The organism is Variovorax sp. RCC_210, assembly GCF_041355175.1.
In the GTDB taxonomy this organism is placed as follows: domain Bacteria; phylum Pseudomonadota; class Gammaproteobacteria; order Burkholderiales; family Burkholderiaceae_C; genus Variovorax.
The window spans coordinates 1-54,749 of record NZ_JBFUPJ010000006.1 but is presented as its reverse complement, the minus strand read 5'-3'; the positions used below and the strand labels follow the sequence as shown (position 1 = coordinate 54,749).

The following is a 54,749-nucleotide window of genomic DNA, read 5'->3' as shown; positions in this document are numbered from 1 at the left end:
ACCTGCCGCGCGGCCTCGGCGCTGCCGCGGTAGTGCACGGCCACCTGCGCGCCGGCCTGCCCCAGCGCGCGCGCCACCGCGGCGCCGATGCCGGTGCTCGCGCCGGTCACCAGCACGGCCTTGTTCTTCAGATCGTTCATGTCGTCGTGTCTCCTTGTGTTGAAAGCGGGGTCGGGTGCGAGGCTGGAAACCTGCCGCGGCCGCCCCCCGCGTTCACACGGAGGCGGCGGCGATTTCCAGCTGGGTCAGTCGCCGCGCCATGCGGCCGACGAAGTTCTGCGTCACGTGCGGCAGCACGCGCTGCGAGGGCACCACGATGCCGACCTGCAGCTGGTCGAGCGCGGGCAGCTCGAAGGGCCGCCAGATCAGGTCGCCGCGCTTCAGGTCTTCGATGAAGGCGATCTTCGAGAAGCACGAGATGCCTTTGCCGGCCATGATCAGCCGCTTGAGCATGGGCGTCGAATTGCAGGTGGCCGCCGGCTCCATGTCGTCCCAGAAGGCCGCGAACTCGGGAGACAGCGCCGCGCTGATGACCGGGTGCGAGCTCGATCGCAGGAACGGGTAGCGCGCGCATTCCTTGAGCGACACGCGCGCATGGTTGGCCAGCGGATGGCCCGGCGGCATGACCACGCCGATGGGCAGGTTGGCCAGCGCCACCGCCGCCACGCCGCCCGGCAGCCGGCTCACGAAGGTCATGCCCACGTCGACCTGGCCCGACATCACCATCTGCGCCACGTCCATGGGTTGCACCGCGGTGATGGTGTACGTCACGGCCGGGAACACCTGCAGGAAGTCTTCCACCGCCGAGGGCAGCATCTCTTCGAAGAACGAGTCCATGGCCGCCACCTTGACGTGGCCGGTGCGCTCGCCCTTGAGCGCATCGAGTTCGGTGCGCATCACCTGGTATTCGTGCAGCGTTTCCTGCGCGTGCTTCAGCAGGCGCTCGCCCGCCGCGTTGAGCCGCAGGCCGTTGGGCATGCGGTCGAACAGCTCCACGCCCAGCTCGTCTTCCAGCTTGTGGATCTGCCGGTTGACCGCGCTGGCCGCCACGAACAGCCGCTCGGAGGCCTTGCGCACCGAGCCGCAGCTCGCCACCTCGATGAAGTATTTGAGAATGCTGGCGTGCATCAGCCGGCCCTCCCGATCCACGTGCCTTCATCCGGCCAGCCTCGCGCTCTCCAGGGAAATGCCGGGGTGGTCGCAGGCCACGCGCCCCGTGTCGGCCGCGCCGCCGGGCGAGCCCAGCCCGCTGACGTTCGCCGCGAAGAAGTCGCGGTTGATGGCGGTGAAATGTGCCATTTCGGGCGGCAGCCGAAGGTCTTCGTAGATGGCCTGCGTGGGGCAGGCGGACACGCAAACGCCGCAGTCGATGCATTCATCCGGGTGAATGTACAGAGTGCGCTCGCCTTCGTAGATGCAGTCGACCGGGCAGCACTTGACGCACGCGCCGTCCTTGACGTCGATGCATGCGGCGGTAATGACGTGGGGCATGGCATTGACGGGCTGGCGCCTAGCGGCCCAGCCACTGCGGCTTGCGTTTCTGCTGGAACGCCAGCACGCCCTCGTCGGCGTCCTGCGACTGCAGCGCGCTCACCAGCGCCGGCAGCCGCATGCGGTGCGCCTCGGCCGGCGACAGCGTGCCCGTGCGGCGCACCACCTGCTTGATGGCCTTGAGCGACAGCGGCGCGCAGGCGAGCATCTGCTGCACCCAGCGGTCGACCGCGCCGTCGAGCTCCGCGCGCGGCACCACCTCGTTGACCAGGCCCATCTCCAGCGCGCGCTGCGCCTTCACGCGCTGGCCGGTGAGCATCATGCCCATGGCCTGGCGGTAGGGAATCTGGCGCTGCAGCAGCAGCATGCCGCCGTCCAGCGGCAGGCGGCCGACCAGCGGCTCGGGCAGGCCGAAGCTGGCCTCCTCGCAGGCCACCACGATGTCGCAGCCCAGCACCATCTCGAAGCCGCCGCCCAGCGCGAAGCCGTTCACGCGCGCAATCACCGGCACGTCGAGCGTCTCGCGCAGCGCGATGCCGCCGAAGCCGCCGGGTCGCGCCGCGGCCCAGTACTCGACGCCCTTCAGGTTCGAGGTGTTCTTCAGGTCCGCGCCCGCGCAGAACGATCGCTCGCCCGCGCCGGTGAGCACCACCGCGCGAATGTCGTCGCGCGACTCGATCTCGCGCCAGATGCGTTGCAGCTCGGCCTCGGCCGGCAGGTCGATGGCGTTGAGCACCTCGGGGCGGTCGATGGTGACCGTGGCGACATGGTCGGCCACTTCGAAAAGAATGCTCATGCGTCGGCCTCCTCGATGAGCGCGCGCGCCTCGGCCAGCACCTCGGCCGTGTGCTGCCCGAGCCTGGGCGGCTCGCGTCGAATGCCGGCCTTGGCGCCCGACATGTGGATCGGGCTGGCAATGAACTTCAGCGGACGGCTGGCCGAGGCGTCGCCCTCCAGGATCATGGCGTTGTGCAGCGTTTGCGGGTCGACCAGCGCCTCGCGCATGTCGCGCACGGGCGCGGAGAGCAGGTCTTGTTCTTCGAGCTTCGCGAGCCAGTGCTCGCGCGTGTCGCTGGCAAAGCGCTCGTGGAAGATGGCGTGCAGCGCCGTCTTGTTGGCGAACTGCGCCTTCAGCGTGGCGTAGTGCTCGTCGAGCGAGAGGTCCTCGATGCCCAGCGCCGTGCAGATGTCGCGCAGCGGGTTGGCCTTGAAGGCGCCCACCAGCACCAGCGGCCCGGTCTGCGTGTCGAACACGCCCGACAGCGGCATGGCGGCCCAGTTGACCTCCGAGTCTTCCATCATCACCATGGCCGCCTCCTGCATCTGCATGGCGAGCATGGAGTTGTAGAGCGACACCGAGATCTTCTGGCCCTCGCCCGTGCGCTCGCGCTGCAGCAGCGCCAGCAGGATGCCCTGCACCATGTGCATGCCGGCCGTGTAGTCGGCCAGCGCGGTCGGGTAGATCGACACCGGCACCGACGCATCGGCGCGGCGCGCCATCACGCCGGTGAGCGCCTGCGCGAGCACGTCCTGCCCGCCCTTGTGGGCGTAGGGGCCGGTCTCGCCGAAGCCGGTGCCCACCGCGTACACGATGCGCGGGTTCAGCCGCTTGCAGTCTTCGTAGCCCAGGCCCAGGCGCTCCATGACGCCGGCGCGGAAGTTGTTGGTGACCACGTCGGCACCGGCAATCAGCGCCTTCACCAGCTCCATCTGCGCCTCGTCGCGCAGGTCGATTTCCACGCTGCGCTTGTTGCGGTTGAGGCTGCAGAAGATCGGGTTGTCGTGGCCCGCCACGGGCGCGAAGGTGGAGCGACTCAGGTCGCCCGCGCCCTTGCGCTCGATCTTGATCACGTCGGCCCCGTGGTCGGCCAGCATCTGCGTGCAGACGGGGCCCATCATCACCTGCGTGAAGTCGATCACGCGGATGCCGTCCAGCGGCAATGCGGCGGTGCTCATGCGGCCTCCCTGGCGGGCTCGGAGAAAGAACGCGCGATGGCGGGCACGTCGGCGTTCGGGCCCTTCTGGTCGCCGGGGTCGGCGCCCTGTGCGCGCAGCGTCTTCTGCAGCTTCGCGATGTCGACCTCGCGCACCGACACACCCGCGTCCAGCGCCAGCGCGGCGGCGGTGCCGGTGGCCTCGCCCATCGCCATGCAGGGCGGGATCTCGCGGGAGATCTTCTGCGCGGCCGAGGTGGCCGAGTAGTGGCGCCCGGCCACCAGCAGGTTCTCCACGCTGCGCGGCAGCAGCGTGCGGTAGGGGTAGTAGTAGTCGCGGCCCCTCGCCACGCTGTCGTCGAAGCGGGTGCGCTGCGCCACGTCTTCCTTGGTCATCACGTAGGCCCCCTCGAGCAGGCGTGTCTGGCGGATGCCGGTCTGCGGCGCCATGTCGATCAGCGTGCACTTCGCAAAGCCCGGCAGCTTGGCGCGCACGAACTCGATCACCTTGTGGATGGTGGCGCGGCCCTGCACTTCGGCGCGGGTCAGGTCGCTCACCTTCAGGCCGTCCAGCCCCGGCATGTGCGGGCAGTTGCACCACACCACACCGGGCAGCGGCGTCTTCAGCCACCACGCCTCCCACGCGCCGCCGAGCATGTGCTTGATCTCGCGGTCCAGCGCCTGCCAGGCCACGGGCTCGTCGCGCTCGAAGCGCTCGGCCTCCTCGGTGTCTACACCGCCCAGGCGGAACACAGTGGTCACGATGTAGCTGCCGCTGATGTGCGGCGCGCCGGCCGAGGCCGCCACGTCGAGGTCGCCGGTGGTGTCGATCACCACCTTGCCCAGGATGGCCTCGCGCCCGCCCTTGGTCTCGCACACCACGCCCTTCACCTTGCCGTCTTCCACCAGCGTGCGCGAGAACCACGAGTGCAGCCGCAGCTCGATGCCGGCCTGCAGCACCATCTCCAGCGCGCTGCGCTTCCACGCATCAGGGTCGAAGGCGGCGGCGAAGCAGATGGGGTGCGGCTTCTCCTTGCTGTGGAAGTCGTAGGTGCCCCAGCGCTTCCAGCGCCGCACCGATTCGGGCAGCGTGCCCCACTCCTGCTGGCGCGGGTACTCGGCCAGGCCCAGCGCGGACATGCGCTCGATCATTTCCATGCAGATGCCGCGCACCGAGATTTCCTGCTGGTGGCTGTCCCACATGTCGTCCAGCACCAGCACCATGCCGCCCGAAGCGAGGCCGCCCAGGTGGTTGTAGCGCTCCAGCAGCGTCACGCTCGCGCCGTTGCGCGCGGCAGCCAGCGCCGCCGCCTGGCCGGCGGGGCCGCCGCCGACCACCACCACGTCCGATTCGGCCGCCACCCGCACATCGTGCGCGGGCTCCTGCATCCAGTCGCCAATACGGCTCATAGCACTATCTCCTTTAGAAATTGGGGGGTGCGGCGGCACGCGGGCCGCCGCGGGTTGCGAATGCGGCGGTGCTCAGTGCACGTTCTCGGGCTGCCAGCGAATGACCCATTTCTCGGCCAGCGTCACCAGCAGGAAGAACAGGCCCGAGAGCGTGGCGCTCATGACGATGGCGGCGTACAGCAGCGGCGAATCGAAGTTGAAGGTGGCCTGCAGGATCATCGCGCCGATGCCCACCGTGGCACCCACCCACTCGCCCACCACCGCACCGATGACGCACATCGACGCCGCGATGCGCAAGGCCGAGAACAGGTAGGGCAGCGCGTTCAGCAGCCGCAGGCGGAAGAAGATCTCGGTCTTGCTGGCCGACAGCACGCGCATCAGCTCCATCGCCTGCGGGTTGACCGACTCCAGCCCGCGCACCATGTTCACCAGCGTCGGAAAGAAGCACACCAGCGCGGCGATGGTGATCTTCGGCTCCATGCCGTTGCCCATGATGAGCACCAGCACCGGCGCCTTGGCCACCAGCGGCACGGCGTTGAACATCAGCACCACCGGAAAGAAGATGTCCTGCAGCGTCTTGTTGTGCACGAACACGGTCGCCACCGCAATGGCCGCGAGGTTGCCGAGCACGAAGCCGCCGGCCGCCTCCATGGCCGTGGGCAGCAGGTTGTCGAGCAGCACCGCGCGCTTGGCATAGAGCGTTTCCAGCACGGCCCACGGCGTGGGCGCGATGAAGGGCTTGACGTCGAACACCGCAATCACGGCCCACCACAGGAAGATGAGCCCGACGATGCCCAGCGCGGGCAGGATGCGGCGTCGCCACAGGCGTTTTTGCCGCGCGGCGGCCCAGGCCTGGTACTCGGGGTCTGCCGGCGCGGTGAAGGCGCCGGGCACGGCGGAGTCGAGGGAACGTGTGTTCATGGCAATCGGCCTCAGCAGGTTTCCAGCACGCGCCGCAGGTGGCTTGTGAGGCGAACGAATTCGGGGGTCTCGCGCATTTCGAGCGTGCGTTCGGCGGGCAGTTCGACCGGCACGATCTCGCGCACGCGCCCGGGGTTGGCCGCGAGCATCAGCACGCGCTGGCCAAGAAAGGCCGCCTCGTGGATGCTGTGGGTCACGAAGAGAATGGTCACGCCCGTCTCGCGCCACACGCGCAGGATTTCTTCGTTGAGCCGGTCGCGCGTGATCTCGTCGAGCGCGCCGAAGGGCTCGTCCATCAGCAGGATCTTCGGGTCGCTGGCGAGCGCGCGCGCAATCGACACGCGCTGGCGCTGGCCGCCCGACATCTCGTGCGGAAAGGCGTTGGCGCGGTCCTTCAGCCCTACCAGCTCGAGCAGCTCCTGCGGCGAGCGGCGGCCCTTGCGGCTCGCGCCGCCGCCCACCTGCAGCGGCAGCTCCACGTTCTGCAGCGCGGTGCGCCAGGGCAGCAGCGCCGCGTCCTGGAACACGAAGCCGATGTCGCGGTTCTTGCGCGCGGCCTGCGGCGTGGACGACAGCACCTCGATGTGGCCGCGGCTGGGTTGCAGCAGGTCGGCCACCACGCGCAAAAAGGTCGACTTGCCGCAGCCCGAGGGGCCCAGCAGCGTGAGGAACTCGCCCTGCGCCACGTCGAGGTCGAGGCTCTTGATGGCGGTGACGTCGCGGCGCTCGGTGAAGAAGCGCACGCCGATGTCGCGGCACGCGATGGCCGGGGCCGATGCGCGAACGGTTTCCAGAACGGCGGCCATCGCGTCAGCCCTTCATGGCACGCGCGGCGGCGGTGGCCTTCAGCGCGTCGAGCGAGATCACGTCTTCCACCTTGGGCGTGCGCGCGGTGAACTGGCCCAGCTCGGCATAGGTGGCAATCTGCTCCTGCCACACGGCCGGGTCCATCGCGCCCCAGCCCTGCGTCTGCGCGGCGCCGCCGAAGGCGTACTCCAGCATGGCGTCGACCGCCACGCGCTCGTCCTCGCGCTTGAGGTTGGGGTATTCCTTCACCAGCATGTCCACCGCCGCGTCGCGGTTGGCGCGCACGTGGTGCCAGCCCTTGGCCGTGGCGCGCAGGAAGGCCTCGATGACCTTGGGCTGCGTCTCCAGCGTCTTGGTCGACGCGTAGTACGGCAGCGCGTACAGCCGCACGCCCGCGTCCCACTGCGTGAGCGTGGCGATGTCGGGGCCCAGCACCTTGATGGCGGTGGTGTTGGTGAGCCAGCCCGTCACCACGTCGACCTGCCCGGTGAGCAGCGGCGACATGTCCGCGCCGATGGAGATCACCTTCACGTCCTTCTCGGCGATCTTGTTCTTGGCCAGCAGCGCGCGCAGCAGGATGGCCGCGGTCGACGGAATGCCCACGCGCTTGCCCACCAGGTCGGCCGGCTTGCGCACCGGGTTCTTCGCGAGCGAGAAGTAGGTGTACGGGTGCTTCTGCGCGCCCACGGCGAAGCACTTGATGGGCAGGCCCTGCGACACGGCCAGCATGATCGACGGGCTGGAGGACACCTGCCCGACCTCGTAGCGGCCCGAGGCGATGATGGCCACGCCGTCGATGTTGGGGCCGCCCGGCTGGATCGCGAAGTCGATGCCTTCCTGCTCGTAGAAGCCCATGCGCTTGGCGACCACTTCGCCGATCTGGTTGCCCCCCACGATCCAGCCCAGCTGCATGTTGATGCGCGCCTTGCCCTGCGCGAAGGCGTCGACGCTGAGCAGGCCGCCGGCGGAGAGTCCGCCTGCGATGAGGGACGTCTTCAGGAGACTTCGGCGACCGGGGTCCCGGAGATGGGCCATGGCGAATTCCTTTGGGATGCGATGAGGTGAACGGATGCTAGGAGCGCGCGGCGAGCGCACCAAGCACCGTTTTTCGCAACGGGCGAACTAAAAAATAGGTCCCCTTGCGCTTCCCCAATGACATCGCGGTGCATGCGGTGCACCGGCGTGCACCACATGCGGGAAAACGTGAATCCCGCGGCTAGAAAAGTCCCTGCTGCGCGGTCGTCAGCGCCATGAAGCTTTCGCCCATCGGCTGCAGGATGGCGTCCGCGATCGGCTGCAGCTGCTTGCTCAGGTAGTGCTCGTAGTCGATGCGGGAGTGGCGCGTTTCCAGCGGCTCGGGGCCGTTGCGCGTCATCACGTACTGGATCCAGCCGCCGTTCTGGTACTGCATGGGCCGGCCCACGCTGGCGTTGTATTCGTCAGCGATGCGCGCCGCGCGCACCTGCGGCGGCACGTTGACCAGGTAGGCATCCAGCCGGTGGCGCAGGCGCTTGCGGTAGATGAGCAGGTCGTCCTTGCCGCCGGCCAGCGTGGCGCGCGCGTAGTCGGTCACGAAGGCCTTGTAGGGCTCGCCCTGGAAGATGCGCGACAGCAGCCCTTCCTGGAACTGGCGCGCCAGCGGCGTCCAGTCGCTGCGGGCCATTTCCAGGCCGCGGTAGACCATTTCTTCCTTGCCCGCGGCGTCGGTGCTCAGGCCCGCGTAGCGCTTCTTGCTGCCCACGTCGGAGCCGCGGATGGTGGGCATGAAGAACTTGCTGTAGTGCGTGTCGAACTCGATCTCCAGCAGGTTCTGCAGGCCCTGCTCCTCGCGCAGCGTGCGCGTCCACCAGGCATTGATGTCGCGCACCAGTTCGGCCGCGACGGCGTGCGCCTCTTCATTGCTGTGCGTGCGGCGCAGCCACACGAAGATGGAGTCGGTGTCGCCGTAGATGGCCTCGTAGCCGCGCTGCTCCACGAAGTCGCGCGTGAGCTTCATCATCTCGTGGCCGCGCAGCGTGATGGCCGACACCAGCCTCGGGTTGAAGAAGCGGCATTCGGAGGCGCCCAGCACGCCGGCGAACGAGTTCATGAGCAGCTTCAGCGCCTGCGACAGCGGCTCGTTCTTCACGCGCTTGGCCTCGTCGCGCGCGCGCCAGAGCGTGGTCACGATCTCGGGCAGGCAATGCCTGTCGCGCGAGAAGACGGTGCCTTCGGGCCCCTTGACGAGCGGCGCCGGGTCTTTCGCGTTCGAGCCCTCGACGAAGCCCACCGGGTCGACCAGGAAGGTGCGGATGATCGACGGGTACAGGCTCTTGTAGTCGAGCACCACCACCGAGTCGTAGAAGCCCGGCCTGGAGTCCATCACGTAGCCGCCGGGGTAGGCCTTGCTCGCGATCTCGCCCACGCTGGGCGCGACGTAGCCCAGGCGGTGCATGCGCGGCAGGTAGTGGTGGCTGAACGCGGCGATGGAGCCGCCGAAGTGGTCGGCCTGCAGGCCGGTGGCGTGGGCGCGCTCCATCATGAACTGCAGCAGCTTCGCCTTCTCGAAGATGCGCAGCACCAGCTCGCAGTCCTTGATGTTGTAGGTTGCGAGCGCGGGCTTGTCGTGCTGGTAGCGCCGCTCGATCTCGGCCATCTTGTCGTACTCGTCGCCGATGGCCTTGCCCTCGCCCAGCAGCGTCTGCGACACCGTCTCCAGGCTGAACGAAGGAAAGCTCCACACCGCCGCCTTGAGCGCGTCGATGCCGTCGATGACCACCCGCCCGGGCGTGGGCGCGAACAGGTAGCCCTGCTTGCCCGGATGGGTGCGCCAGTCGATGGGCCGCCGCTCGCGCCCGAGCAGGAATTGCACGCCGCACTGGTCGGCGGTTTTCTGCAGCACGCGCAGGTCGAACTGGATCACGTTCCAGCCGATGACGACGTCGGGGTCGTTGCGCGCGAACCAGTCGTTGAGCGACTCGATCATGGCCTTGCGCGAGGCGCAGTAGACGAGCGCGAAGTCCATCGGCCCGGCGTGCTCGGACGAGTCGCGCGGCGCGGTCGGTGGTTCGCCCAGCATGAAGACGACGCGCTCCTGCATGCCGTCGAGCGCGATGGAGTAGAGCGCTTCGTCCTGGCTGGTCTCGATGTCCAGCGACACCACCTTCAGCACCGGGCGATAGTCGGGCGCAGGCTTGAGCCTGCAGTCGACGAGCACCGAGCGCTCCGCACGGCCGCCCTCCACGCGCACGCCGGCGGTGATGAAGCGCTCCATGAGGTAGCGGTCGTGCGGGCGCACGTCGGCCTCCAGCAGAGGAATGCCCTGTGGCTGCAGGGCGCGCGCCAGCCGGCCGAGCTGGCGGAACTGCTTCGCGTAGAGGCCGACGACCGGGTCTTGCTGGAAGGTCTTGAGCTCGAGGTCGCGCAACTGGATGCCCGGCGTGCCCGCGAGCTCCGCCTCCACCGCGGCCCTGTGCCGGGCGGCGACGAAGGCGACGGAGGTCTGCGAGGTCAGCAGCACCTTCACCGGGCCCGCGTCCGTGGCCAGCCAGTACTCGAGCTCGGTGCCGGCCGGGGCATCGCGCCAGTTGCGCGTGAGGATGAAGCCGTTGAGTTCGAAGGACGGCACGGCGGCTTGAAGAATCGGGTGAGGCGGGAGGGTGGGCTGTTCGGCTTTGTCAGCCTTTTTGGCAGCGCCGATTTTCGCCCGGTTGTGCTCTGTTGTGGCCGGTTGCGCCCGCGCGGCGAGCGGAATCTAGCGCGTGCCCGCGCCCTCGATGTCGTGCGCGAACTTCTGCAGCAGCCGCACCAGGTCCTCGAAGTCCTGCGGCTCCCATTTGTCGAAAATCGCGCGCGCCAGGCGCTCGCGCGCCGTATCGACCGCATCGGTCATGGCCTTGCCCTTGGGCGTGACGACGGCCTCGCGCACGCGCCGGTCGTGCACGCCGCCCTGCCGCTCGACGAGGCCCAGGCTTTCGAGCTTCGCGACCTGCCGGCTGACCGTGGTGTGGTCACGCCCCGCGCGATCGGCAAGCTCGACCACGCCGATAGGCCCGACGCGCTCGATGCCCACCAGCAGCGGAAACAGCGCGCGGTCCAGCGAAATACCCGCCTCGCGCACCATCGCCTCGTCGCGCTGCGGGCGGTTCATGACGCTCACCACGGTCAGCAACGCACCGTGCAACGCCCGCAATTGCGCGGAGATGTGTGCATCTTGCACATTTATTTTCTTTGGCATAGCATCCGCTCCTATTGAGTGCATATTACACACATCGGAGCTTTCCATGACCCAGAACCTTTCTGCAGACGTGCTGATCTGCGGCGCCGGCGCGGCCGGCCTCACGCTCGCCATCGACCTCGCGCGGCGTGGCATTTCCTTCCGGCTGATCGAGAAGATGGGCGCGCCCTTCCAGGGCTCTCGCGGCAAGGGCATCCAGCCGCGCACGCAGGAGGTGCTCGAGGACCTGGGCGTGCTCGATCGCGTCGTCGCGGCCGGTGGCCTGTATCCGCCCTCGCGGGAGTACCGCGCCGACGGCTGCCATGTCGATTCGCCGGTGATGACGCACGCCGCGCCCACGCCCTCGGAGCCCTACGGCGCGCCGCTGATGCTGCCGCAGTTTCTTACCGAAGGCGTGCTGCGCGAGCGACTGGCGGAACTGGGGCACCGGCCGGAGTTCGGCTGCGAGCTGGTCCGCTTCGAGCAGGACGACAGCGGGGTCACGGCGCATTTGATCGGCTCGAATGGAGAAGAAACGCTGCGCGTGCGCTTCCTCATAGGCGCGGACGGTGGCCGCAGCTTCGTGCGGCATGCGCTGGACATCGGCTTCCCGGGCAAGACGCTGGGCGTGCGTGCCGTGGTGGCCGATGTGGTGCTGTCGGGCCTGGGCCGTGAGGCGTGGCACCGCTTCAACGAAGGCGACATGGGCACGCAGATGTCGCTGTGCCCGCTCGCCGGCACCGAGCTGTTCCAGCTGCAGGCGCCGATTCCGCTGGAAGGCGACATCGATCTTTCCGCGCCGGGCCTGAACGCCATGGTCGCCACGCGCACGGGGCGCACGGACATCGAGATCCGTTCGGTCTCGTGGGCCTCGGCCTTCCACATGAACGCGCGGCTGGCGGACCGCTACCGCGCGGGCCGCGTGCTATTGGTCGGCGATGCGGCGCACGTGCACCCGCCCACCGGCGGCCAGGGCCTGAACACCAGCGTGCAGGATGCCTACAACCTCGGCTGGAAACTGGCGGCCGCTGCGGTCGGTGCGCCGCTGGCCTTGCTCGACAGCTACGAGGAAGAACGCCGGCCCATCGCCGCGGAAGTGCTCGGGCTGGCCACCCGACTGCTCGTCGATGCGAAGCGCGGCGAGATGCGGCGCGGCCGGGAGGTGCATCAGCTGGACATCGGCTACCCCGAGTCGTCGCTTGCGATGGAAGCGCCGGCACGCACGCAGGGCCTGCGCGCGGGAGACCGTGCACCCGACGCGCCGGTGACAGGTGCCGCGGGTCAGCCGACGCGGTTGTTCCAGCTGTTCAAGGGCGCGCACTGGACGCTGCTGGGCTGGGAGGCCGACAGGCGCGATGTGCCGCCGCGCGCGGGGCTGCACATTCACACGTTCGGTGATCGCGGTGACCTGCGCGACGATGGCGGCCACTTTCGCGACGCCTACGCACTCGCTGTTGGCGATTGGGTTTTGGTACGGCCCGACGGCTACGTCGGCGCCATCGTGGCGGCCGCGCATGTCGAGGTGCTCGAAGGCTATCTGCAGCGCGTCGGCTGCGGCGCGGCGCGCTGAGGCAAACGACAGCGGCCGAGCGCAGGACGCGCCGCGACGCGACGCGACGCGAGAAGCTTGCCCGAAGCAGGCGCATTCACCGTCGTTTGTGCGCAAGCTGCCGTCTCAGGTCTTCACCTCCGGCGGTCCGCCCGAAGTCGCGGCGACGTTCAATCCGCTTTCTCCCGCGATGTCGTGAAAGAGTTCGCGCGAAGCGAAGTGCCAGCGCCCGTCCGCCTTGACCAGCCGGTCGGCGTAGGTGCCGGCCACCGCAATCACGGGCCCCGCGGTACTGTCGCGCACGACAAGAAAGTTCGAGCGCACGGAGGCCGAAACACCTTCCAGCTCGATCACGATGTTGCAGGTCAGGTGCTTGCGCCGCGCGCCCTCCCTCGGCACGGGCACGAGGCCGTCGAGCAGCGCCTCGATGGCGGGCCTGCCCGTCGCCCTGCCGTTGCGCGAGATCCATTCGCCGTTCTCCGCAAAGAGCCGCGCGAACGCGCCGAGGTCTCGGGCGTCGAGCAGGAAGCAATAGCGCGCGAGCAGCTCGCGAATCTCCTCCCGGTCCTGCAGCGCCAGCACGGTCATGGTGCGAACTCCTGCTTGGGCGCAGCCAGGGCATCCGCCGCGGCCCCGTCGTGCACGGGCAAGATCGGATGCCGCGTCATCGTCAGGCACACCGTGACGCCGATGAGCAGCAATGCACCGGCGATGAAGAAGGCCACGTCGTAGCTGCCGGTCATCGACACCACATAGCCCGTGACGATGGGCGCGAGCACGCCGAAGAGGTTGCCGCCGGTCACCAGGAACCCGTGCGCCTTGCCCGTGTTGGCCGGGTTGGGCAAGAGGTCGCTGGCCAGCGCGATGTTGAGGCCCACCGAACTACCGATGCTGGTGAGCGACAGCGAGAACAGCGCGAGGATCAGCGTGATGTCGTTGACCCACGGCGTCGCCAGGATGCACGACGAGCACAGCAGCATGGTCGCCACCAGGTTGCGCCGCCGGCCCGAATTGACCGGCGCGTTGCGCAGCAGCCGGTCGCTGAGCCACCCGACGAAGATCGTGCCGGGCACGGCCACCGCATAGGGAATGGCGGTGTAGAAGCCGGTCTTCAACACGCCCAGGCCGCGCGTGGCCTGCAGGTAGCTCGGCAGCCACGACAGGAACAGGTAGACCGTGTACACCGCGCAGCCCTGGACGATGAACAGGCCCCACAAGGTGCGCGAGCGCATCAGCGCCGAGAGCGAATCGCTCACCGCGGCCTGCACCGAACCACCTCGCTCCGCGAGGATCTGCGCCCGCTCCTGCGCGCCGATGAACCCGGCCTCTTCCGGCGACCGGTACAAAAGCAGCCAGGCCACCACCCACGAGAAGCCGATGGCCGCCGCCAGGTAGAAGCCGCCACGCCAGCCGAGCTCGCCGACCACGTAGCCCATCACCAGCGACCCCAGGGCCGGGCCCGCATAGCCGCCGCAATTGAAGACGGTGGTCGCCAGGCCACGCTCGCGCGCGGGCATCCATTCGCGGATGGTGCGCGCGCCGGCCGGATAGGTCGAGGCCTCGCCGAAGCCGAGCACCAGCCGCGAGAGGCACGCGCTCACGAAGCCGCCAGAGAGCCCGGTGAGCACCGTCGCAGCCGAGAAGATCGCCATGCCCGAGGCGGTCGCGCGCCGCGTGCCGATGCGGTCCACCAATGCGCCCCACGGCAGCACGAACAGCAGGTAGGACCAGAGGAATGCCGAGAACAGATAGCCGAGCTGGATCGTCGACAGCCCGAACTCCTTGGCGATCGGTTGCGCCGACACCGAGAGCACCACGCGGTCGATGTAGTTGATCGAGCAGCCGGTGAAGAGAAGCAGGTAGACCAGTGTCCTGCCGGGTTTGAGTGTCATGGTGCGGCTCCTGCTGCAATGTCTTCCCGTGCCTGCGCGACGACGCGGAACATCGTTCGTTTCGTGTTCGTGAAGTGGGGCCGCGCGATGCCGCTCCATGCGGTGGCGCGCACCGCGAGCCAGGGCGGCGAGCCCAGTACGTCTTCGCGCAACAGGTCGTAGCAGGCCAGCGACAGCGGCCCGCCGCCGTGGTTGAGAAAGCGCGTCGCCCGCACGCAGCCGGGCACCGCGGCCAGGCCGGGCATGTGCTCGGTGTCGTACCAGCGCGCGATCTCGTCGAGCCAACCGGTCTCGGGATCGGTCTCGACGACGTAGTGGAAACGCGGGGACTCGCCCGCGGCGGCGCCGGCGATGTCGAGTTTCGGTTCGAGCGCGCAGGCACGCACATGGCTCGACCAGTCGCAACTTGCGCCGAATGCCGCGGCCAGAGCTTCGCCGTCGGGTGCTTCGGCCGCCTGCGACTGCAGGTAGACATAGGCCTGCGATCCATCGAGGCTGAGCGCCGCGCGCCGCAGCGTCACCGCCGCGGCAACGCTCGCGCCGAGGCCCGCGCAGAACGCGGTGACATCGGCTTCGATGTGCGTTGCCGCGGAAGGTGCAGCGCGCATCTGCAGGAGAACGAAGTGGGGTCGGGTGTCGGGCATGGGCATGGGCATGGGCATCAACGTCAATCGGGCTTGATCTTCTTGGCGCGGACCACCGCGCCCCACTTGGCGCTGTCGCGCGCCAGCAGCGCGCTCAACTCGGCCGGGCTGGACGGCGCGGGCTCCGCGCCGGAGGTCATCAGGCGGCCCTTGACGCCCTCGTTGGCGAGCGCGCGTCGCACGGCCTGGTTCATCGCGTCGGCCACGCCCACCGGCGTTCCCTTGGCTGCGAAGAGCGCATACCAGTTGTCCGAGTCGACGCCGGCGATGCCCATCTCCTGGAAGGTCTGCACGTCGGGCAGCAGCGGATGCCGCTTCGAAGCCGCGATGCCGATCGGCTTGAGCTTGCGGCTGGTGATGAACGGCAGGAGCCCCGGAATGTCGCCGAAGAAGCCGTCCACGTGCCCCGCGAGCACGTCGGTGATGGCCGGCGCCGCGCCCTTGTAGGGCACGTGCAGCAGCGGCGTCTTCGCGGCGTCCGAGAGCAGTTCCATCGCCAGGTGCGGCACGCTGCCGGTGCCCGACGAGGCGAGCGTCAACGGCTGCCTGCTCTTCTTCGCGGCGGCGACGAATTCCGCGCCCGTGTTGTAGGGCGCGTTGGCGCCGACCACCAGCACTTCGACATTGCGCACGACCAGCGAAATGGGGCTCAGGTCCTTCGCCGGGTCGTACATGAGCTTCTCGTACAGCGAGGGGTTGATCGCCACCGCGCCCACGCTGGTGAGCCACAGCGTCTGCCCGTCGGGCGCCGAGCGCGACACGTACTCCGCCGCGATGCCTCCATTGGCGCCGGCCTTGTTGTCGACGATGACTTGGTGCCCGGTTTCCTTGCCGAGCTGCTCGGCAATGGCGCGGGCCACGAAGTCGACCGGGCCGCCCGGCGGAAACGCCACCACGATGCGCGTGATGCGGTCCTGCTGCGCGTGCGCCGGAAGGCCCGTGGCCACGAGGGCGGCCGCCGCAAGGCCGTGCAGGCAATGGCGTCTGTGAACGAACACATGCTTCATCCGGTGTCTCCTGTTGTTCTTGCGGGGATGCTCAGTCGCAGCGCACCGACATGCCGCCGTCGACCACGATCTCGGTGCCCGTGACGAAGCGCGCCTCGTCGGACGCAAGAAAGAGCGCGGCCGCGGCGGTGTCGCGCCCGTCGCCCATGAAGGGCAGCGGAATGCGTGCCTGGCGCTGCCTGAGCAGCGCCTGCACGTCGCCGCCCGCGCGCTGGCCAGCCAACCGCGTCTCGACCATCGGCGTATGCAGCTGGCCCGGCACCACCGTGTTCACGCGAATGCCCTGCCCCGCGTACTGCACCGCGAGCACGCGCGTGAACTGCATCACCGCGGCCTTGGTGGATGCGTAGGCGATCTGCGCGGCGCCGGTCCAGCGTGTGGCCGAGGTCGATGCCAGGTTGACGATGGCGCCACCGCCCTGCGCAAGCATGTGCGGCAGCACATGCTTGCAGGTGAGAAACACGCTCTTCAGGTTGTGGTCGACCTGCGCGTCCCACACCGCTTCGGTCATCTCGACCGGCCCTCCCCTGGCCGAGCCACCGACGTTGTTCACCAGCACGTCGATGCGCCCGAAGCGCGCCATGCATTGCGCGACCATGGCTTCGATCGATGCGGCCTGCGTCACATCGCAGGCGCCGCTCGCGAAGATGCCGCCGGCCTGCGCGATGAGTTCGGCCGTCTCGCCCATGCGCTCGACCTCGCGGTCCACGCCGAACACCTGCGCGCCTTCCTGCGCGAAGCGCACGGCAATGGCGCGGCCATTGCCCCAGCCATGGCCGACCGAACCCGCGCCGGTGACGAGCGCGACCTTGCCGCCGAGGCGGCGCGCCGAGGGCTGGAACAGGTCCGTCGCAACCGTGGTTGCCGTCGTCGTGGATGTGGTTGTTGATGTGGTCATGCGTCGAAGCGGTAGAAGTCGAGCGGGTTGCGCACCAGGATCTGCGTGCGCAACGCGTCGTCCGGCGCGATCTGCGCCAGCGCATCGACGAGCACGCCGTCGTCAGGCACGTGGTGGTGGTTGGGGTGCGGCCAGTCGGTGCCCCACAGGCAGCGTTCGGGAAACTCGTCGGCCAGCAGGCGCGCGAGTTCGATGCCCTGCGCATAGTCCGCGTCGCCCGAAATGCGGTCGATGCCGCTCAACTTGACGCGAAACAACGTGTTGCGCAGCAGCGTACGCAGCGCCGCGAAGTCGGCATGGCCCGCGCCGAGCGAGGCATCGACGCGGCCGATGTGATCGATGACCACGGGCACCGCGCTGCGGGCCAGCGGCGCGGCCAGCGCGTGCACCAGGCTGCTTTCGAAATGCACCTGCAGGTGCATGCCCAGGGGCGCGAGCCGGCGCGTGAAGGCGACGATGTCTTCCACGCTGCCCGAGGCTCCCAGGTGCTTCATGAAGTTGAAGCGCACGCCGCGGAACCCGGCCGCGGCGAGGCGCGAAAGCTCGGCGTCGGAGATGTCCAGCGGCACCAGCGCCACGCCCAGGTAGCGTCCGCCGCCGGCGGCGATCGCATCCTCGACGGCGCGGTTGTCGAAGCCGTGCACCAGCGACTGCACGATCACGCAGCGCTCGATGCCCAGGTGTTCGTGCAGGGCGAAGAGCTTTTCCTTCGGCGCGTCCGCGGGCGTCCAGGCCAGCGTGTCGGAAAAGGGAAAGCGCGCGGCCGGCCCGAAGACATGCACGTGCGCGTCGCAGGCACCGGGCGGCAGCCTCAGGCGTGGTGCGGAAGGCCGCGGGGTGTAGGTCAGGGTGGTTGGCATGTCGTTGTCTCCCGGTGAATTGTGTTGCGGCGCCCGTCGCTTGATATCTGCTTTTTCCGGATATCAGCTATCCGTAAAATGCATTCGAATGGACCTCACCCGCCTGAACTATTTCGTCGCCGTCGTCGAGTCGGGCAGCTTCAGCCGCGGGGCGGCCTCGCTGCACATGTCGCAGCCCGCGCTGAGCCGGCAGATCCTCCTGCTCGAAGAAGAAGTCGGCCAGCCGCTGCTGGTTCGCACGGGCCGAGGCGTCGAGGCGACCGAGTCGGGCCTTGCGCTGCTTGCGCATGCGCGCACCATCCTCGAGGCGGCCGAGCATGCCCGGGCCGACATGCAGGAGCGGCGCGCGAGCCCGCACGGCCGCGTCGTGATCGGCCTGCCACCGCGCGTGGCGCACGTGCTCGCGGCGGACCTGGTGGAACGCTTTCGGGCGAAGTTTCCCGACGCCGTCATCAGCGTGGTCGAGGGCCTGAGCATCCGGCTGCGCGAATGGCTGGTCGCAGGCAAGCTCGACCTGGCCATCCTGTTCGACCCGCCGCCCTCCCCCCAGATGCAGGAGGAAACGCTGGCGCGCGAACCGCTGATCGTGATCGGCCCGCAGCCGCTGCCGCGCCGCATGAAGCTGGCCGATGTGGCGGCGCTGCCGCTCGTGATGCCGAGCGGGCCGAACGCGCTGCGCCAGTTGCTCGAGCGCGAGACCAAGCCGCGCGGCATGCCGCTGTCGATCGTGGCGGAGGTCGACTCGGTGCAGACCGTGCTGTCGCTGGTGGCGCGCGGCGTGTCGTACACCGTGTTGCCGCAAAGCGCGGTGCGCCTCTGGACCTACGACAAGCCGCTGCATCGCGCGGCCATCCATGCGCCGGCCATCCGCAACCGCATCGTGCTCGCCATTCCGAAGGCGCGGCCCGCCACGCGAACCAGCCGTTGGGCCGCGCAGGTGCTGCGCGAGCTGGCGCTCGAACACTACGGCAGCGTCAAGGCCGAATGAACCGCCGGGCTCAGTGCCCGATCTCGAGCGCCACGAGAAATCTCGACACCATGTTGTAGGCGCCGATGGTGACCATCGCATCGACCACCTGCTGCGACGTGAAGCGCTCGCTGACCCGCTGGTACAGCGCGGCCGGCACATCGATGCCGCGCGTCATCGCATCGGTGAGTTCGATGAGCAGCGCCTCGTCGCTCGACAGGCCCGCCCCGATGGCCGACGGGTCCGACAGCGCATCGACGGCCGCCTGGGAAGCACCCGCCTGCAGCGCGATCGGCACGTGCGCGTCGTATTCGTAGCGCGCACGGTTGAGCACCGCCACCCGCAGGATGACCAGTTCGCGCGCCGCCTCGGGCAGGCTGTTGTGGCGCCGCACGGCCGTCAGCAGCTGTTCCCAGCCGTGGGCCATGGGCGGGCTGTTGAGCAGCACCTGGTAAAGCGGCGAGACGCGGCCGCGCTGCTTGGCAATCTCGGCCTCGAGCGTGGCGAGTTCAGGGCGGCTTCCGGGTTCGATGGGAGCGATGCGCATGGTGGTGGTGTCGGTTCGGGGAGTGAAGGTGAACAAGGGAACAAGGGAACAAGGGAACAAGGGAACAAGGGGAACACGCTGTCCGCTGCGTTCAGATCATCGGCGTCGTCGCGCCGTCCATGGCAATGGTGGCGCCGGTCACGTAGCTCGCGCGCGGCGATGCAAGAAAGACCACCATGTCGGCGATCTCCCGCGGCTCGGCGGGCCGGCCCAGTGGCAGCGCAGCGCCGGGCGCGGCCGGTGGGGGCCGGCCTTCGAGCGCGGCCAGCCGGGCTTCCGCCTCATGCCGTTGGCGCAGCCGGTCGGTGGCGACCTGGCCGGGGTTCAGTGCGTTGATGCGCACGCCCTGGCGCGCATACGCGGCGGCCATGCCGGCGCTCGCGAGCAGCAGCGCCGCATTGGCGGCGCCACCGGCCAGGTGAGTCGGGTTGGCGACCTTGCCACCCGCGCCGACAACATTGACCACGCATCCCGCGCCGCGCGCCGCCATGCGCTGCACGGCCGGCGACATGATGTGGATGTAGCTGAAGAACTTTGCCTGCATCGCGTCGTTCCAGGCGGCGGCATCGAGTTCATCGGGTGGCCTGCGCCTAGCGGCCCCGGCGCAATTGACCAGCACGTCCAACGCGCCAAAACCGGCCACGGCCACGGCGCCGGCCTTGGCTGCCTCGGCCGCATCCAGCGCGGCGAGCGCAGACGCCGGATCGCGCAGGTCGGCGGCGCGCCACAGCACGCGGCCGCCCGCGTCCAGCGACTGCGCGGCGGCGCTCAGGGCGGTTTCGTCCCGCGACAGCATCGTCACCTTCGCGCCCTCCGCCAGGAACGCCTGCACGCAGGCAAAGCCGATGCCGCGGCTGGCACCGGTCACGAGCACATGGCGCCCGGCCAGTCCGAGGTCCATGCTTCAGCCCCTCTTCTCGAGCAGGCCGCCGTCCACCGGCAGGATCACTCCCGTGATGTAGCGCGCCTCGTCGGACGCGAGAAACAGCGCCGCATTCGCGACGTCCCACGCCGTGCCCATGCGGCCCATCGGCACCAGCGCCTCGCGCTCGGCGCGGATCACGTCGCGCGACACGCCGCGCTCCTGCGCGCGGCGCTCGATGGCCATGGGCGTGTCGATCAAGCCTGGCAGGATCACGTTGGCGCGGATGCCGTGGCGCGCGTTCTCCATCGCGATGTGCTGGGTCATGGTGTTGACCGCGCCCTTGCTGGTCTTGTAGGTGATGCTGGGGCGCGCGGCGAGCGACGAGGTCGAGGAGATGTTGACGATGCAGCCCGACTGCCGCTCGATCATGTGCGGCAGCACGTGCTTGCAGGTCATGAACATGCCCTTCAGGTTCATCGCCATGATGGCGTCCCAGGCGTCGGCGTCCATCTCGACGGTCTTGCGGTCGCCCTTGGAGCGCCCCACGTTGTTGTGCAGGATGTCGATGCGGCCGTGGCGCTCGATGCATGCGGCGGCGATGGCGGCGCAGTCGGCCTCGCGGGTGATGTCCGCGCGCAGCACCGAGGCGCTGCCGCCCAGGGCGGCGACGGCTTCTCGCGTGCTCTCGGCCCACGCTTCGTTGATGTCCACCAGCAGCAGCGTGGCGCCCTCCTGCGCGAAGCGCTCGGCGGTCGCGCGGCCGTTGCCCACGGTGTCGCCGGGCTGCTGCCCCGCGCCCACGATGATGGCGATCTTGCCTTGCAGTCTTCCTGTGCCCATGTCTGTTCCGTTCTTCATGTCTGTGGGATCAATCGATCGTGATGTGGCCGTCGGTGACGACCTTGCGCCAGCGCGCTTCTTCGGCGCGCATGAACTTCGTCATGTCCTGCGGTGTGTTGACGGCGACCGTCAGGCCCTCGCCGGCGAGCCGCTCGCGGTAGGCCGGCGCCTCGGCTGCCTTGCGCAGCGCTGCGTTGAGCCGGTCGAGCAAGGCACTGGGCGTGCCGCCCGGCGCGAAGATCGCGTACCAGACCTCCGCGCTGTAGCCCGGCAGCGTTTCCGCGATGGCCGGCACGTTCTTGTAGGCCGCGGAGCGCTGCGGCGAGGTGACGGCCACCGCGCGCATCTTTCCGCTCTCGACGAATTTCGCCACGCCGCCCGCGGTGCCGAACACCATGTCGATCTGCCCGCCGAGCAGGTCGGTGTACGCCGGCCCCGCGCCGCGGTAGGGCACATGCGTGATGTCGATCTGCGCCATGCTCTTGAAGAGCTCGCCCGCGAGGTGAACGGCCGAGCCGTTGCCCGATGAGCCGTAGTTCAGCTTGCCGGGGTTGGCCTTGGCGGCCTTGACCAGGTCGGCAATCGTCTTGTACGGGCTGTTGGGGCGGGTGACCAGCACGTTGGGGCCGTGGCAGATCAGGCCCACTTCGGTGAAGCCCTTCTCCGTGTCGTACGGCAGGCTCTTCACCAGCGACGCGTTGATGGCGAGCGCGGAGGTGGTCAACAGCAGCGTGTAGCCGTCTGCGGGCGCCTTCGAGACGATGTCGGAGCCGATCACGGTGCCCGCGCCGGCCCGGTTGTCGATGATGACCGGCTGGCCCAGCTCGGCCGCCAGCGCCTGGCCGAGCACGCGGCCGACCACGTCGGTGCCGCCGCCGGCAGTGAACGGAATCACGACGCGCAAGGGCCGCGACGGAAAAGCGTCGGCGGCATGTGCCCAGGGGCTGAGGAAGAGGGCCGGTGCGCCGGCCAAGGCCGTGCCGGCCGTGGCCATGCGCAGCACGGCGCGGCGCTGCAGGCGGGGGGAATTCAAGATGGCGTCTCCTTGTTCTGTCTGGCGGCACGCCCCGGGTGGGGGGTGTCGCGGCGAACTCGAAGTCTAGGAATGCTGGAGCGCCCTGCTTTGACGATTCGGCAAAGCTCCTTTTCCCGCGCCCTGCCCCGGCGCGCTCTTTCTTCCTGTTCTGCGTTTCAGCCGTGGCCGGACAGAAGGTGCTCCAGAAACTCGTGCGCCGCCGGCGACAACGCCGCCCTGTCGCCCACGCACACCCAGAGCTGCCGGTGCGCCCAGTCGTCTTCCAGCGGCAGCACGACCAGGCCCATGCGCGCCTCGTAGTTGCGCGCGATGCCCACCGGCACGATGGCCAGGCCCAGGCCCTCGCGCACCAGCTCGCAGCGCGCCTCGGGGTTGGAGACCTGGGCGCGCACGCGCAACGGCCGCGACAGCGCGGGCGCCATCAGCTGCATGAACTCTTCCAGGCTGTGACGCGGAAAGTAGCCCAGAAAGTCGTGGTCGAGCGCGTCTTCGAGCCGCAGCGTTTCCCGCCGGGAAAGCGCATGCCCCACGGGCACGACCAGCCCGACGCGGTCGGTGCGGTAGGGCATCGACACCACGCCGGAGGCCGGATGGGCTGCGTGGTAGACGCCGATGTCGGCCTCGCCGTCGGCCACGATGCGCGGCACGTCGTAGCTGAAGGCCTCCATCAGGTCGACCCGCGAACCCGGTGCCTTGCGCGAGAAGCTGCTGATTTCCGACGGAAGAAACTGCTGCACCGCCGACGAGTTGGCCACCAGCCTGATCTTCGGTACCCCGCTGGCCGAATAGGCGCCCAGCGAGGTCTGCACCTGCGCGAGCGTGCGCAGGATGGCCTTGGCCTGCTGGTAGAGCATGGCGCCCGCGGGCGTGGGCTCCACCCCCCGCCCGTGGCGGCGCAGCAGGCGCGTGCCGAGCTGGCGCTCGAGTTCGGTGATGCGCTTGCTGGCGGCGGACGTGACGACATGCGCCCGCTCAGCCCCCCGCGAGAGGCTCTTTTCCTCGATGGCGGCCACGAGGATTTCGAGTGATGCGATGTCCATCGCTGGATTTTGAGTCATCGACGAGATGCGGTGCGGCGCAGCGCGGCCGGCCAAACCGTAGAAACCCGCGCGGGTGCCGTCGACACGATGACGTTCGCGCTGGCACGCGAACTGGGGCCACGCAAGATCCGCGTGAACTCCATCCTGCCGGGCCATACCAACACGCCCGCGACCGACGGCAACTTTGCCGGCGAGTTCGGCGCCAAGCTCATCGCCGGCACACCGCTCGGGCGATTCGGCGAGCCCGGGGACATCGCACCCGTCGCGGTTTTCCTGGCGTCGCAGGACTCCCACTGGGTCACGGGCGAGTCGCTTCGCGCCGCGGGTGGCGTGCGCGGCGTGGGCTACTGAGCGTCAGCCGCGGCCCATCCGATCAACATCCAGGGCCCGCTCGAACACGTTCAAAAATTCTGCGGTCATAGACTTGTCGCAGGCAATCTGAAGCGAGGTTTTCCAGCCTCGCGATGCAGTGTTGCATGGCCCCGATGTCCATCCGAAGCCTCTGCCGGTTGCAACGAACGATGCAACGCACGAGGCGAGGTTCGAAGGACTCGGTGGCAGCCCCACATCACGGATCGAACGACAGGAATGGCTGAAGGTATGAATCACCGAGTTCGGGTTGTCAGCGTGTTCGCCTCGGGCCCCGATGGCGGCAACCCGGCCCCCATCGTCGTCGACGCGGCCGGCATGACGGACGCCGACATGCAGCAGGTGGCGCGCTCGCACGGGCACGAAAGCGGGTTCGTGTTTCCGGCGCCGGCGGGTTCGGGCTGCGACTTCGAGTTCAGGTTCTGGGTGCCCAACCACGAGATGTCGATGTGCGGGCACGCCACGGTCGGCGCGCTCTGGCTGCTGGAGCGACTGGGCCGGCTGCCCGGCGACAGTTACACCATCCTGACGCGCAGCGGCCGCGTCGAGGCCAAGGTCGGCGGGCGCACGGAACAGGGCACTGAACAGGGCGCGCAGATCGAAATCTCGCAGCCCCTCGGCCATGTCGAGCCGCTGCCCGATGCCGACAGGAGCCGCGCCGACATCCTCGACGTGCTGGGCCTGCAGGCCGACGACCTCCTGCCCCTTCCGGTACAGAACGCCGCGACCAGCCGCGTGAAGACGCTGGTGCCGCTGAAAAGCGTGGCCACGCTCGACCGCCTGACGCCTGATTTCTCCCGCATCGAAGCGCTGTGCGAGCGCATCGGCTCCACCGGGCTCTATCCGTACGCGGTGTCCGACCCGGGCGCGCAGGTGGTGGACGCGCGGCAGTTCCCGAGCTCTTCGGGCTACCCCGAAGACGCCGCCACCGGCATCGCGGCCTCGGCGTTGGCGTTCGGCTTGCTGTCCAACGGAATGGTCGAGGCCTCGCAGCGACGCATCGCCATTCGACAGGGTCGCGCGATGCAGCGGCCCTCCGAAATCTCCGTGCGCTTCCGGCTCGACCAGGGGCGCCCGGCGGGCTGCTGGCTCGGCGGCGCCGTGCGGATGGCGCAGCACGACCAAGGCGATTTGTCATGAGCAACAGCAAGCGCGACAGCACCTGCCCTGTGGGCCGGCCCGGTTAACCAACGAGGAGAAAACCATGCAACGTAGAGAGCTTCTTCAACTGGGCCTGATCGCGGCGCCCACGATCCTTCTTTCGAACTCGGCACGTGCGCAAGAGGGCGAACTGGTCATCGGCTCGGCCGCCACCAACCCGCCCTTCGGGTTTCGCGACGGCGACCGCTATTCGGGTTTCGACTTCGAGGTGTTCACCGAGATCGCCAAGAGCCTCAACCGCAAATGGCGGCTGCAGTCGATGGAGTTCGGCGCGCTCATTCCGGCGCTGCAGACCGGCAACATCGACGCCATCGTGTCCCAGCTCTTCATTCGCCCGGCACGCCAGAAGGTCATCGACTTTTCCGACCCGTACTACAAGAGCGGCCTCATCGCGGTGACCCGCATCGACAACAAGACCATCAACTCGCCCGACGACCTCGCGGGCAAGACCATCGGCACCGAGACCGGCACGCTGGCGGTCGAGTTCATCAAGGACCACGTGAAGGGCGCGACCGTGGCGCAGCTGTCGAGCGTGAACAACGCCTTGCTCGCCCTGGAGGCCGGTCGCACGGACGCGGTGGTCTACGACAAGCCGGTGCTCATGTACTACGCGGCCAACGTGGGCAAGGGAAAGATTCGCATCGTGCAGCCGGCGCTCGAAGGGCTGGACGTGGGTGTCGGCTTCAAGAAGGGCAGCCCGCTGGTCGCGCCGACCAACGTGGCGCTGGCGGCCATGCGTGCCGACGGCCGCCTGAAGGCGATCCGCGAGAAGTGGTTCGGCGTGGGCGCCGACTGAGCGCGGCAACGACACCCCCAACCCCGCACTTGATCGGACCTCTGAAGTGAACTTCGATTGGACCGCCATCGTCGAGGCCCTGCCCGAACTGATGCAAGGCCTCCAGCTGACCCTGTGGATCGCGCTCGCCGGCCTGGCCGGCGGCATCGTGCTGGGCGTGCTCACGGGCGTGACGCTGACCTATGGTGGCTGGAAAGCGCAGGCCCCTGCGCAGCTCTATGTCGCCCTGATCCGGGGCACGCCCATCACCGTTCAGGTGATGTTCGTGTACTTCGCGCTGCCCATCCTGCTGAACGTGCGCATCAGCGCGACCAACGCCGGCATCCTGACGCTCATCATCAACTCCGGCGCCTACAACGCCGAGATCGTGCGCGGCGCGCTCAACAGCGTGCCCCACGGGCTGCGCGAAGCCGGGCTCGCCATGGGCCTGGGCTTTCGCAAGGTGCTGACCCACGTCATCGCGCCCATCGCGGTGCGCAGGGCGCTGCCGGCCATGGGCAACCAGTTTGTCGCGGTGGTGAAGGACACGTCGATCTTCCTGGTCATCGGCGTGGGCGAGCTCACCCGGCGCGGGCAGGAAATCATGGCGGCCAACTTCAAGGCCGTCGAGATCTGGGCCGCGGTGGCGCTGATCTACCTGGCCGTCATCAGCATTCTTGCTTTCAGTCTCCGATACGTCGAACGGGCGGTGCGCTTGCCATGACCATGGTCGAATTCAAGAAAGTCACCAAGCGCTTCGGCGCGAACCTGGTGCTCCAGCCCATCGACCTCGCGGTCGACCAGGGCGAAGTGGCGGTGGTGATCGGCCCGTCCGGATCGGGCAAGTCGACCATGCTGCGTTGCGTGAACGTGCTCGAGACGATCAGCGAGGGCGACCTGCTGGTCGATGGCGTGAGCGTGCGCGGCAACGCGCGCGACGTGCGCCACATCCGGCTCGAGGCCGGCATGGTGTTCCAGCAGTTCAACCTGTTTCCGCACCTCACCGCGTTGCAGAACGTGATGTTCGGGCCCATTCGCTCGCGCAACAAGAGCAAGGCCGAGGCGCGCGAGATCGCCTGCGCCCTGCTGCAGAAGGTCGGCCTGGCGGAGCGCATGAACCACTACCCGTCGCAGCTGTCGGGCGGGCAGCAGCAGCGCGTGGCCATCGCGCGCGCGCTGGCCGTCGGCCCCAAGCTGATGCTGTTCGACGAGCCCACCTCGGCGCTGGACCCGGAGCTGCGCCAGGAGGTGCTCAAGGTGATGCAGACGCTGGCGGCCGAAGGCATGACGATGATCGTCGTGACCCACGAGATGGCCTTTGCCCAGCGGGTCGGTTCGCGCCTGCTGTTCATGGACGGCGGCCAGCTCGTGCACGACGGCAAGCCGGCCGAGCTGCTGGCGAACCCGCCCAGCGAGCGGCTGCGCGACTTTTTGCTGCACGTGCACTGAGGCACTGCAGGTGCGCGACAACGGCGGCACGCGCCGCCGTTGTCGATGCCCGCCGGTTCCCTTCCCTGTTTCCTGGAGTTTTCAGCCGTGATGAATGCGTCGGCCTTCAAGGCCACCTATGGTTTCAACCGCGACGAGGTCAGGCTCGGCAACTGGCGCGAGGCGCCGTGGAACGTGTGGGCGTTTCGCCATGTCAGCGAGTTCATTCCGACCGCCCGCATCGCCGCCACGCCCGGCCTCACCGAGGAGCCCGTGGCCAATGCGGACGACCTGCTGCGCCAGCAGTTCACGCGCGGCGGCACCACGCTCAGCGTGGCCGACGCGCTGCGAACGACATCGACCGACGCCATGGTGGTGATGAAGCGCGGGCGCGTCGTCGCCGACTTTCATGCGCCGCAGTTCGACCTGCAAAGCCGCCACATCCTGTTCTCGGCGAGCAAGTCGGTGACCTCGGTGGTCGCGGGCATCCTGCACGACGACGGCCTGCTCGACTTCGACGAACGCGTGCCCTGCTACGTGCCGGAGCTCAAGGGGTCGGCCTACGGCGATGCACGGGTGCGCGACGTGCTCGACATGCGCGTGAGCCTGGACTTCGAGGAGGTCTACCACGACCCCGACGGCCTCTACGCGCGCTACCGCCGGGCCGGGCTGCTGGAGCCCTCGCGCCCTGGTGAAACCGAGAACGAAACCGTGGTCGAGTTCATCGCCAAGCTGAAGAAGGGCAAGGGCGCGCACGGCGGCCCGTACCACTACGCCTCGCCCAACTCGGACGTGCTCGGGCTGGTCATACAGGGGGCCTCGGGCCGGCGCTTTTCCGACCTGGCCTCGCAGCGCCTGTTCCAGCCGCTGGGCGCCCGGCAGGACGCCTACCTGACCGTCGACCGCGCCGGCACGCCGCGCACGGGCGGCGGCATCAACATGACGCCGCGCGACCTCGCGCGCATCGGCGAAATGCTGCGCCAGGGCGGCACGGCCAACGGGCGGCGCATCGTCTCGCAAGCCTGGGTGGAAGACACCGTCACCGGCGGCTCGGCGCAGGCCTGGGCTGGCGGTGAATCCACGTCGTGGCTGCCGCAGGGCCGCTACCGCAACAAGTGGTACCAGACCGGTGCGGGCAACGGCGCCTTCTTCGCGCTGGGCATCCACGGCCAGTGGCTGTATGTGGACCCGCGCGCCGAGATGGTGATCGCCAAGTTCTCGTCGCAGCCCGATGCCATCGTGGACGACGCCAAGACGCTCAACCTCGCGCTGTTCGAGGCGATCGCGCGGATGGTCTAGACGGTCCAGATGGCGTGACGGCGCCATGCCGTTGCCCTCGGCCCCGCGCGCCCATTCGATTCGCAGGGAAGGCTCCCTGCCATCCATTCACTCTTTCGCAGAGCCCGAACCCAGCATGCCACTGACACCCCCGACCACGGACAACACGAACAGCGCAAGCAAGGCGCCGGTGACCGTCTTCGGTCCCGACTTTCCCTTCGCCTTCGACGACTGGATCCGCCACCCCGCCGGCCTGGGCGTGCTGCCGGCCGAGCACCACGGTGCCGAAGTCGCCATCGTCGGCGCCGGCATGGCCGGCATGGTGGCTGCCTACGAGCTGATGAAGCTGGGCCTGAAGCCGGTGCTGTACGAGGCGTCGAAGATGGGCGGGCGGCTTCGCTCGCAGGCCTTCGAAGGCGCGCAAGGCGTGGTCGCAGAACTGGGCGGCATGCGCTTCCCGGTGTCGGGAACGGCGTTCTATCACTACGTCGACCAGCTGGGGCTGGAGACCCGGGCGTTTCCCAACCCGCTCACGCCCGCCTCCGGCAGCACCGTGGTCGACCTGGAGGGCGCGACGCACTACGCGCAGACGCTGGCCGACCTGCCGCCGATGTTCGCGCAGGTGGCCGACGCCTGGCGCGAGGCGCTGGAAGACGGCGCGACGTTCACCGCCATGCAGGACGCCATCCGCACGCGCGACGTGCCGACGCTGAAGGCCCTATGGAACCGGCTGGTGCCGCTGTGGGACGACCGCACCTTCTACGACTTCGTCGCCACGTCGAAGGCTTTTTCCGGCCTGTCGTTCCAGCACCGCGAGGTGTTCGGCCAGGTCGGCTTCGGCACGGGCGGGTGGGACTCCGACTTTCCCAACTCGATGCTCGAGATTCTTCGCGTCGTGATGACCAACTGCGACGACGAGCAGCGGCTGATCGTCGGCGGCGTGGAGCAGGTGCCCCTGGGCCTCTGGCGCCACGCGCCCGACACGCTCGCGCACTGGCCCGCGGGCACCTCGCTGGCCAGCCTGCATGCAGGGGCGCCGCGCGCGGGCGTGGAAGCCATTCGCCGCCAGGCCGACGGGCGCCTCGCCGTCATCGACCGCTGGGGCGACCGCCAGGCGTACGCCGCCGTGCTGACGACCTGCCAGAGCTGGCTGCTCACCACGCAGATCGACTGCGACGAGTCGCTGTTCTCGCACAAGATGTGGATGGCGCTGGACCGCACGCGCTACATGCAGTCGAGCAAGACCTTCGTCATGGTCGACCGCCCTTTCTGGAAAGACAAGGACCCCGAAACCGGCCGCGACGTGATGAGCATGACGCTGACCGACCGCCTCACGCGCGGCACCTACCTGTTCGACAACGGCCCCGGCAAGCCCGGCGTGATGTGCCTGTCGTACGCGTGGATGGGCGACGCGCTGAAGATGCTGCCGCAGTCGCCCGAGAAGCGGGTGAAGCTCGCGCTGGGTGCCTTGAAGAAGATCTACCCGAAGGTGGACATCGCGAGCCACATCGTCGGCGACCCGATCACCATCTCGTGGGAGGCCGACCCGCATTTTCTCGGTGCCTTCAAGGGCGCCCTGCCCGGCCACTACCGCTACAACCAGCGCATGTTCGCGCACTTCATGCAGGACGACATGCCCGAGGCGCAGCGCGGCATCTTCATTGCCGGCGACGACGTGTCGTGGACGCCGGCGTGGGTCGAGGGCGCCGTGCAGACATCGCTGAACGCCGTGTGGGGCATCCTGCGGCACTTCGGCGGGCGCACCCATGCGGACAACCCCGGCCCGGGCGACGTGTTCCACGCCATCGGCCCCATGGCGCTGCCCGAATGAACGACCTCCGACTGGCACTGCTGCAGTGCGAATCGATGCCGGGCGATGTCGCGGCGAACATGCGGCGGCTCGCGCAGGCGTGCGAGGACGCCGCGCACGCGGGCGCGCACCTGCTGGTCACGCCCGAGATGTTCCTGACGGGCTACAACATCGGGCGCGCGGCGGTCGATGCTTTCGCCGCGTTCGCCGCGTTCGCCGCGTTTGCAGACGGTGCGCAGCACCGCGAGCGCGTGGAGGCGGTTGCCGCTATCGCGCGCAGGCACCGCATCGCGGTCGTCTTCGGCCACCCGGAGCGCGTGCCGGGCGGCGGCGTGGCGAACACCGCCGTCTGCGTGGACGCGGGCGGGCAGGTGCTGGGGCGTTACCGCAAGACGCACCTGTTCGGCGAGCTGGACCGCGACATGTTCAGCGCGGGCGCGGGAGACGAAGCGCTGTTCGACGTTCGCGGCTGGAACATCGGCATGTTGATCTGCTACGACGTGGAGTTCGCGGAAAACACGCGCCGGCTAGCGCTGCAGGGCGCTGACCTGATCGCGGTGCCCACGGCGAACATGGTCGGCTTCGACTTTGTCGCGCAGCATCTGGTGCCGACCCGCGCGTACGAGAACCAGGTGTTCGTCGCGTACGCCAACTTCTGCGGGCGGGAGGCGGATCTTGCGTATGGCGGACTGAGCTGCGTGGCGGCGCCCGATGGCACCGTGCCGGCGCGCGGCGGCCGGCTGCCTGCGCTGGTGCTGGCGGACCTGAAATCGGAGGCATTGGTCGAAGGGCGACGGCGGCTGCGGCACCTGGCGGATTTCCGCGGTATGCGGGACGCGGGGCGCTGACCGCCGCGGGGCGAATCGGTGCTGAATGGGTGCTGCGCGTTCGCCGTGCGAAGACGGTGTTGGTTGCTGGCAATTCGCGCTTCGAGATTCGCGCTTTGCTATTTGCTCTCGGCGGGAATCGAGCCATGCAACACGACACCCGGCACGTCGAGCACATGCATCAGCACGTTGCCATGCGTGGAGTCGGTGACGAAAAGCGTCGACCTGTCCGGCCCGCCGAAAGCGATGTTCGTGGTCGACGCACCGGCCGGGCCGCGCAGCACCATCACGGGCTCCGCCCGCGTGTTCAGCACCCAGACGTAGCCCAGCCCCGGGTTGGCCACCAGCACCCGCCCCTGCATGTCGACGGCCAGCCCGTCGGGCCCGCTGGGCCCGTAGGACGTGAAGAACTGGCTCACCTTGGCGACGCTGCCGTCGGCCAGCAGCGGCACGCGCCAGACGCAGTTGCCCCGCGTCACCGCAAGGTAGAGCACCTTGCCGTCGGGAGACAGCGCCACGCCGTTCGGGCTGGGCACGTTCGACAGGAGCAGGTCGAGCTGGCCGCCAGGGCGCAGGCGGTAGAGCCGGCCCGACGGGTCGTGAAGCCCGCTCTGCCCCTGGTCCGTGAAATAGATGTTGCCCTGCGCGTCGAGCACCAGGTCGTTCACGCCCTTGAAGCTCTCGGTGTTGCGCCGCTGCAGGTGCGGCGTGACACTCCCGGTCCGCACGTCCACCCGCATCAAGCCGTTCTTGTAGTCGGTGACGAGCAAGGTGCCGGCGTCGATGAACTTCATGCCGTTGGGTTCGCCGTCGTACTCGGCCACCTGCGTCCAGGCGCCCGCCGGATCGATACGGAAGATGCGGCCGAAGGGAATGTCCGACACGTAGAGGTTGCCCGCGTCGTCGAACGCAGGCCCTTCGAGGAACGAATCGGTCGGCGCCCCGCCGCGGTTGGCGTCGGCCCAGACGCTGCGCTGCGGCCGCCGCAACGGCGCGGGCATTGTGGTGAAGGTCTGCAGTTCGAGCACCTGGGGCGCTTGCAGAAAGTACATGGGGGTCTCCTTGTCAGCCGATGCCGCGGCGTTCGATGCGCGCAGGCCCGACTTGATCACGCAGTGGCGAATCCGTAAAGCTTCGCGGGGTTGTCCACCAGGATGCGCTCGCGCACGACGGCGCTGTCGCACCAGGCCGCGAGCACATTGGCCAGGTCGGCATCGTTGACGGTGTCGGGGGCTTCGGTGGTGTGGGGCCAGTCGCTGCCCCACACCAGGCGCTCCGGCGCCGCGGCGACCAGCGCGCGGCCGAGGTCGAAGGCATCGCCGTAGGCAGGTGCCCCGTCGCGCGACCGCATGTACACGCCCGACAGCTTCATCCATGTGTTGCCGCCATCGAGCAGGCGACGCGCTGCCGCATAGGCCTCGCCTTTGGTGCCTTCGGCCGGATCGATGCGGCCCATGTGGTCGATGACCAGCGGCACCGGCAGGCCGGCGAGCACCGGGGCGAGCGCCACCAGTTGCTCCGGCTGCACGAACACCTGCACGTGCCAGCCCAGCCGGGCCACCTTGCGCGCCAGGGTGGTCAGCATCTCCGGCGTGGTGACGCCCCACGACTGCGGCGTGACGAAGTTCACCCGCAGCCCGCACACGCGCTGCGCCGCGAGCGCATCGAGCGCGCTGTCGGCCACCTGGTGCCCGACGACGGCCACGCCGCGGGCCTGCTCGCCCAGTTGCGCGAGCGCGTCCAGCGTGCAGGCGTTGTCGGTGCCGTAGGTGGAAGGGTTGACCACCACCGTGCGCGAGGTTCCGAGCCGCTGCTGAAGCCGGCGATACGCCGACACCTCGGCGCGCGGCGGCTGGCGCTTCCAGTGCGGCGACGGCGCGAACCGCGGGTCGAAGATGTGCATGTGGCTGTCGCAGGCATCGCGTGGCAGTGGCAGCGCGGGGCGGTCGGTTCCCACCGAATGGGGGACCGGCTGGCCGTCGGGCAAGTCGAGCGAATCGGGCGAGTCAGGCATGGGGTTCATGAAGGGTCTTCAGTCGAGCTTGATGTTGCCCTTGCGAATCACCTCCGCCCACTTCGCGTCTTCCTTCTTCAGGAACTCGGCGAACTCGGCCGGCGTCGAGCCCACCGGCTGCACGCCGACGTCCACGAAGCGGCGCTTCACATCGTCTTCCTTCAGCACCTCGATCACCGCCTTGTGGAGCTTGTCGGCAATGGGGGCGGGCGTGCCGGCAGGCACGAGCAAGCCGTTCCATTCATAGGCCTCGTAGCCGGGCGCCACGGTTTCGGCCAGCGTCGGAACGTCGGGCAGGCGCGCCGAGCGCTGCGGCGACGACGCTGCCAGCGCGCGCAGCTTGCCGGACGACACCAGCGGGTACGAGGCCGCGATGGTGCTGAACATGAAGTCGACCTGCCCGCCCATGACATCGACGATGGCGGGGCCGCCGCTCTTGTAGCCGACGTGCACCATGTCCAGGCCGAGCCGCTGGCGCAACAGCTCCGCCGCCAGCCGCTGCACGGTGCCGCTGCCACCCGACGCGTAGTTCATCTTGCCGGGCTCGGCCTTGGCCTTGTCCACCAGGTCCTTGATGCTCTTGAGCGGCGACTCCGCGCGCACGATGACGATGTTGGGCGCCAGCGCGACCAGCGCCAGCGGCTGCAACGCGTTGCTGGCGTACGGCATGCGGGGGAACAGGTGCGGGTTGATGGAGTACGGCGTGGCGTCGTACAGCACCGTGTAGCCGTCGGGCGCGGCCTTGGCGGCGAAGGCCGCGCCGATGGTGCCGCTGGCGCCGGGCCGGTTGTCGACGATCACGCTGGTGCCCAGCTTCTGGCCGACGCGCACCGCGAGCACGCGCGCCAGGGCATCGGCAGAGCCGCCCGGCGCGTACGGAACGACGAGGGTGATGGGGCGCTCCGGGTAGGCTGCGGAAGCGGAAGCGGAGGCGGAAGCTGAGGCCGGGGCGGCATGCGCGAACAGGGTGGCGAACACAGCGGTGCCGACGCACGCCGCGAGCAGGCCTTTGACGAAATTTTTCATGGTGTCTTCAGTGAGGGGTGACAGCTGCGGCGATGGCGCAGCGCGTTCATTCGCTCTGGAGGTCGAGCGAGCGGGCCAGCTCGCCGTACAGCCTGACCTCCTGCGCCAGCTGCGCGCCGAAGGCATCGCCGCAGGTGCTCTGCGCCTCCATGCCGAGCGAACGCAGCTTCTCCCGCGTGGCGGGCGCCTGCGCGAACTCGGTGGCGACGCGGCGCAGCGCGGCCACCACCTCCGGCGGCGTCTTCGCGGGCGCCAGCAGGCCGTACCACGCGTCGGCCGCGTAGCCCTTGACGCCCACCTCCTCGAAGGTCGGCACGTTCGGCAGCAAGGCCGAGCGCCTGGGCGCCGCCACGGCCAGGGCCGTCAGCTTGCCCGACTGCACCTGGTTCAGCACCGAGCCCAGCGTGGCGAACGAGCTGTCGACCTGCCCGCCCATGAGGTCGGTCGTCGCCTGGGCAGCCCCCTTGTACGGAATGTGGTTCATCGAGGTGCCGGTCAGCTGCGTGAAGTGCGCGCTCGCGAAATGCCCGGAGCTGCCGGAGCCCGGCGTCGCATACGTGCGCTTGCCGGGCTCGGCCTTCACCGCCTGCAGGAACGCGCCGAAGGACTTGACCGGCATCGACGGGCCCACCACCAGCACCGTGGGGCTCACGGCGAGCGAACACACCGGCGCGAACGAGCGCACCGCATCGAACTTGACCCGCTGGCTGTAGAGCGCGGGAATCATGGTGTGGTTGGTCGCGCCCAGCAGCAGCGTGTAGCCGTCTGCCGGCGCGGCCGCGACGGCCTCGGCCGCCAGGATGGTGTTCGCGCCGGGCTTGTTGTCGACGATGAACGGCTGGCCCAGCGCGCGCGATGCGTGGTCGGCAAAGGCGCGCGCCACCACGTCGGTGGGGCCGCCCGCGGAAAAGCCGACGAGCACGCGCACCGGCTTGGTGGGCCATGGCAGTGCCTGCGCTGGAGCTGGCACTTGCACTTGTGCCTGCGCTGCCAGGACCGTCATCAGCCCGAGCGCGGCCACCACGCAGCGGACGCCTTCATTTCTCTTCATGCCTGTCTCCTTTTTCTTGAGCACCGGCCGCCATGCTTCAGGTGGTTGCCGCCTGGCGCGAGAGCACCTGCAACAGGTTCCTTGCCGCACCGACGCCCATGTTCACGTAAGCATCGCTGGTTACGCCGCCGATGTGGGGGCTGAGCACGATGTTTTTCTGGCCCTGGAACGGATGGCCGGGCGCCATCGGCTCGACTGCGAAGCTGTCCAGCCCGGCCATGGCGACCTGGCCCGAACGCAGCGCGGCCAGCAGCGCTTCTTCGTCGATGAGCCCGCCGCGCGCGGTGTTGACGACGATCACGCCGCGCTTGCATCGCGCCAGCGTGTTTGCGTTGAGCAGCCCGCGGTTGTCGTCGGTCAGCGGGCAGTGCAGCGACACGGCGTCGGACTCCGCCCACAGCGTCGCCAGGTCGACGGGCTGCACATGCTCCGGCAGGTTCCCGGCGAAGGGGTCGTGGCCGATCACGCGCATGCCCAGCGCGTCGGCCATGCGCGCGAAGCGCAGGCCGATGGCGCCGAGCCCGACCAGGCCGATGGTGCGCCCACCGAGCTCCAGGCTCTTGTGCGTCGCCTTGTCCCAGTGGCCGGCGTGCATGCGCGCGTCGAGCGCCACCACCGACTTGGCGCAGGCCAGCAGCAAGGCGAGCGCCTGCTCGGCCACGGCAGCCGCATTGGCGCCGACGGCAGCCACCACCTCGATGCCGCGCGCCTGCGCCGCCGCCTTGTCGATGGTGTCGGTGCCGCTGCCGTGCTTGGAAATCACCTTCAGCGAAGGCGACGCGTCCATCACGGCGGCGCCCACCTTGCCGTAGCGCACGATGATGGCCACGGGGTCGTGCGCGCGGCACAGGGCGACCAGGTCTTCTTCGGTCGGCGTCTTGCCGGCGTACACGATGTCGTGGCCTTCGAGCAGTGCGAGCGCCTGCGGCGCCAGGTCGGCGCCGGTCACGAGGACGGTGTTGGCAGCGGCGGCGCTCACAGCGTCTCGCCTTCCTTCAGCACGCCGGCCGTGCGCAGCGCCGTGTTCAGCCATTTGGCGGCGGTGTCGCCCTCCTTGATGGCGGCGATGCGCGCGGCCTCGTCGCGCACCTTCTTGGCCGCCAGCGGCAGCAGCGATTCGATCTTCTCGCGCTCCACCACGACCACGCCGTCGCCGTCGCCGATGACGAAGTCGCCGGGGCGCACCGTCACGCCGCCGATGGACACCGGGTGGCCGATGCGCCCGCCGATGTTCTTCGTCGGCCCGTTCGGGTTGGTGCCCACGCTGAAGACGGGGAAGTCCATCTCGTCGATCTCCAGGCTGTCGCGGCAGGCGCCGTCCATCACCACGCCGGCGATGCCGAGCTTCTTGCAGGCCGTCATCATGATGGTGCCCATGAGGGCCGAACTCAGGTCGCCCTTGCCGTCGATCACGAGCACGTCGCCGGGCTTGGCCATGGCGATGGCCGCGTGGATCATCAGGTTGTCGCCGGGGCGCACTTCCACCGTGATGGCGGTGCCGGCCAGCTTCATGCGGGGGCGCAGGGCCTTGATGCGCCCGTCGAGCGCGCCGCGCCGGCCGGCCACGTCGGCCAGGATCGCGGGCTGGAACCCGGCGGCCTGCGCCACGATGTGCGCGGGCACGCGCTCGAAGTCGCGAATGATGTCGGGAAGGGCATCGGTGAGGGTCGAGGACATGGAGTTGCTTTCCGTGAGAGAGATAAAGGGGGATGAAGGGGAAATGAAGGGAACGAGGTTCAGTCGGGCTTGTCGGCCATGGCGACGACCTCGGGCTGCTCCAGGTGGCGCACGACCTCGTCGTGCAGGCGCTGCACCACCGGCGCGGACATGCAGGGTCAGTCCATCTTCACGCCGGACGACTTCACGATCTCGCCCCAGCGCACGCCGTCGGTGCGGATGAGCGACGCGAACTTTTCCGGCGGCCCGGTCATCACTTCAGCGCCCTGGGCGGCCAGCTTCTTCTGCACGTCGGGCGTTGCCAGGGCCTTGTTGAACGCCGCGTTCAGCTTCACCACGGCGTCCTTCGGCATGGCGGCGGGGCCGGCCACGCCGAACCAGGTCACGGCCTCGAAGTCCTTGTAGCCCGACTCGGCCAGGGTGGGCACGTCGGGCAGGTCGCGGTTGCGTTGCAGCGAGGTGACCGCCAGCGCGCGCAACTGGCCGCTCTTGATCTGGGCGATCAGTGTCGGCACCGACGAGATGTACATCTGGATCTGCCCACCGACCAGGTCGGTGAGGCCCTGCGACGCGCCCTTGTAGGGAACATGCGTGAACTGCACGCCGGCCGCCTTCTGGAACTGCTCGGTGGCAAGGTGGGCCACGGTGCCGTTGCCCGAGCTCGCGTAGTTGAGCGCGGTCGGCTTGGCCTTGGCGGCGGCCACCACGTCGGAGAGCTTCTTGTAGGGCGACGCGGCCGACACCACCACGACCAGCGGCGCCGAAGCGACCAGGCCGACCGGGGCGAGGTCTTTCACCGGGTCGTAGGGCAGCTTCGCGTAGAGCGACGGGTTGATGGCCAGGTTGCTGGTCTGCCCCAGCACCAGGGTGTAGCCGTCGGGGTTGGCCTTGACCGCGGCATCGACACCGATGTTTCCGCCGGAGCCGGGCTTGTTGTCGATGACGATGGTCCAGCCTTCCGAAGTCGCGACCTTGTTCGCCACTTCGCGGGCAATGATGTCCGTGCCGCCGCCCGGCGGGAACGGCACCACGAGGCGGATGGGGCGCGAGGGATAGGCCTGCGCCAGTGCCATGCCGCAGGTGAGAGCGAGGGCGGCGCCGAGGGCCGCGCGACGGGAAATGGAGCTGTTGCTCGAGGTACGCATGGGGTTGTCTCCGAATCGTTCGATGGGTGCCTGGCAGCGGTGCTCCGGGGCATGCGGCGACTTTAGTTTTTCGTTCCGCTCCATACAATGGTGGTCCATGGGACGCAACACGGACCACAGAGTGAAACGAAATGGCCACTGCAAAAAACACGAGCACAGCAAGAACCGCTACCGCGAAACCCGGCACGGCAAGACCCAGGCGGTCGGCTGAAGTCGTCGAGGCGCCGCGCGAAGCCGACCTCGAGGCCACCGGCGGCGTCACGGCGGTCACGCGCGCCCTGCAGCTGCTGGACACCTTCGGCATGCAGGACGAACGGCTGTCGCTGGCCGAGCTCACCCGGCGCAGCGGCATGCACAAGACCACCATCCTTCGCCTGCTTCGCACGCTGGCGCTGGCCGGCTACGTGGTGCAGCGCGACGATGGCGAATGGCGGCTCGGCCCGGCCGCGGGCTGGCTCGGCGCCCGCTACCAGGCCAGCTTCGACGCCAACAACGTGGTCGAGCCGATGCTGCTCGCGCTATCGCAGGCCACGGGCGAGAGCGCGGCCTTCTACGTGCGCGAAGGCAACTCGCGCACATGCCTCGCGCGCGTGGAAGGGCCGCAGCCGATTCGCCATCACGCGCGCATGGGCGCGATGCTGCCGCTGGAGCTCGGCTCGCCGGGGCGGGTGATCCTTGCGTTTTCGGGCGAGCCCGGAAAGCTGTACGAAGACATTCGCAAGAAGGGCTACCACTTCTCCATCGGCGAGCGCGAGAAGAACGTGGCCACGGTGTCGGCGCCGGTGTTCGGCCTGCGCTGGGCCTTGCTGGGTTCTGTGTGCATTTCCGGGCCTTCAGATCGGCTGCCCAAGGCCAAGCTGCTCGGGCACGCGAAGACGATCATGAAAGCCGCCAACGAACTTTCATACGCGCTCGCCGGTCGACCTACGGCGCAGACGCCAGCGGTCGTTTCGACGTGGCATCCGTAGGCAAATTGCGGTGCGGTCGAGTGTTGAAGGCGTCGCGACCTCAACCGTGGTCCGTGCTCGGCTCCTCCGTGCCATCGGCACTCCAGTGCCGCCACACGCCGACCTCCAGGCCCTTTTGATAGCGGCCTTCGGCCGCAGGCTGTCCATCCGGATAGAAGTCGCGCCAAAGGCCCTCCTCTTTTCCTTCGACGTACTGCCCTTGCGACACCACCGCCCCGGCTTCGTCACACGCGACGAACAGTCCGTGCCTGATCCAACGCGTCCGGTCGGGCGACAGCACCCTTGCGTAGCGGAACTTGACGGCGCCTGATTCGTAGAGGATTTCGGCGATCTCGAGGTCGACTGGGTCAGCCATGTTTCCTGGGCATTGGTGGCGTGGTGGAAAAAATGTGATCGCAGCCGTCGGCAGCGGTGGAGCTGGCTCGCGCCATGACACGCGCCACGGCGCGCCCTCAGCGCTCATCACTCATCGCTCATCGCTCGCGAACCAGTTGGGCGTATCGCCACACTCCCCATACCGTTCCGACAGCAATGCCGATGCCCACGCTCCAGCCCGCCGACAAACCGAATCCGAATGCCAGCAGCAGCATCAACGCGGCGCACGCCAGCGAGATGAAAAGCAGCGTGACGAAATCGAAGCGCGCGACCTCGAACGTGTCTTCGGCAACGCCGCGGCTGCGGTGACCCCGCTTGCGGCGCTGGCCCCGGAACAACAAGACATCGAGAACGAAATCGAACAAGCCGACGGAAAGATCGGCCAGGATGCTCCACATCGGGCGGCTCCATGCGTGTGACGGCACCCTGGGCTGTTGTTTTTCTCGCGATGGTCCGGCCAGGGCGATGCGGCGGACCATGACGAAATGTTACCTCGCTCCGACCAGGGAAGCGACTGCACGCCGCGCCCCCTGCAACCCCGCGGTCGCACTCACTCCGCGACAGCCGACTGCGCAGCCTGCGCTCGCGAAGACCGCGCCTGCCGAGCCGGCGAAGGCGCTTCCTTGCGGATGTCCGACGGCGAGCGTCCGTCCACCCGCCGCATGGCGTGCGCCAGCGCGGCGCCGCTGTCGAAGCCGACGCGGAACGCGATCTCGCTGATCGGCAGGTCGGTGCCGCTCAGCAGCTCGCGTGCGGTCTGCAGGCGAATGCCCTGCTGGAACTCGCCCACCGACAACCCGGTGCCGTCGCGAAACAGGCGGGTCACGTGGCGCCTCGAAATGCCGAAGCGTTCGCACAGGGCGTCCAGCGGAATGTCCTCGTCGGCGTGCAGCGTCAGGTACTCCTTCAGGTCGGCCACCAGCGCCATGCCGTGCTCGCGCTTCGACACGTTGGGCATCATCTCGCCGGCGATGACCTCGGCGATGCACTGCACCAGCAGCGCCGCCGACAGCGAGCGCTTGACGCCCGCGTGGCCGTAGGCGCCGTCGTCGCTCTTCATCGCGAGTTCCTGCAGCGTGCGAATGGTCGATGTGCGGCGCACCAGCACGGCGGCGCGGGTGCGGCGGTGAAACTCGCTCAGCGAGCCGATGTCGCGGTCGAGCCGGTGCAGCATGTCGCCGGTGGCGTACAGCGCGACATGGCTGTTGGCACCGATGCCCGCGCGCGTCTTGTGCGCCCGGTTCGACGGCACCACCGCGAAGCGGTCGTGCGACAGCCAGGTGCCCTCGCGCCGGTCTTCGTGCTTGAGCTCGAGCGTGCCCTGGCTCGGCAGGATGAACATCACGCAATCGTGCCAATGCCAGGGCTTGGCGTAGGCGCCGCTGTTGGCCAGGCTGGCATGCCCGTCCTCAGCCGCGATCACCAGGTTCTCGGTTGCCGTATGGCAGAGTTGTTCAAATGACCGCAACATGGGTGGACCGGCCTTTATCGAGTTGGCGAGGTGGCGAGCTAGCGAATGTCAGGTTGGCAGCGTCGACGGGCATGGCGCACCCGAAGTCCGTGGCAGTTCGACAGGCTTCGGGCGGGCCGGGCCCGCCGGGGGCGCCGCATGTCGACAAAGCAAGATTGGCGCCGGAGCGGATTTTGCGCCCTGCGTCCAGTGTGCCCAGCGCCTTGCAGGTCGGCCAACGGCGTTGCTTTCAGTAACCGGCCGCGCGCTCGACCACCCGCAGCAAGGGCGCGTTGGCCAGCAGCCGCTCGCAGTTCTCGGCGATCTGGTTCACCACCTCCGGTATGGGCATCACCGCGGCCATGTGCGGCGTGACCATCACCTTGGGGTGCGCCCACAGCGCGTTGTCCGGCGGCAGGGGCTCCTGGTCGAACACGTCGACGATGGCGCCGCCCAGTTGCCCGGCGTCCAGCGCGGCCACGAGGTCTTGCTCGCGGAGCTGCGGGCCCCTGCCGCAGTGCACGAGCTTGGCGCCGGGCCTGAGCCGCGCGAACAGCTCGTGGCCGAGGATGCCCGTGGTTTCGCTGGTCAGCGGAAGCATGCAGACCAAGATTTCGAGCTCGCCCAGGAACGCGCCAAGGCCCGCGTCGCCGCCGTGCACACGCACACCGTCGATCGGCTTGCCCGAGCGCGACCAGCCGCGCACGTCGTAGCCCGCATCGCGCAGGGTCGTGGCAAGGTGCGCGCCAATCTGGCCCAGGCCCATCACGCCGACGCTCACCTGGCCCGCGAGCCTGTTGGGCGGGCGCTGCCAGATCTTCTCGCGCTGGTTCCTGGCCACGATGTCGAAGCCCCGGTGGTAGTACAGCGTGCACCAGAGCACGTACTCGGCCATGCGCCGGGCCAGGTCGTCGTCGATGACGCGGCAGACCGGCACGTCCGGCAGCGCCGGGTCGCCCAGCAGGTGATCGACGCCTGCACCTATCGAATGCGCCATGCGCACCGCGCGCAGGTGCTCCCAGGTGCCCGGCGGCTGGTTCCAGCAAACGGCCACCTCGGCGGCGCGCGCGGCCTCGTCGGTCGACTTGACGACGGACCAGCCCGGCAGCCGCTTCGCGAGCTGCTCCCCTATCGACGTGTTGCTGTGCAGGAAAGCGCCCGCGACGGCCAGGACAGGCATGGTGTCAGGCCTCCAGAAGCGCGTCGGCCAGCAGCGCGAGCCCCTCTTCGAACACCGCGTCCTCGATGGTCAGGGGGAACAGGAAGCGAATGACATTGCCATGCACGCCGCAGGTGAGCAGCAGCAGGCCCTTGGCAAGGGCAAGGTCCTGCACGCGCTTCACGAACTGCGGCAAGGGGGTGCCGGCCTCGTCCCTGAACTCGATGCCGACCATGGCGCCCAGCCGGCGCACCTGCGTGATCGAGGGCACGCGCTGCCTGAGCCCGTCGAGCTTCTCGACCAAGCGGTCGCCCAGCACTTCGGCGCGTTGTGGCAAGGCCTCGCGGTCCATCACGTCGAGCACGGCGAGCGCCGCGGCAACGGCCAGCGGGTTGCCCGCATAGGTGCCGCCCAGGCCGCCGGGCGCCGCGGCGTCCATCAGCTCGGCGCGGCCGGTGAGCGCGGACAGCGGAAAGCCACCGGCCAAGCTCTTGGCCATGGTCAACAGGTCGAAGTCGACGCCGTGGTGCTCGAGCGCGAACAGTTTGCCGGTGCGCCCGAACCCGGTCTGCACCTCGTCGACCACGAGCAGGATGCCGTGCGAGTCGCAGATCTCGCGCAGCTTGCGCAGCAACGCCGTGGGCGCGATGTAGAAGCCGCCCTCGCCCTGCACGGGCTCCAGCACGATGGCCGCGACGCGGTGCGGGTCCACATCGGCCTTGAACAGGCGTTCGATGGCCAGCACGCTGTCTTCCACGCTCACGCCGAGCGCCTCGGCCGGATACGGAACGTGCCACACCTCCGGCGGCATCGCGCCGAACCCGGCCTTGTACGGGTGCACCTTGCCGGTCAGCGCCATGCCCAGCAAGGTGCGCCCGTGGAAGGCCCCGGAGAAGGCGATGACCGCGCTGCGGCCCGTGGCCGCCTTGGCCACCTTGATGGCGTTTTCCACGGCCTCGGCGCCGGTGGTGAACAGCGCCGTCTTCTTCGCGAAGGCACCGGGCGTGCGGCTGTTGAGCTTCTCGCACAGCTCGACGTAGCTTTCGTACGGCGTGACCTGGAAGCAGGTGTGGTGAAAGTCACGCAGCTGCCGTTCCACCGCGGCCATGACGGCGGGGTGCCGGTGGCCCGTGGCCAGCACGGCGATGCCGCTGCCGAAATCGATAAGGCGCTTGCCGTTGACGTCCCAGATTTCGGCGTTCTGCGCGCGGGCCGTGAACGACTGCGTCTGCACGCCGACCCCACGCGGGCAAGCCGCCTGGCGGCGTTGTTCGAGCACGGTGTTCTTGTCGGGGGTCGCGAGCATGGAAAGGGTCCTGGGCTGGGGGGGTTGAAAACGCGAGCGCGGTCGGCTCGAACAGGGCGCGATTCTATGCATCTCGTGAAAATATAAAAGATATTTTTCACGCAAGTGAATATCTTCAATTTCCGCGTTCGATGATGCGAGCGGGCTTTTCCGGCCCGGCGGCGAAGGTCTGCAAGGTACGATGGCCCCCCGCGTTGTTACAGGTCGCGTGAAGCGCGCCGAAGCGCCCGGCAACCGGGCAACCGAGCCCATGAGCAAGACAAACACCAGCAAGACAAAGCCCGCCGCACCCAAGGCCGCGGCCGTGCGCCGCAAAGCCCCGCCGAAAAAAGCCGTGCCCGCCAAGTCCACAGCGTCCGCCGCGCCTTCCGCGCCTGCCGCGCCTGCCACCTCCCCGCGCAGCAAAGCCAAGAGCGCCGACCCGATGGCATGGCTGGGCCGCGAGATCAAGAGCCTGCGCAAGGCCAAGGGGCTGTCGCTGCAGCAGCTGGGCAGCGCCTGCGGCAAGTCGATCGGCTTCCTGAGCCAGGTCGAGCGCGGCATGAGCACGCCCTCGATCAGCGACCTGCACCAGATTGCCGACACGCTGGAGGTGCAGATCAGCTGGTTCTTTCCCGACGGCGCGGCCGCGGAACCCTCCGACGGCGGCGTGGTCGTCAGGAAGGCGCGGCGCCGCCGGCTCGCCTTCGCATCGGGCATTGCCGACTACCTGCTCTCGCCCAACCTGGACGGCCCGCTGGAGCTGCTGTGGTCGAGCATGGAACCGGGCGCGGAGAGCGGGCCCGATTTCTACGACCACATCGGCCACGAGGGCGGCGTGGTGCTGCGCGGCGCGCTGGAGCTGTGGGTGGGCGAGCAGCACTTCGTGCTGGCGGAAGGCGACAGCTTCAGCTTTCCCAGCAGCACGCCGCACCGCTACCGCAACCCCGGGGACACGATGACCGAGCTGTTCTGGGTCGTCACGCCGCCGTCGTACTGACGCACGGGCGCCCGCGAAAGGACTTGCGCGAGGGGCGCTTGCGACCCCGTTTTACTTGCCCGTCGATTTACGTAATAATGAAAATCTTAGTGCAAATTTTCATTTTCATGGAATATTGTCACGGCGCGCTGGCATCGCGGTCGGTTTTCGATGAGGTCGGGGTACCAAACGATGAACAAGCGCTACATCTATCCGCAGGTGCGTGCGACGGTCGGCGAGGCGGAATGGGCGCAGCGGGTGAACCTTGCGGCCTGCTACCGGCTGCTGGCGCACTACCGCATGACCGACCTGATCTACACCCACGTGTCGGCGCGCGTTCCGGGCGCCTCGGGTGAATTTCTCATCAACCCGTACGGGCTGATGTTCGACGAGATCACCGCCTCCAGCCTGGTGAAGGTCGACCACGCGGGGCGCGTGCTGCTCGACGCCACGGGCATCGGCTTCAACCCGGCCGGCTTCGTGATCCACAGCTGCATTCACCATGCGCGGCCCGGCCTTCACTGCGTGATCCACACGCACACGGCCGCGGGCATGGGCGTGGCCGCGCAGGAGCGCGGCCTGCTCGACATCTCGCAGCACGCCATGCGCTTTCATGGCGCGCTCTCGTACCACGACTACGAAGGCGTGGCGCTGGACGCCGACGAGCAGCCCCGCCTGGTGGCCGACCTGGGCGAGAAGAACAAGGCCATGGTGCTGCGCAACCATGGCCTGCTGACGGCGGGCGAGACCGTGCGCGAAGCCTTCGACCTGATGTTCTACCTGGAGCGCGCCTGCCAGGCGCAAATCGCCGCCCAGGCCGGCGGCGCGGCATTGCGCGAGTGCAGCAGCGAGGTCGGGCGCAAGGTGGCCAGGCAGTTCACGGAGCCGGACGGCAGCGAACTGCACGACTGGCCCGCGCTGATGCGCTTGCTCGACCGCATCGACGACTCTTACCGGAACTAGCAGGCAACGGGCGCCTTCCCGTGCGCCGTGCGCCGTTCGCCTTCGCTCCTTGCTCACACCGCCGCGTCCGCGCGCGGCAGCCGCAGGTGCTTCTTCAGCGTCTCGAACACCTGCCGCGTCACCGGGTTCACGACGTGGCTGCGCACGTAGAGGTGGTAGGCCAGGTCGGGCAGCCGCGGCATGCCGTCGCCCGCGCCCAGCACGCGCAGGCCGGCATCGAGCTGCTCCACGCCGCGCGCCGTCACGCCGAGCCCCGCGCGCAACGCGGCCTTGATGCCGATCAGGCTCGACGAGGTGTAGCGCGGCGTCCAGGCCACGCCCGCGGCGTCGAGCGCCTCGTGGCCGAGCCGGCGGAAGATGCTGGGCCCGTCGGCCATGATGAGCGGCACCGGCTTGGCCGGGTCGTGCACATAGCCCGCGGCGCACAGCCACACGGTGGGCGAGTTGCGCAGCACCACGCCTTCGAACTGCGACTGCGCGTCGGCGCGGTTGGAAATGATCATGTCGACCTCGCCGCTCTTGAGCGAGGTCATGAGGTACGGGCTGCGTCCGATGTGGATGTCGAGCTGCAGCAGCGGCGACGTGCGCGCCACCTCGGTCAGCAGCAGCGGCAGCATGGTCTCGGCCACGTCGTGCGGCGCGCCGATGCGAAGGTTGCCTTCGAGCTGGCCCTGGCGCAGGCTGCGCAAGGCCTCGTCGTTCAGCGCGAGCATGTGGTGCGCGTAGCTGAGCAGGCGCTCGCCGTGCTCGGTCAGGCGCTTCTGGCGGCCCTGCTTGGCGAACAGGGGGTGGCCGATCTGCTCTTCGAGCCGCTGCATCTGCTGCGTGATGGCCGACTGCGTGCGCTCCAGGTGCACCGCGGCGGCCGCGAAGCTGTGGTGGCTGACCACGGCGGCGAAGGAGCGGAGCAGTTCAAGGTCGAGGGTGGCCATACATTAATTTTATTGATGTGTTTGTTGCGCCGCTTGGATTGTTGCGTCATGCGGTCGTCACTAAAGTGAACCCATACCGAACACAGAGCCATCCCCACTGGAGAACACGCATGAGCAACACGTCAGGGCACCGCCAGCAGGCGGTTACCGCATCCATCGACAGCATGAAGAAAGCCATTGGCGGCGCTGAAGCCACGCGCGAAAAGCTCGGCGTGGTGCTGGGCGCGCTGGAGGGCCTGGCCGCGCACACCGAGTACTGGGGCGCGGCCGACTTTCCGGCGCCCGAGGCCGGCGAGCACCAGGCCCGCTACCTGATCGCCGAAGACGCCGACCAGAGCTACGCGCTGTACCTGAACGTGATGCGCCCGGGCAAGAAGATCGTGCCGCACAACCACACGACCTGGGCCTGCATTGCCGCCGTGGAAGGCACCGAGCACAACCGCGTGTACGAGCGCACCGACGACGCCAGCGTGCCGGGCGTGGGCACGCTGAAGGAAACGGCGCTGGTGGTGGTGGCGCCGGGCACCGGCATCGCGCTGATGCCCGAGGACATCCACTCGGTGGAGATCCAGGGCGAAAAGGTGATTCGCCACCTGCACATGTACGGCCGCGCGCTCGAAACGCTGAACCAGCGCACCGCCTACGACCTGGCCGCGGGCACGTACCAGACCATGGGCATCGGCGTGCAGACGCGCCGCTAGGCCCGCGCTTTTTCCCCCTTCATTGCTTCATGCGGGTCGCGCGCTGCGCGGCCTCGCAGGGACCCGTTCGCCTCAACGACTTGCCCTCATGACCTTTTTCATCGACCCGAAGACCCTCAAGACCTGGCTGCACGACGGCGCGGAAATCGCGCTGCTCGACGTGCGCGAGCACGGCCAGTACGGCGAGGCCCACCTGTTCTACGGCATTCCCCTGCCCTTCAGCCGGCTGGAGCTCGATGCGCCCCGGCTGGTGCCGCGCCGCGGCGTGCGGGTGGTGGTGTACGACGAAGGCGCTGCAGCCGATGGGGGCGCTGAAAACGCTGGGAGCAATGACGACGTGGCGCAGCGCGCCGCCGCCCGGCTGGCCGCCCTCGGCTACACCGACGTGCACGTGCTGCAAGGCGGCGCACGCGGCTGGAAGGCGGCGGGCTACGTGCTCTTCGCCGGCGTGAACCTGCCTTCGAAGACCTTCGGCGAACTGGCCGAAGAGGTCTATCACACGCCCCGCGTCAGCGCCGACCAGCTGGCCGAGATGCTGGCGAGCGACGCCCGCGTGGTGGTGCTCGACGGCCGGCCCGTGAGCGAGTTCCACAAGATGAACATTCCCGGCGCCACCTGCTGCCCAAACGGCGAACTGGCCTACCGCGTGCGCCGGCTGGTGCCCGACGCCACGACGCCCATCGTCATCAACTGCGCGGGCCGCACGCGCAGCATCATCGGCGCGCAGACGCTCATCAACCTGGGCGTGCCCAACCCGGTGTACGCGCTGGAGAACGGCACGCAGGGCTGGTACCTGAACGACCACGTGCTGGAGCACGGCGGCACGCGCCGCTACGCGGACGACAGCGGCAACACCGACATGCGCCCCGCCGCGCAGGCCCTGGCCGCACGCTTCGACGTGCCGACGGTGCCCGCGCAGACGGTGCGGCAGTGGGCCGCGGACCCGGCCCGCACCCTGTTCCTGTGCGACGTGCGCACGCCTGAAGAATTCGCGGCCGGCAGCTTGCCGGGCGCGCAGCACACGCCGGGCGGGCAGCTCATGCAGGCTGGCGACCAGTACTTCGGCGTGCGCGGCGCGCGGCTGGTGCTGCTGGACGACGACGGCGTGCGCGCACCCACCATCGCCAGCTGGCTGCGCCAGATGGGACACGACGCGAGCGTGCTCGAAGGCGGTCTTTCGAGCGGGTTGTCGCTGCCGCCCGCGACGCCCCCGGTTGCGTCGCCGCTGGCCACCATCGATGCCCGAACGCTGGCCGCTCGCATCGAGAGGAACGACGTGGCCCTGGTCGACCTGCGCGGCAGCATGGCCTTCCGCGCCGCCCACATTCCGCAGGCGCGCTGGTCGATACGCCCGCGCCTGGCAGCCGATGTGAAGAACGAGACACGCCAGCTCGTGCTGGTGGCCGACGACGCCGCGCTCGCGGCATGGACGGCGGCGTCCGAACGCGTGGACGCGCACGCGCCCGCGCCGCTGCTGCTCGAAGGCGGCATGGCCGCCTGGCGCGCCGCCGGTCTCCCCGTGGAAGCCACGCCCGCGTTGCCCGCCGACAGCGACTGCATCGACTACCTGTTCTTCGTGCACGACCGCCACGACGGCAACAAGGAGGCGGCACGACGCTACCTCGCGTGGGAGACGGGACTTGTCGCGCAGCTCGATGCGCAGGAGAAGGCGGCCTTCCGCCTGCCTTCGGCCGCTTCGAAACCTTGACTGCGAATTGAACAAAGCAACGCCCCGAAAGCAACCCGTTTTTTTCTGTTCCTTCCTGTCCGTTTCTCTTCCAGGAGTTCCGTCATGTCGCCTGTCAGTCGCATCTCGCACCTTGCCCGCCTTGCCGTCGCTGCCCTGGGGCTCTCCGCGCTCGCGGTGCAGTCTCACGCCGCGGAGCCGCTGCCCCCGCGCAACGGCTTTCCGTCGCAAACGGTGAAGTTCATCTCGCCCTTCCCGCCGGGCGGCGGCAACGACGCCACGGCGCGCCTGGTGACCACGCGCCTGCCGGAAATCATGGGCCAGGCCGCGGTGGTCGACAACCGCGGTGGCGCGGGCGGCAACATCGGCGCCAAGGCCGTGGCCGACGCCAAGCCCGATGGCTACACCGTGCTCACGTCGCAGGTGTCGATCATGGCCGTCAACCCCTCGCTGTACGCGCAGGCCGGCTTCGACCCGATCAAGAACTTCATTCCCATCACGCAGATCAACGCCGCGCCGCTGGCGCTGGTGGTCGATGCCAATTCGCCGCTGAAGAGCTTTGCCGACCTGGCCGCCAAGGCCAAGGCGAGCCCCGGCAAGGTGACCTATGCCACGCCGGGCAACGGCACGCTGTCGCACCTGGTGGGCGTGGTGCTGGCCAAGGACAAGGGCGTGGAAATGACGCACGTGCCTTACAAGGGCGCCGGCCCCGCGCTCACCGACCTGCTCGGCGGCCAGGTCGATGTGCTGGTGACCTCCACCGCGTCGGTGTCGGGCCTGGTGCAGAACGGCAAGCTGCGCGTGCTGGCCGTGACCAGCCCGCGCCGCATCGGCGTGTTCGCCAAGGTGCCCACGCTCGAGGAGCTGGGCTACGCCGGCGCGCGCTTCGAGGACTGGTACGGCTTCTTCGCGCCGGCCGGCACCCCGCCCGAGCGCGTGGCTTACCTGAACGAAGCCATCGTGCGCACGCTGCACCTGCCCGAGGTGACCAAGCTCGTGACCGACGGCGGCAGCGAGGTGGTGGCCAATTCGTCGGAAGCGTTCGCGGCGCAGCTGCGGCAGGACATCGAGCGCTGGTCGCGCATCGTCAAGCTCTCGGGCGCGCGTGCGGACTGAACACCGCAAGACCTCGCAAGACCCTGGTCCGTCCCGGACGGTCCGCGGTTGAAGCAACATAGCGGCCCGACCATCGCGAACCGAACCTTTCCAGCCTCGCTCACCATGACCGACTCGCACGCCACCCCTGAAGACCTCGCGCCCGGCACCCGCCTCACGCGCACCGGCAAGACGCCGTCGTATGCCGGCGGCTCGCCGGTCAACACGCCGCTGGTGCGCGCGAGCACGGTGCTGTTCGACAGCGTGGGCGCCATGCGCGACGCACGCGCCCGCCGCGACGGCGAGCGCATCTTCAGCTACGGCGCGCGCGGCACGCCCACCACCTTCGCGCTGGAAGACGCGGTGAGCGAGCTCGAAGGCGCGTACCGCACCCGGCTCTTTCCCACGGGCCTGGCCGCCATCGGCATGGTGCTGCTGTCGTACCTGAAGCCGGGCGACCATGTGCTGATGTCGGACAGCGTGTACGAGCCCACGCGCAACCTCGTGCATTCGTTTCTCGCGCCCTACGGCATTCGCAGCAGCTTCTTCGCGGCGGACGGCAGCGGCATCGAAGACCTGTTCGAGCCCACTACGCGGCTGGTGTACGCCGAGTGCCCCGGCTCGCTGGTCTACGAGATGTGCGACCTGCCCAGGCTCGCCGCGCTGGCGCACGCGCGCGGCGCGCTGCTGGCGGCCGACAACACCTGGGGTTCGGGCCTGCAGTACCGCCCGCTGGCGCTGGGCGCGGACATCTCGACCATGGCCGCGACCAAGTACCTGTCGGGCCACTCCGACGTGATGATGGGCACCGTGGCCACCACCGAGGCCGCATGGCGGCCGCTGAACGAGCGCTGCGACGCCTTCGGCATGACCGTGAGCCCCGACGACGCCTGGCTGGTGCTGCGCGGCATCCGCACGCTGTCGGCGCGGCTGCAGATGCACGAGCGGCACGCGCTGGAAGTGGCGCACTGGCTGGAGCAGCGGCCCGAAGTGGCCACCGTGTTCTGCCCGGCGCTGCCGCAGCACCCGGGGCACGACATCTGGAAGCGCGACTGCAGCGGCACCAACGGGCTGCTGTCGATCGAGCTGCAGCCTGGCATCGACAACGCGGCGGTGGAGCGCTTCGTCGATGCGCTCGCGCTGTTCGGGCGCGGCTCGTCATGGGGCGGCTATGAAAGCCTGGTGGCGTGGACGAACATGCGCGCGGCGCGCAGCGTGACCGACTGGAGCAAGCGCGGGCATGTGGTGCGGCTGCATGTCGGGCTGGAGGCGCCGGGGGATTTGCTGGCGGACCTGGCGCAGGGGTTTGTGGCGATGGCGGCGCAGAGATGAAGGCGGAAACGCGTGAAGACGTGAAGGGCAAGTCCGGCCAAGATGTCGCGGCCCCTTCAAATATTTCCAACAACTGATATGCAGCAGCTCGTTTATCTTCAGCCACCTAAATTGGCTGACGAGCGCGAGTTCCTTAACTCAGTCAAGAAGAGTGGCGACCTTCACAGCCCTTGGACCTCGCCGCCGTCCACGCCTGAACATTTTCAAGCGTACCTAGAAAGAATGTCTACGCATGAAAACGCAGCATTTCTTGTTTTCCGGCATGCCGACGACGGCCTCGTCGGCGTCTTCAACATCACCAATATCGTCAGGGGCGCGTTCCAAAGCGGCTATCTCGGCTACTACGTTTTCGCCGGACACGAGAGACAAGGCCTGATGAGGAAGGGGTTAGAGGCGGTGGTTCGCTTTGCTTTCCAAGACCTCAAGCTGCATCGGTTGGAAGCCAATATCCAGCCGACCAACGTCGCCTCCATCGCGCTTGTGAAAGCCTGCGGCTTTCTGAAGGAAGGTACTCACCTCGCTACCTGAAAATAAACGGGCGTTGGCGCGATCACGAGCGATGGGCGGTCCTCGCTCCATAGAAATTTAGCTGGCGGTAGTTCGACGCCAGTCGGCCAAGACCAGTCATTCGACAGCTTGCTTCAACTCACACGAAGGCGCTCCATGGGGCCGTCCGCCCGCGGCGCGAATGCGCAGCGCCCTTCAGACCTCAGGTTGAATACCCGGCCGCGCCCGGTACACCAACACCTTCAGCGACCGCTCGTCGGACACGTCGGGAAAGGTGCTTGGATTCGCCAGTCTTTCCACGAAATCCAGTTCTGGCGCCAGTTCGCTCATTTGCTCCTGCAGGAATTTGGGTCCCAGTTCCGGGGCATTGAGGCATAGCAGGACAACGCCGTCGGGCTCCAGCAGGTCAGGCAAGCGCTTGATCAGCCGGGCGTAGTCCTTGGTCGCAACGAAACTTCCCTTTTGATAACTCGGTGGGTCAACGATGATCAGCCCGTAAGGGCCTCCGCGCGTGATTTTCCCCCACGAACTGAAAACGTCATGCGGGAGGAAGCTCGCGCCGGCGAGCACGCCGTTGGCGCGGTGGTTCTGTTGCCCCACGGCCAGAGCGCCCTTGCTCATGTCCAGGTTGGTGACGTGCCGGGCCCCTGCCTGCAATGCGACCACCGAAAACGCGCAGGTGTAAGCGAAAAGGTTGAGCACCTTGACGCGCGACCGGGCGTCTGGGCGCGTCTTCACAAACGCACGAACCCAGCGCCGTCCTTCGGCCATGTCGAGAAACAGCCCGTGGTTCTGGCCCCGGCCCACGTTGACGCGATAACGAGCACCCTCCTCGGTGACCCAATGCGGGTCGGGCACCGAACCGCCCATGAGCTGTGTGCTGCTCTGGCCTTCATGCCGGCACTGAAACACCCATTGCAGCGTTTCACCCGGTGCCAACTGCGACCAGCGACGCTCCAGTGCAGCGCCAATTGCAGCCAGTTCGCCGTCGGTCGCAGGCTTGAAGCTGGTCAGCACCCAAACCGGCGGGAAAAAGTCCAGCGACAAGTGAGCGCACTCGGGATGAAGCCCACCGCGGCCGTGGAAGATGCGCTGCGCATCCGCCGGTGCGGACATTGAAGCGATTGCGTCGAACAGGGGCTGCATGGGCATAGGCTCTCATTCTGACCGGATACCGCGGTGGTCCTGGCCAAGACTTCACTGGGCGAACTGGACCGCCGAGCCTCAGAAAAGGCCGGAAGCACCAGAAGCATGCTGACAACGAGCACACCTGCTCTGTTCCATTGGAGTTGATCTACCGGTGACAAGCGGCTTTTCGCGGGCGCTCGGACGGCGTTCGACTTTCCAGCCCCTGCCCAATCTGTGGAGAGAAGTCGCTTTGTCGATACGGGAGGCGTTGCAGCGCACATGGTGCGCGCCCCGGCTTTGTCGGACCAGGAGCGCTGTGGGCACGGTGTTCGCTGTGCCTCTCGTATGAGCACTCCCCAGGTTTGGTACCTGAGTGGTGGAAAGCCATTCCGCTGTCCAACGAGCATCGTTTCACCGCGGAGCCTGAGGAAGTCGAACGGTCGCTTCGGCTTCAAAAGCTACTTTGACGGAAGCACTCCAACTACTGTAATCGGCCACGAGCGGTCACTCAACTGCACGTTCAGGTTGACGAGGCCTCAAAGCGAGACGACGACCTTGCCGAATGCCCCGTGCTCCAGTTGCGCAAAGGCAGCCGGCACGTCGGCGAAACCGTAGACCGAATCGATGACGGGTTTGAGGTGCGTCGAGTCGATGGCGCGGCTCATGTCTTCCAGTGCGCAACGATGCCCGACGCTGATGCCTTGCACGACAGCCCGGCTGCGGATGAAGTCGAGGGCTTGGGCCTCGACCTTGCCTCCATCGATCACGCCGATCAGCGAGACCCGGCCACCGGGCGCCACAACGCCCAACGACCGTCCCAGGTTCGCACCTCCGACTGTTTCCAGCACGTGATCGACACCGCGTCCGCCCGTCAGACGCCTGACCTCGGCGGGCCAGTCGGCTTCGCGCGCAATGACATGCGTGGCGCCGAGCGCCATTGCCTTGTTTCGCTTGTCAGCACCACCTGAAACCACGATCGCCTCTGCGCCATGCATCGCCGCAAACTGCAAGCCGAACAACGCGACGCCGCCCGTGCCATGGATCAATACCGTGTCGCCGGCCTTGAGCGAGCCCTCTTCGAAGTAGGAGAACCAGGCTGTGAGCGCGGCGCAGGGCAAGGTCGACGCCTGTTCGGGTGTGAGTGTTCGTGGCGCGGTCACAGCCCATTGCTCGTCGAGCAGCACATGCGTCGCCAAGGCGCCCGGGCCAGGCCCCCCCAGAGAGAACGTACCCGCGGGCGCCTTGCCGTCAAACCACCCAGCGACGAAGGTGCTGATGATCCGCTCGCCGCCTTTCCAGCGTGTCACGCCCGGGCCCACGGCTTCCACCACGCCGGCCAGGTCAGACACGGGCGTGAACGGCAAGGGAGGCGTCCACGCGTAGTTTCCGCCCGTGATCATCAAGTCGCGGTAGTTCAGCGAGACCGCTTGCGTGCGCACAAGGATCTGGCCGGCGGTGGGTGCGGGCATCGGCACCTCCACCTGCTTCAAGCTGCGGCGGTCGAAGGAATCGATCTGCCAGCGTTGCATCGTGGTTGTCATGAGAGGCTTCTTTCCAAGGAGGGAGGAGGACGATGCGCTCGATGCTATTGGCTCTCACGAATCACCGGTGTGGCATCTCATTCACAAGATTGCGTCCTAGAATTCGCCAATGAGCGAACGTCTGGACGGTATCGAGGTCTTCGTGGCGGTGGTCGAAGCGGGCAACTTCGCCGCGGCGGCCGACAAGCTGAAGCTCACTCGCTCTGCAGTGGCCAAGAGCGTGGCTCGGCTCGAGGCCCGGCTCGATACACGGCTTTTTCATCGCACGACGCGCAGCCATCGTTTGACGGAGTCTGGACAGGCTTACTACGAGCGGTGTCGACGGGCGCTAGACGAACTGACCGCTGCAGGCGAAGAACTCGAAGCCGGGCGGCAGGAACCGCTCGGCCGTCTGCGGCTCACCATGCCGATCATCATCGGCCGGCTGCTGATCGCGCCGCTGCTGTTCGAGCTGGGTGTGCGGTATCCGCAACTGTGCTTCGACATCACATACAGCGACCGGCGAGTCGACCTGATCGAGGAAGGCATGGACCTGGCCATCCGCAGCGGTGCGCTCGACGACAGCACGACGCTGGCCGCGCGCTCGCTCGGGCGGCAGGTGATGGGCGTCTATGCATCGCCGGGATATCTGGCCGGCCACCCGCGGCCTGCGTCGTATGAAGATCTCGTGGCGCAGCGCGAGTCGCATCGCTTCGTCGGCTATGCACGCCAAGGCTGGCGACAGCCTTGGCGCTTTGCCTCCGCGGACAACGCAGATATCAATCTCCCCTTTGAAATCGAGTCGCGCTTCGTCTGCGATTCGCTCGACGTGGTGATGGACGGCGCGATCGCCGGCTGGGGTTTGACACGCATACCGGTCTGGATGGCCGCGCGGGATGTCGAGGCCGGACGGCTGGTCCGCGTCTTCGAGGAGCGCGTACCCTTCGGCTACGAACTCAACGCCGTCTGGCCAAGGATGCGGACGCTGCCGATGAAGGTGCGGGTCGTGATCGACCTGGTGCTTGATCGCCTCCCCCGCCTGATGGCGTCGGGAAGGGCTCGTAGTCTCCATACGAAATGAGAGGAGACGCCTTTCTTAAAAACGCGCAGCTACTGCTGTCGGCCAGAAGCATCGGTGATCGGGCGGGTTGATTTGACCTGCGGAGTTCTCTTCCTAGACTCGTAGATCCACTACGAAGGAGAG

The 54,749-nt window shown here is 68.3% G+C and carries 55 protein-coding genes and 1 pseudogene (1 of these 56 running past the window's edge); 19 read left to right on the top strand and 37 right to left on the bottom strand.

Annotated elements, in window-relative coordinates:
- The 11 genes from AB6807_RS18605 to AB6807_RS18555 form a co-directional block, all read right to left on the bottom strand.
- Positions 1–140 carry the start of an SDR family NAD(P)-dependent oxidoreductase gene (locus AB6807_RS18605; protein WP_371085695.1) on the bottom strand. The gene continues 622 nt to the left of window position 1, outside the view, so 140 of the gene's 762 nt are visible here — the first part of the coding sequence; it begins with the start codon at positions 138–140; its stop codon lies off the left edge, out of view.
- Positions 141–213: 73 nt separating this feature from the next.
- Positions 214–1,128: a LysR family transcriptional regulator gene (locus AB6807_RS18600; protein ID WP_286514404.1), complete on the bottom strand. Its 915-nt coding sequence runs from the start codon at positions 1,126–1,128 to the stop codon at positions 214–216.
- Between the two features lie 27 nt (positions 1,129–1,155).
- Positions 1,156–1,491 carry a ferredoxin gene (gene fdxA / locus AB6807_RS18595; RefSeq protein ID WP_116909874.1) on the bottom strand — a complete coding sequence of 112 codons (336 nt, stop codon included), beginning with the start codon at positions 1,489–1,491 and terminating at the stop codon, positions 1,156–1,158.
- 19 nt (positions 1,492–1,510) lie between these two features.
- Positions 1,511–2,287, bottom strand: a complete 777-nt coding sequence (locus AB6807_RS18590; RefSeq protein WP_371085694.1) for an enoyl-CoA hydratase-related protein — start codon at positions 2,285–2,287, stop codon at positions 1,511–1,513.
- On the bottom strand, positions 2,284–3,447 hold the full coding sequence (locus AB6807_RS18585; protein WP_371085693.1) for a CaiB/BaiF CoA transferase family protein: 1,164 nt from the start codon (positions 3,445–3,447) through the stop codon (positions 2,284–2,286). The genes AB6807_RS18590 and AB6807_RS18585 overlap by 4 nt, the downstream gene beginning before the upstream one ends.
- The gene (locus AB6807_RS18580) at positions 3,444–4,835 is read right to left on the bottom strand and encodes an FAD-dependent oxidoreductase (RefSeq protein ID WP_371085692.1); all 1,392 of its coding nucleotides are present in this window, start codon (positions 4,833–4,835) and stop codon (positions 3,444–3,446) included. The genes AB6807_RS18585 and AB6807_RS18580 overlap by 4 nt, the downstream gene beginning before the upstream one ends.
- 72 nt (positions 4,836–4,907) lie before the next feature.
- Positions 4,908–5,756 (bottom strand): ABC transporter permease, encoded by an 849-nt coding sequence (locus AB6807_RS18575; protein WP_116909878.1) that lies wholly within the window; start codon positions 5,754–5,756, stop codon positions 4,908–4,910.
- A gap of 11 nt (positions 5,757–5,767) precedes the next feature.
- Positions 5,768–6,562 (bottom strand): ABC transporter ATP-binding protein, encoded by a 795-nt coding sequence (locus AB6807_RS18570; RefSeq protein WP_116909879.1) that lies wholly within the window; start codon positions 6,560–6,562, stop codon positions 5,768–5,770.
- A gap of 4 nt (positions 6,563–6,566) precedes the next feature.
- Complete coding sequence (locus AB6807_RS18565) at positions 6,567–7,598, bottom strand: ABC transporter substrate-binding protein (protein WP_371085691.1); 1,032 nt, start codon at positions 7,596–7,598, stop codon at positions 6,567–6,569.
- Between the two features lie 181 nt (positions 7,599–7,779).
- The gene (locus tag AB6807_RS18560) at positions 7,780–10,170 is read right to left on the bottom strand and encodes a DNA polymerase II (protein WP_371085690.1); all 2,391 of its coding nucleotides are present in this window, start codon (positions 10,168–10,170) and stop codon (positions 7,780–7,782) included.
- 126 nt (positions 10,171–10,296) lie between these two features.
- Positions 10,297–10,779 (bottom strand): MarR family winged helix-turn-helix transcriptional regulator, encoded by a 483-nt coding sequence (locus tag AB6807_RS18555; RefSeq protein WP_286514387.1) that lies wholly within the window; start codon positions 10,777–10,779, stop codon positions 10,297–10,299.
- A gap of 46 nt (positions 10,780–10,825) precedes the next feature.
- Here AB6807_RS18555 and AB6807_RS18550 point away from each other — a divergent pair, with 46 nt between their 5' ends.
- Positions 10,826–12,328, top strand: a complete 1,503-nt coding sequence (locus AB6807_RS18550) for an FAD-dependent oxidoreductase (protein ID WP_371085689.1) — start codon at positions 10,826–10,828, stop codon at positions 12,326–12,328.
- 105 nt (positions 12,329–12,433) lie between these two features.
- Here the strand turns inward: AB6807_RS18550 and AB6807_RS18545 are convergent, their stop codons facing one another.
- Genes AB6807_RS18545 through AB6807_RS18520 form a run of 6 tightly spaced genes read right to left on the bottom strand, consistent with a single transcriptional unit; the run spans position 12,434 to position 17,608 of the window.
- Complete coding sequence (locus AB6807_RS18545) at positions 12,434–12,895, bottom strand: nuclear transport factor 2 family protein (RefSeq protein ID WP_116909884.1); 462 nt, start codon at positions 12,893–12,895, stop codon at positions 12,434–12,436.
- Positions 12,892–14,199, bottom strand: a complete 1,308-nt coding sequence (locus AB6807_RS18540) for an MFS transporter (RefSeq protein ID WP_371085688.1) — start codon at positions 14,197–14,199, stop codon at positions 12,892–12,894. The genes AB6807_RS18545 and AB6807_RS18540 overlap by 4 nt, the downstream gene beginning before the upstream one ends.
- Positions 14,196–14,849: a hypothetical protein gene (locus AB6807_RS18535; RefSeq protein WP_371085687.1), complete on the bottom strand. Its 654-nt coding sequence runs from the start codon at positions 14,847–14,849 to the stop codon at positions 14,196–14,198. Before AB6807_RS18535 ends, AB6807_RS18540 begins: the two co-directional genes overlap by 4 nt.
- Positions 14,850–14,866: 17 nt before the next feature.
- Positions 14,867–15,850: a Bug family tripartite tricarboxylate transporter substrate binding protein gene (locus tag AB6807_RS18530; protein WP_371085686.1), complete on the bottom strand. Its 984-nt coding sequence runs from the start codon at positions 15,848–15,850 to the stop codon at positions 14,867–14,869.
- 31 nt (positions 15,851–15,881) lie between these two features.
- Complete coding sequence (locus tag AB6807_RS18525; RefSeq protein ID WP_116909887.1) at positions 15,882–16,748, bottom strand: SDR family oxidoreductase; 867 nt, start codon at positions 16,746–16,748, stop codon at positions 15,882–15,884.
- Positions 16,745–17,608 (bottom strand): amidohydrolase, encoded by an 864-nt coding sequence (locus tag AB6807_RS18520; RefSeq protein ID WP_371085685.1) that lies wholly within the window; start codon positions 17,606–17,608, stop codon positions 16,745–16,747. The genes AB6807_RS18525 and AB6807_RS18520 overlap by 4 nt, the downstream gene beginning before the upstream one ends.
- Positions 17,609–17,696: 88 nt before the next feature.
- Here AB6807_RS18520 and AB6807_RS18515 point away from each other — a divergent pair, with 88 nt between their 5' ends.
- A complete protein-coding gene (locus AB6807_RS18515; RefSeq protein ID WP_371085684.1) occupies positions 17,697–18,596 on the top strand; it encodes a LysR family transcriptional regulator in 900 nt (299 codons plus the stop codon).
- Positions 18,597–18,606: 10 nt separating this feature from the next.
- Here AB6807_RS18515 and AB6807_RS18510 read toward each other — a convergent pair whose 3' ends face one another.
- From AB6807_RS18510 to AB6807_RS18490, 5 genes are all read right to left on the bottom strand, one after another.
- The gene (locus tag AB6807_RS18510) at positions 18,607–19,122 is read right to left on the bottom strand and encodes a carboxymuconolactone decarboxylase family protein (RefSeq protein WP_116910109.1); all 516 of its coding nucleotides are present in this window, start codon (positions 19,120–19,122) and stop codon (positions 18,607–18,609) included.
- Positions 19,123–19,213: 91 nt separating this feature from the next.
- On the bottom strand, positions 19,214–20,023 hold the full coding sequence (locus tag AB6807_RS18505; RefSeq protein WP_371085683.1) for an SDR family oxidoreductase: 810 nt from the start codon (positions 20,021–20,023) through the stop codon (positions 19,214–19,216).
- 3 nt (positions 20,024–20,026) lie between these two features.
- Positions 20,027–20,827 (bottom strand): SDR family NAD(P)-dependent oxidoreductase, encoded by an 801-nt coding sequence (locus AB6807_RS18500; protein WP_116910110.1) that lies wholly within the window; start codon positions 20,825–20,827, stop codon positions 20,027–20,029.
- A 28-nt stretch (positions 20,828–20,855) separates the two neighbouring features.
- Positions 20,856–21,860, bottom strand: a complete 1,005-nt coding sequence (locus tag AB6807_RS18495; protein ID WP_371085682.1) for a tripartite tricarboxylate transporter substrate binding protein — start codon at positions 21,858–21,860, stop codon at positions 20,856–20,858.
- A 158-nt stretch (positions 21,861–22,018) separates the two neighbouring features.
- Positions 22,019–22,903, bottom strand: a complete 885-nt coding sequence (locus tag AB6807_RS18490) for a LysR family transcriptional regulator (RefSeq protein ID WP_116909891.1) — start codon at positions 22,901–22,903, stop codon at positions 22,019–22,021.
- Positions 22,904–22,966: 63 nt separating this feature from the next.
- On the opposite strand from AB6807_RS18490, the pseudogene AB6807_RS18485 reads away from it, so the two are divergent.
- The 8 genes and pseudogenes from AB6807_RS18485 to AB6807_RS18450 all read left to right on the top strand — a co-directional run.
- Positions 22,967–23,254: pseudogene (locus tag AB6807_RS18485) on the top strand (SDR family NAD(P)-dependent oxidoreductase); the annotation flags it as partial.
- Positions 23,255–23,503: 249 nt separating this feature from the next.
- Entirely contained in the window at positions 23,504–24,412 is a 909-nt protein-coding gene (locus AB6807_RS18480) for a PhzF family phenazine biosynthesis protein (RefSeq protein ID WP_371085680.1), read from the top strand.
- 64 nt (positions 24,413–24,476) lie between these two features.
- Positions 24,477–25,229: a transporter substrate-binding domain-containing protein gene (locus tag AB6807_RS18475; RefSeq protein ID WP_286513830.1), complete on the top strand. Its 753-nt coding sequence runs from the start codon at positions 24,477–24,479 to the stop codon at positions 25,227–25,229.
- Between the two features lie 46 nt (positions 25,230–25,275).
- Positions 25,276–25,932, top strand: coding sequence for a glutamine ABC transporter permease GlnP (gene glnP / locus AB6807_RS18470; protein WP_116914068.1), 657 nt, complete (start codon positions 25,276–25,278; stop codon positions 25,930–25,932).
- Positions 25,929–26,657 (top strand): glutamine ABC transporter ATP-binding protein GlnQ, encoded by a 729-nt coding sequence (gene glnQ, locus AB6807_RS18465; protein ID WP_286513832.1) that lies wholly within the window; start codon positions 25,929–25,931, stop codon positions 26,655–26,657. Before glnP ends, glnQ begins: the two co-directional genes overlap by 4 nt.
- 90 nt (positions 26,658–26,747) lie before the next feature.
- Positions 26,748–27,935 carry a serine hydrolase domain-containing protein gene (locus AB6807_RS18460; RefSeq protein ID WP_371085901.1) on the top strand — a complete coding sequence of 396 codons (1,188 nt, stop codon included), beginning with the start codon at positions 26,748–26,750 and terminating at the stop codon, positions 27,933–27,935.
- A 115-nt stretch (positions 27,936–28,050) separates the two neighbouring features.
- Entirely contained in the window at positions 28,051–29,745 is a 1,695-nt protein-coding gene (locus tag AB6807_RS18455; RefSeq protein ID WP_371085679.1) for a flavin monoamine oxidase family protein, read from the top strand.
- The gene (locus tag AB6807_RS18450) at positions 29,742–30,572 is read left to right on the top strand and encodes a carbon-nitrogen hydrolase family protein (RefSeq protein ID WP_371085678.1); all 831 of its coding nucleotides are present in this window, start codon (positions 29,742–29,744) and stop codon (positions 30,570–30,572) included. The genes AB6807_RS18455 and AB6807_RS18450 overlap by 4 nt, the downstream gene beginning before the upstream one ends.
- Before the next feature lie 98 nt (positions 30,573–30,670).
- On the opposite strand, the gene AB6807_RS18445 is transcribed toward AB6807_RS18450, so the two are convergent.
- From AB6807_RS18445 to AB6807_RS18415, 7 genes are all read right to left on the bottom strand, one after another.
- On the bottom strand, positions 30,671–31,603 hold the full coding sequence (locus tag AB6807_RS18445) for an SMP-30/gluconolactonase/LRE family protein (protein ID WP_371085677.1): 933 nt from the start codon (positions 31,601–31,603) through the stop codon (positions 30,671–30,673).
- Positions 31,604–31,659: 56 nt separating this feature from the next.
- Entirely contained in the window at positions 31,660–32,574 is a 915-nt protein-coding gene (locus tag AB6807_RS18440; protein WP_371085676.1) for an amidohydrolase, read from the bottom strand.
- A gap of 9 nt (positions 32,575–32,583) precedes the next feature.
- Positions 32,584–33,591: a tripartite tricarboxylate transporter substrate binding protein gene (locus tag AB6807_RS18435; RefSeq protein WP_371085675.1), complete on the bottom strand. Its 1,008-nt coding sequence runs from the start codon at positions 33,589–33,591 to the stop codon at positions 32,584–32,586.
- A 46-nt stretch (positions 33,592–33,637) separates the two neighbouring features.
- Positions 33,638–34,642 (bottom strand): Bug family tripartite tricarboxylate transporter substrate binding protein, encoded by a 1,005-nt coding sequence (locus tag AB6807_RS18430; protein WP_371085674.1) that lies wholly within the window; start codon positions 34,640–34,642, stop codon positions 33,638–33,640.
- A 37-nt stretch (positions 34,643–34,679) separates the two neighbouring features.
- On the bottom strand, positions 34,680–35,621 hold the full coding sequence (locus AB6807_RS18425; protein ID WP_371085673.1) for an NAD(P)-dependent oxidoreductase: 942 nt from the start codon (positions 35,619–35,621) through the stop codon (positions 34,680–34,682).
- Entirely contained in the window at positions 35,618–36,319 is a 702-nt protein-coding gene (locus AB6807_RS18420; protein WP_286513848.1) for an RraA family protein, read from the bottom strand. The genes AB6807_RS18425 and AB6807_RS18420 overlap by 4 nt, the downstream gene beginning before the upstream one ends.
- Before the next feature lie 158 nt (positions 36,320–36,477).
- A complete protein-coding gene (locus tag AB6807_RS18415; protein ID WP_371085672.1) occupies positions 36,478–37,464 on the bottom strand; it encodes a Bug family tripartite tricarboxylate transporter substrate binding protein in 987 nt (328 codons plus the stop codon).
- A gap of 131 nt (positions 37,465–37,595) precedes the next feature.
- On the opposite strand from AB6807_RS18415, the gene AB6807_RS18410 reads away from it, so the two are divergent.
- Positions 37,596–38,432 (top strand): IclR family transcriptional regulator, encoded by an 837-nt coding sequence (locus AB6807_RS18410; protein WP_286513851.1) that lies wholly within the window; start codon positions 37,596–37,598, stop codon positions 38,430–38,432.
- A 40-nt stretch (positions 38,433–38,472) separates the two neighbouring features.
- On the opposite strand, the gene AB6807_RS18405 is transcribed toward AB6807_RS18410, so the two are convergent.
- From AB6807_RS18405 to gabT, 5 genes are all read right to left on the bottom strand, one after another.
- A complete protein-coding gene (locus AB6807_RS18405) occupies positions 38,473–38,787 on the bottom strand; it encodes a toxin-antitoxin system YwqK family antitoxin (protein ID WP_371085671.1) in 315 nt (104 codons plus the stop codon).
- A 118-nt stretch (positions 38,788–38,905) separates the two neighbouring features.
- On the bottom strand, positions 38,906–39,205 hold the full coding sequence (locus AB6807_RS18400; RefSeq protein ID WP_371085670.1) for a hypothetical protein: 300 nt from the start codon (positions 39,203–39,205) through the stop codon (positions 38,906–38,908).
- 152 nt (positions 39,206–39,357) lie between these two features.
- Positions 39,358–40,230, bottom strand: a complete 873-nt coding sequence (locus AB6807_RS18395; protein WP_371085669.1) for a helix-turn-helix domain-containing protein — start codon at positions 40,228–40,230, stop codon at positions 39,358–39,360.
- Positions 40,231–40,507: 277 nt separating this feature from the next.
- The gene (locus AB6807_RS18390; protein WP_371085668.1) at positions 40,508–41,437 is read right to left on the bottom strand and encodes a 2-hydroxyacid dehydrogenase; all 930 of its coding nucleotides are present in this window, start codon (positions 41,435–41,437) and stop codon (positions 40,508–40,510) included.
- Positions 41,438–41,441: 4 nt separating this feature from the next.
- Complete coding sequence (gene gabT, locus AB6807_RS18385) at positions 41,442–42,722, bottom strand: 4-aminobutyrate--2-oxoglutarate transaminase (RefSeq protein WP_371085667.1); 1,281 nt, start codon at positions 42,720–42,722, stop codon at positions 41,442–41,444.
- A 250-nt stretch (positions 42,723–42,972) separates the two neighbouring features.
- Between gabT and AB6807_RS18380 the strand changes: the two genes are divergently transcribed.
- Positions 42,973–43,701: a helix-turn-helix domain-containing protein gene (locus AB6807_RS18380; RefSeq protein WP_371085666.1), complete on the top strand. Its 729-nt coding sequence runs from the start codon at positions 42,973–42,975 to the stop codon at positions 43,699–43,701.
- Positions 43,702–43,872: 171 nt separating this feature from the next.
- Complete coding sequence (locus tag AB6807_RS18375) at positions 43,873–44,643, top strand: class II aldolase/adducin family protein (protein ID WP_371085665.1); 771 nt, start codon at positions 43,873–43,875, stop codon at positions 44,641–44,643.
- 53 nt (positions 44,644–44,696) lie between these two features.
- Here the strand turns inward: AB6807_RS18375 and AB6807_RS18370 are convergent, their stop codons facing one another.
- Positions 44,697–45,575: a LysR substrate-binding domain-containing protein gene (locus AB6807_RS18370; RefSeq protein ID WP_286513869.1), complete on the bottom strand. Its 879-nt coding sequence runs from the start codon at positions 45,573–45,575 to the stop codon at positions 44,697–44,699.
- 110 nt (positions 45,576–45,685) lie between these two features.
- Between AB6807_RS18370 and AB6807_RS18365 the strand changes: the two genes are divergently transcribed.
- The 5 genes from AB6807_RS18365 to AB6807_RS18345 all read left to right on the top strand — a co-directional run bounded on the left by AB6807_RS18365 (position 45,686) and on the right by AB6807_RS18345 (position 50,918).
- Positions 45,686–46,276, top strand: a complete 591-nt coding sequence (locus AB6807_RS18365; protein WP_371085664.1) for a hypothetical protein — start codon at positions 45,686–45,688, stop codon at positions 46,274–46,276.
- An 88-nt stretch (positions 46,277–46,364) separates the two neighbouring features.
- Entirely contained in the window at positions 46,365–47,984 is a 1,620-nt protein-coding gene (locus AB6807_RS18360; protein WP_371085663.1) for a rhodanese-like domain-containing protein, read from the top strand.
- Positions 47,985–48,068: 84 nt separating this feature from the next.
- Complete coding sequence (locus tag AB6807_RS18355) at positions 48,069–49,079, top strand: Bug family tripartite tricarboxylate transporter substrate binding protein (protein ID WP_371085662.1); 1,011 nt, start codon at positions 48,069–48,071, stop codon at positions 49,077–49,079.
- 105 nt (positions 49,080–49,184) lie between these two features.
- On the top strand, positions 49,185–50,390 hold the full coding sequence (metC, locus tag AB6807_RS18350; protein ID WP_371085661.1) for a cystathionine beta-lyase: 1,206 nt from the start codon (positions 49,185–49,187) through the stop codon (positions 50,388–50,390).
- Between the two features lie 78 nt (positions 50,391–50,468).
- A complete protein-coding gene (locus AB6807_RS18345; RefSeq protein ID WP_371085660.1) occupies positions 50,469–50,918 on the top strand; it encodes a GNAT family N-acetyltransferase in 450 nt (149 codons plus the stop codon).
- Between the two features lie 174 nt (positions 50,919–51,092).
- Here AB6807_RS18345 and AB6807_RS18340 read toward each other — a convergent pair whose 3' ends face one another.
- Both AB6807_RS18340 and AB6807_RS18335 read right to left on the bottom strand, forming a co-directional pair.
- The gene (locus AB6807_RS18340; protein WP_371085659.1) at positions 51,093–52,043 is read right to left on the bottom strand and encodes a class I SAM-dependent methyltransferase; all 951 of its coding nucleotides are present in this window, start codon (positions 52,041–52,043) and stop codon (positions 51,093–51,095) included.
- 518 nt (positions 52,044–52,561) lie between these two features.
- Positions 52,562–53,566: an NAD(P)-dependent alcohol dehydrogenase gene (locus tag AB6807_RS18335; RefSeq protein WP_371085658.1), complete on the bottom strand. Its 1,005-nt coding sequence runs from the start codon at positions 53,564–53,566 to the stop codon at positions 52,562–52,564.
- A 109-nt stretch (positions 53,567–53,675) separates the two neighbouring features.
- Between AB6807_RS18335 and AB6807_RS18330 the strand changes: the two genes are divergently transcribed.
- Entirely contained in the window at positions 53,676–54,626 is a 951-nt protein-coding gene (locus AB6807_RS18330) for a LysR family transcriptional regulator (RefSeq protein ID WP_371085657.1), read from the top strand.
- The last annotated feature ends 123 nt before the right edge of the window (positions 54,627–54,749 follow it).

What these genes read in the sequence shown, in the direction of transcription:
- AB6807_RS18600 (WP_286514404.1), bottom strand. Translation starts at nt 1,128, where the DNA reads ATGCACGCCAGCATTCTCAAATACTTCATCGAGGTGGCGAGCTGCGGC.
- fdxA (WP_116909874.1), bottom strand. Translation starts at nt 1,491, where the DNA reads ATGCCCCACGTCATTACCGCCGCATGCATCGACGTCAAGGACGGCGCG.
- AB6807_RS18590 (WP_371085694.1), bottom strand. Translation starts at nt 2,287, where the DNA reads ATGAGCATTCTTTTCGAAGTGGCCGACCATGTCGCCACGGTCACCATC.
- AB6807_RS18585 (WP_371085693.1), bottom strand. Translation starts at nt 3,447, where the DNA reads ATGAGCACCGCCGCATTGCCGCTGGACGGCATCCGCGTGATCGACTTC.
- AB6807_RS18580 (WP_371085692.1), bottom strand. Translation starts at nt 4,835, where the DNA reads ATGAGCCGTATTGGCGACTGGATGCAGGAGCCCGCGCACGATGTGCGG.
- AB6807_RS18575 (WP_116909878.1), bottom strand. Translation starts at nt 5,756, where the DNA reads ATGAACACACGTTCCCTCGACTCCGCCGTGCCCGGCGCCTTCACCGCG.
- AB6807_RS18570 (WP_116909879.1), bottom strand. Translation starts at nt 6,562, where the DNA reads ATGGCCGCCGTTCTGGAAACCGTTCGCGCATCGGCCCCGGCCATCGCG.
- AB6807_RS18565 (WP_371085691.1), bottom strand. Translation starts at nt 7,598, where the DNA reads ATGGCCCATCTCCGGGACCCCGGTCGCCGAAGTCTCCTGAAGACGTCC.
- AB6807_RS18555 (WP_286514387.1), bottom strand. Translation starts at nt 10,779, where the DNA reads ATGCCAAAGAAAATAAATGTGCAAGATGCACACATCTCCGCGCAATTG.
- AB6807_RS18550 (WP_371085689.1), top strand. Translation starts at nt 10,826, where the DNA reads ATGACCCAGAACCTTTCTGCAGACGTGCTGATCTGCGGCGCCGGCGCG.
- AB6807_RS18545 (WP_116909884.1), bottom strand. Translation starts at nt 12,895, where the DNA reads ATGACCGTGCTGGCGCTGCAGGACCGGGAGGAGATTCGCGAGCTGCTC.
- AB6807_RS18540 (WP_371085688.1), bottom strand. Translation starts at nt 14,199, where the DNA reads ATGACACTCAAACCCGGCAGGACACTGGTCTACCTGCTTCTCTTCACC.
- AB6807_RS18535 (WP_371085687.1), bottom strand. Translation starts at nt 14,849, where the DNA reads ATGCCCATGCCCGACACCCGACCCCACTTCGTTCTCCTGCAGATGCGC.
- AB6807_RS18530 (WP_371085686.1), bottom strand. Translation starts at nt 15,850, where the DNA reads ATGAAGCATGTGTTCGTTCACAGACGCCATTGCCTGCACGGCCTTGCG.
- AB6807_RS18525 (WP_116909887.1), bottom strand. Translation starts at nt 16,748, where the DNA reads ATGACCACATCAACAACCACATCCACGACGACGGCAACCACGGTTGCG.
- AB6807_RS18520 (WP_371085685.1), bottom strand. Translation starts at nt 17,608, where the DNA reads ATGCCAACCACCCTGACCTACACCCCGCGGCCTTCCGCACCACGCCTG.
- AB6807_RS18515 (WP_371085684.1), top strand. Translation starts at nt 17,697, where the DNA reads ATGGACCTCACCCGCCTGAACTATTTCGTCGCCGTCGTCGAGTCGGGC.
- AB6807_RS18510 (WP_116910109.1), bottom strand. Translation starts at nt 19,122, where the DNA reads ATGCGCATCGCTCCCATCGAACCCGGAAGCCGCCCTGAACTCGCCACG.
- AB6807_RS18505 (WP_371085683.1), bottom strand. Translation starts at nt 20,023, where the DNA reads ATGGACCTCGGACTGGCCGGGCGCCATGTGCTCGTGACCGGTGCCAGC.
- AB6807_RS18500 (WP_116910110.1), bottom strand. Translation starts at nt 20,827, where the DNA reads ATGGGCACAGGAAGACTGCAAGGCAAGATCGCCATCATCGTGGGCGCG.
- AB6807_RS18490 (WP_116909891.1), bottom strand. Translation starts at nt 22,903, where the DNA reads ATGGACATCGCATCACTCGAAATCCTCGTGGCCGCCATCGAGGAAAAG.
- AB6807_RS18480 (WP_371085680.1), top strand. Translation starts at nt 23,504, where the DNA reads ATGAATCACCGAGTTCGGGTTGTCAGCGTGTTCGCCTCGGGCCCCGAT.
- AB6807_RS18475 (WP_286513830.1), top strand. Translation starts at nt 24,477, where the DNA reads ATGCAACGTAGAGAGCTTCTTCAACTGGGCCTGATCGCGGCGCCCACG.
- glnQ (WP_286513832.1), top strand. Translation starts at nt 25,929, where the DNA reads ATGACCATGGTCGAATTCAAGAAAGTCACCAAGCGCTTCGGCGCGAAC.
- AB6807_RS18460 (WP_371085901.1), top strand. Translation starts at nt 26,748, where the DNA reads ATGAATGCGTCGGCCTTCAAGGCCACCTATGGTTTCAACCGCGACGAG.
- AB6807_RS18455 (WP_371085679.1), top strand. Translation starts at nt 28,051, where the DNA reads ATGCCACTGACACCCCCGACCACGGACAACACGAACAGCGCAAGCAAG.
- AB6807_RS18450 (WP_371085678.1), top strand. Translation starts at nt 29,742, where the DNA reads ATGAACGACCTCCGACTGGCACTGCTGCAGTGCGAATCGATGCCGGGC.
- AB6807_RS18445 (WP_371085677.1), bottom strand. Translation starts at nt 31,603, where the DNA reads ATGTACTTTCTGCAAGCGCCCCAGGTGCTCGAACTGCAGACCTTCACC.
- AB6807_RS18440 (WP_371085676.1), bottom strand. Translation starts at nt 32,574, where the DNA reads ATGAACCCCATGCCTGACTCGCCCGATTCGCTCGACTTGCCCGACGGC.
- AB6807_RS18435 (WP_371085675.1), bottom strand. Translation starts at nt 33,591, where the DNA reads ATGAAAAATTTCGTCAAAGGCCTGCTCGCGGCGTGCGTCGGCACCGCT.
- AB6807_RS18430 (WP_371085674.1), bottom strand. Translation starts at nt 34,642, where the DNA reads ATGAAGAGAAATGAAGGCGTCCGCTGCGTGGTGGCCGCGCTCGGGCTG.
- AB6807_RS18420 (WP_286513848.1), bottom strand. Translation starts at nt 36,319, where the DNA reads ATGTCCTCGACCCTCACCGATGCCCTTCCCGACATCATTCGCGACTTC.
- AB6807_RS18415 (WP_371085672.1), bottom strand. Translation starts at nt 37,464, where the DNA reads ATGCGTACCTCGAGCAACAGCTCCATTTCCCGTCGCGCGGCCCTCGGC.
- AB6807_RS18410 (WP_286513851.1), top strand. Translation starts at nt 37,596, where the DNA reads ATGGCCACTGCAAAAAACACGAGCACAGCAAGAACCGCTACCGCGAAA.
- AB6807_RS18405 (WP_371085671.1), bottom strand. Translation starts at nt 38,787, where the DNA reads ATGGCTGACCCAGTCGACCTCGAGATCGCCGAAATCCTCTACGAATCA.
- AB6807_RS18400 (WP_371085670.1), bottom strand. Translation starts at nt 39,205, where the DNA reads ATGTGGAGCATCCTGGCCGATCTTTCCGTCGGCTTGTTCGATTTCGTT.
- AB6807_RS18390 (WP_371085668.1), bottom strand. Translation starts at nt 41,437, where the DNA reads ATGCCTGTCCTGGCCGTCGCGGGCGCTTTCCTGCACAGCAACACGTCG.
- gabT (WP_371085667.1), bottom strand. Translation starts at nt 42,722, where the DNA reads ATGCTCGCGACCCCCGACAAGAACACCGTGCTCGAACAACGCCGCCAG.
- AB6807_RS18380 (WP_371085666.1), top strand. Translation starts at nt 42,973, where the DNA reads ATGAGCAAGACAAACACCAGCAAGACAAAGCCCGCCGCACCCAAGGCC.
- AB6807_RS18375 (WP_371085665.1), top strand. Translation starts at nt 43,873, where the DNA reads ATGAACAAGCGCTACATCTATCCGCAGGTGCGTGCGACGGTCGGCGAG.
- AB6807_RS18370 (WP_286513869.1), bottom strand. Translation starts at nt 45,575, where the DNA reads ATGGCCACCCTCGACCTTGAACTGCTCCGCTCCTTCGCCGCCGTGGTC.
- AB6807_RS18365 (WP_371085664.1), top strand. Translation starts at nt 45,686, where the DNA reads ATGAGCAACACGTCAGGGCACCGCCAGCAGGCGGTTACCGCATCCATC.
- AB6807_RS18360 (WP_371085663.1), top strand. Translation starts at nt 46,365, where the DNA reads ATGACCTTTTTCATCGACCCGAAGACCCTCAAGACCTGGCTGCACGAC.
- AB6807_RS18355 (WP_371085662.1), top strand. Translation starts at nt 48,069, where the DNA reads ATGTCGCCTGTCAGTCGCATCTCGCACCTTGCCCGCCTTGCCGTCGCT.
- metC (WP_371085661.1), top strand. Translation starts at nt 49,185, where the DNA reads ATGACCGACTCGCACGCCACCCCTGAAGACCTCGCGCCCGGCACCCGC.
- AB6807_RS18345 (WP_371085660.1), top strand. Translation starts at nt 50,469, where the DNA reads ATGCAGCAGCTCGTTTATCTTCAGCCACCTAAATTGGCTGACGAGCGC.
- AB6807_RS18340 (WP_371085659.1), bottom strand. Translation starts at nt 52,043, where the DNA reads ATGCAGCCCCTGTTCGACGCAATCGCTTCAATGTCCGCACCGGCGGAT.
- AB6807_RS18335 (WP_371085658.1), bottom strand. Translation starts at nt 53,566, where the DNA reads ATGACAACCACGATGCAACGCTGGCAGATCGATTCCTTCGACCGCCGC.
- AB6807_RS18330 (WP_371085657.1), top strand. Translation starts at nt 53,676, where the DNA reads ATGAGCGAACGTCTGGACGGTATCGAGGTCTTCGTGGCGGTGGTCGAA.